This window comes from Arthrobacter sp. Y3224198 (assembly GCF_059090025.1).
Window position 1 is genome coordinate 1 of sequence record NZ_JBNHFG010000018.1, and the last position, 54877, is coordinate 54877.

The 54877-nt window shown below is 66.9% G+C and carries 58 protein-coding genes, 3 tRNA genes and 1 pseudogene (1 of these 62 cut by a window edge); 25 read left to right on the forward strand and 37 right to left on the reverse strand.

Annotated elements, in window-relative coordinates:
* From AC5RUF_RS10975 to AC5RUF_RS10990, 4 genes and pseudogenes are all read right to left on the reverse strand, one after another.
* Positions 1-542: pseudogene (locus tag AC5RUF_RS10975) on the reverse strand (hypothetical protein); the annotation flags it as partial.
* Positions 526-1086 (reverse strand): RNA polymerase sigma factor, encoded by a 561-nt coding sequence (locus AC5RUF_RS10980; protein ID WP_494130578.1) that lies wholly within the window; start codon positions 1084-1086, stop codon positions 526-528. The gene AC5RUF_RS10980 and the pseudogene AC5RUF_RS10975, both read right to left, overlap by 17 nt.
* 194 nt (positions 1087-1280) lie before the next feature.
* Positions 1281-2087: a carbon-nitrogen hydrolase family protein gene (locus AC5RUF_RS10985; protein WP_494130579.1), complete on the reverse strand. Its 807-nt coding sequence runs from the start codon at positions 2085-2087 to the stop codon at positions 1281-1283.
* A gap of 39 nt (positions 2088-2126) precedes the next feature.
* Complete coding sequence (locus tag AC5RUF_RS10990) at positions 2127-3245, reverse strand: NAD(P)-dependent alcohol dehydrogenase (protein ID WP_493997703.1); 1119 nt, start codon at positions 3243-3245, stop codon at positions 2127-2129.
* Positions 3246-3367: 122 nt separating this feature from the next.
* Here AC5RUF_RS10990 and AC5RUF_RS10995 point away from each other — a divergent pair, with 122 nt between their 5' ends.
* Positions 3368-4363, forward strand: a complete 996-nt coding sequence (locus AC5RUF_RS10995) for a DUF2804 domain-containing protein (RefSeq protein WP_494130580.1) — start codon at positions 3368-3370, stop codon at positions 4361-4363.
* A gap of 45 nt (positions 4364-4408) precedes the next feature.
* Here the strand turns inward: AC5RUF_RS10995 and AC5RUF_RS11000 are convergent, their stop codons facing one another.
* Together AC5RUF_RS11000 and AC5RUF_RS11005 are read right to left on the reverse strand one after the other, a co-directional pair.
* Positions 4409-6007 carry a tetratricopeptide repeat protein gene (locus AC5RUF_RS11000; RefSeq protein ID WP_494130581.1) on the reverse strand — a complete coding sequence of 533 codons (1599 nt, stop codon included), beginning with the start codon at positions 6005-6007 and terminating at the stop codon, positions 4409-4411.
* Positions 6004-7353: an ATP-binding protein gene (locus AC5RUF_RS11005; protein ID WP_494130582.1), complete on the reverse strand. Its 1350-nt coding sequence runs from the start codon at positions 7351-7353 to the stop codon at positions 6004-6006. The genes AC5RUF_RS11000 and AC5RUF_RS11005 overlap by 4 nt, the downstream gene beginning before the upstream one ends.
* A gap of 108 nt (positions 7354-7461) precedes the next feature.
* Here AC5RUF_RS11005 and AC5RUF_RS11010 point away from each other — a divergent pair, with 108 nt between their 5' ends.
* Positions 7462-8007, forward strand: a complete 546-nt coding sequence (locus tag AC5RUF_RS11010; RefSeq protein ID WP_494130583.1) for a CueP family metal-binding protein — start codon at positions 7462-7464, stop codon at positions 8005-8007.
* Positions 8008-8075: 68 nt separating this feature from the next.
* On the opposite strand, the gene AC5RUF_RS11015 is transcribed toward AC5RUF_RS11010, so the two are convergent.
* A complete protein-coding gene (locus AC5RUF_RS11015; RefSeq protein WP_146359322.1) occupies positions 8076-9365 on the reverse strand; it encodes an adenylosuccinate synthase in 1290 nt (429 codons plus the stop codon).
* Positions 9366-9583: 218 nt separating this feature from the next.
* Between AC5RUF_RS11015 and AC5RUF_RS11020 the strand changes: the two genes are divergently transcribed.
* The 3 genes from AC5RUF_RS11020 (at position 9584) to AC5RUF_RS11030 (ending at position 11824) form a co-directional block, all read left to right on the forward strand.
* The gene (locus AC5RUF_RS11020) at positions 9584-10192 is read left to right on the forward strand and encodes a hypothetical protein (RefSeq protein ID WP_494130584.1); all 609 of its coding nucleotides are present in this window, start codon (positions 9584-9586) and stop codon (positions 10190-10192) included.
* 402 nt (positions 10193-10594) lie between these two features.
* The gene (locus tag AC5RUF_RS11025) at positions 10595-11065 is read left to right on the forward strand and encodes an excalibur calcium-binding domain-containing protein (protein ID WP_494130585.1); all 471 of its coding nucleotides are present in this window, start codon (positions 10595-10597) and stop codon (positions 11063-11065) included.
* A 57-nt stretch (positions 11066-11122) separates the two neighbouring features.
* On the forward strand, positions 11123-11824 hold the full coding sequence (locus AC5RUF_RS11030) for a class F sortase (protein ID WP_494130586.1): 702 nt from the start codon (positions 11123-11125) through the stop codon (positions 11822-11824).
* A 246-nt stretch (positions 11825-12070) separates the two neighbouring features.
* On the opposite strand, the gene AC5RUF_RS11035 is transcribed toward AC5RUF_RS11030, so the two are convergent.
* Positions 12071-12688 (reverse strand): GyrI-like domain-containing protein, encoded by a 618-nt coding sequence (locus tag AC5RUF_RS11035; RefSeq protein WP_494130587.1) that lies wholly within the window; start codon positions 12686-12688, stop codon positions 12071-12073.
* Positions 12689-12973: 285 nt separating this feature from the next.
* On the opposite strand from AC5RUF_RS11035, the gene AC5RUF_RS11040 reads away from it, so the two are divergent.
* Positions 12974-13498: a CGNR zinc finger domain-containing protein gene (locus tag AC5RUF_RS11040; protein WP_494130588.1), complete on the forward strand. Its 525-nt coding sequence runs from the start codon at positions 12974-12976 to the stop codon at positions 13496-13498.
* 67 nt (positions 13499-13565) lie between these two features.
* Here AC5RUF_RS11040 and AC5RUF_RS11045 read toward each other — a convergent pair whose 3' ends face one another.
* The 3 genes from AC5RUF_RS11045 to AC5RUF_RS11055 all read right to left on the reverse strand — a co-directional run bounded on the left by AC5RUF_RS11045 (position 13566) and on the right by AC5RUF_RS11055 (position 15806).
* Positions 13566-13994, reverse strand: a complete 429-nt coding sequence (locus AC5RUF_RS11045; RefSeq protein WP_494130589.1) for a DUF3151 domain-containing protein — start codon at positions 13992-13994, stop codon at positions 13566-13568.
* On the reverse strand, positions 13994-15013 hold the full coding sequence (gene fbaA / locus AC5RUF_RS11050) for a class II fructose-bisphosphate aldolase (RefSeq protein ID WP_493998763.1): 1020 nt from the start codon (positions 15011-15013) through the stop codon (positions 13994-13996). The genes AC5RUF_RS11045 and fbaA overlap by 1 nt, the downstream gene beginning before the upstream one ends.
* 103 nt (positions 15014-15116) lie before the next feature.
* On the reverse strand, positions 15117-15806 hold the full coding sequence (locus tag AC5RUF_RS11055) for a helix-turn-helix transcriptional regulator (protein ID WP_494130590.1): 690 nt from the start codon (positions 15804-15806) through the stop codon (positions 15117-15119).
* 90 nt (positions 15807-15896) lie between these two features.
* On the opposite strand from AC5RUF_RS11055, the gene AC5RUF_RS11060 reads away from it, so the two are divergent.
* Positions 15897-16625 carry an alpha/beta fold hydrolase gene (locus tag AC5RUF_RS11060; RefSeq protein ID WP_494130591.1) on the forward strand — a complete coding sequence of 243 codons (729 nt, stop codon included), beginning with the start codon at positions 15897-15899 and terminating at the stop codon, positions 16623-16625.
* Positions 16626-16691: 66 nt separating this feature from the next.
* Here AC5RUF_RS11060 and AC5RUF_RS11065 read toward each other — a convergent pair whose 3' ends face one another.
* Positions 16692-17360 carry a TrmH family RNA methyltransferase gene (locus AC5RUF_RS11065; RefSeq protein WP_494130619.1) on the reverse strand — a complete coding sequence of 223 codons (669 nt, stop codon included), beginning with the start codon at positions 17358-17360 and terminating at the stop codon, positions 16692-16694.
* Positions 17361-17506: 146 nt separating this feature from the next.
* On the opposite strand from AC5RUF_RS11065, the gene AC5RUF_RS11070 reads away from it, so the two are divergent.
* Complete coding sequence (locus AC5RUF_RS11070) at positions 17507-18259, forward strand: HAD-IIA family hydrolase (RefSeq protein WP_493997027.1); 753 nt, start codon at positions 17507-17509, stop codon at positions 18257-18259.
* A 6-nt stretch (positions 18260-18265) separates the two neighbouring features.
* On the opposite strand, the gene AC5RUF_RS11075 is transcribed toward AC5RUF_RS11070, so the two are convergent.
* Together AC5RUF_RS11075 and pyrE are read right to left on the reverse strand one after the other, a co-directional pair.
* A complete protein-coding gene (locus AC5RUF_RS11075) occupies positions 18266-19324 on the reverse strand; it encodes an alpha/beta hydrolase (RefSeq protein WP_493997021.1) in 1059 nt (352 codons plus the stop codon).
* Positions 19305-19874 carry an orotate phosphoribosyltransferase gene (gene pyrE / locus AC5RUF_RS11080; RefSeq protein WP_493997022.1) on the reverse strand — a complete coding sequence of 190 codons (570 nt, stop codon included), beginning with the start codon at positions 19872-19874 and terminating at the stop codon, positions 19305-19307. Before pyrE ends, AC5RUF_RS11075 begins: the two co-directional genes overlap by 20 nt.
* A gap of 124 nt (positions 19875-19998) precedes the next feature.
* Here pyrE and nadE point away from each other — a divergent pair, with 124 nt between their 5' ends.
* The 3 genes from nadE (at position 19999) to AC5RUF_RS11095 (ending at position 22588) form a co-directional block, all read left to right on the forward strand.
* Positions 19999-20820, forward strand: coding sequence for an NAD(+) synthase (gene nadE, locus AC5RUF_RS11085; protein ID WP_494130592.1), 822 nt, complete (start codon positions 19999-20001; stop codon positions 20818-20820).
* Positions 20821-20927: 107 nt separating this feature from the next.
* On the forward strand, positions 20928-21731 hold the full coding sequence (locus AC5RUF_RS11090; RefSeq protein WP_493997024.1) for an exodeoxyribonuclease III: 804 nt from the start codon (positions 20928-20930) through the stop codon (positions 21729-21731).
* Positions 21732-21733: 2 nt separating this feature from the next.
* Complete coding sequence (locus AC5RUF_RS11095; RefSeq protein WP_493997025.1) at positions 21734-22588, forward strand: DUF8083 family protein; 855 nt, start codon at positions 21734-21736, stop codon at positions 22586-22588.
* Positions 22589-22594: 6 nt separating this feature from the next.
* Here AC5RUF_RS11095 and AC5RUF_RS11100 read toward each other — a convergent pair whose 3' ends face one another.
* From AC5RUF_RS11100 to AC5RUF_RS11135, 8 genes are all read right to left on the reverse strand, one after another.
* Positions 22595-23206 carry a hypothetical protein gene (locus AC5RUF_RS11100; protein ID WP_494130593.1) on the reverse strand — a complete coding sequence of 204 codons (612 nt, stop codon included), beginning with the start codon at positions 23204-23206 and terminating at the stop codon, positions 22595-22597.
* On the reverse strand, positions 23203-23790 hold the full coding sequence (locus AC5RUF_RS11105) for a DUF6286 domain-containing protein (RefSeq protein WP_494130594.1): 588 nt from the start codon (positions 23788-23790) through the stop codon (positions 23203-23205). The genes AC5RUF_RS11100 and AC5RUF_RS11105 overlap by 4 nt, the downstream gene beginning before the upstream one ends.
* On the reverse strand, positions 23787-24176 hold the full coding sequence (locus AC5RUF_RS11110) for a hypothetical protein (RefSeq protein WP_494130595.1): 390 nt from the start codon (positions 24174-24176) through the stop codon (positions 23787-23789). Before AC5RUF_RS11110 ends, AC5RUF_RS11105 begins: the two co-directional genes overlap by 4 nt.
* Positions 24173-24364, reverse strand: coding sequence for a DUF2273 domain-containing protein (locus tag AC5RUF_RS11115; RefSeq protein WP_146359387.1), 192 nt, complete (start codon positions 24362-24364; stop codon positions 24173-24175). The genes AC5RUF_RS11110 and AC5RUF_RS11115 overlap by 4 nt, the downstream gene beginning before the upstream one ends.
* Positions 24365-24453: 89 nt before the next feature.
* Positions 24454-24939 carry an Asp23/Gls24 family envelope stress response protein gene (locus AC5RUF_RS11120; protein WP_494130596.1) on the reverse strand — a complete coding sequence of 162 codons (486 nt, stop codon included), beginning with the start codon at positions 24937-24939 and terminating at the stop codon, positions 24454-24456.
* Positions 24940-25071: 132 nt separating this feature from the next.
* A tRNA-Phe gene (locus AC5RUF_RS11125) sits at positions 25072-25147 on the reverse strand.
* Positions 25148-25203: 56 nt separating this feature from the next.
* Positions 25204-25277 (reverse strand) — tRNA-Asp (locus AC5RUF_RS11130).
* Between the two features lie 59 nt (positions 25278-25336).
* Positions 25337-25409, reverse strand: a tRNA-Glu gene (locus tag AC5RUF_RS11135).
* A gap of 144 nt (positions 25410-25553) precedes the next feature.
* Between AC5RUF_RS11135 and AC5RUF_RS11140 the strand changes: the two genes are divergently transcribed.
* Together AC5RUF_RS11140 and AC5RUF_RS11145 are read left to right on the forward strand one after the other, a co-directional pair.
* On the forward strand, positions 25554-25913 hold the full coding sequence (locus AC5RUF_RS11140) for a metallopeptidase family protein (protein WP_493997329.1): 360 nt from the start codon (positions 25554-25556) through the stop codon (positions 25911-25913).
* Between the two features lie 9 nt (positions 25914-25922).
* Positions 25923-26855 (forward strand): cation diffusion facilitator family transporter, encoded by a 933-nt coding sequence (locus AC5RUF_RS11145; RefSeq protein ID WP_494130597.1) that lies wholly within the window; start codon positions 25923-25925, stop codon positions 26853-26855.
* 10 nt (positions 26856-26865) lie between these two features.
* On the opposite strand, the gene AC5RUF_RS11150 is transcribed toward AC5RUF_RS11145, so the two are convergent.
* Positions 26866-27870 carry a universal stress protein gene (locus tag AC5RUF_RS11150; RefSeq protein ID WP_494130598.1) on the reverse strand — a complete coding sequence of 335 codons (1005 nt, stop codon included), beginning with the start codon at positions 27868-27870 and terminating at the stop codon, positions 26866-26868.
* Positions 27871-28055: 185 nt separating this feature from the next.
* Here AC5RUF_RS11150 and AC5RUF_RS11155 point away from each other — a divergent pair, with 185 nt between their 5' ends.
* Entirely contained in the window at positions 28056-28703 is a 648-nt protein-coding gene (locus AC5RUF_RS11155) for an FAD-binding protein (RefSeq protein WP_494130599.1), read from the forward strand.
* 7 nt (positions 28704-28710) lie between these two features.
* Here AC5RUF_RS11155 and AC5RUF_RS11160 read toward each other — a convergent pair whose 3' ends face one another.
* Positions 28711-29289, reverse strand: a complete 579-nt coding sequence (locus AC5RUF_RS11160) for a copper resistance CopC family protein (RefSeq protein ID WP_494130620.1) — start codon at positions 29287-29289, stop codon at positions 28711-28713.
* A gap of 113 nt (positions 29290-29402) precedes the next feature.
* Between AC5RUF_RS11160 and AC5RUF_RS11165 the strand changes: the two genes are divergently transcribed.
* The gene (locus AC5RUF_RS11165; RefSeq protein WP_494130600.1) at positions 29403-30833 is read left to right on the forward strand and encodes an NCS2 family permease; all 1431 of its coding nucleotides are present in this window, start codon (positions 29403-29405) and stop codon (positions 30831-30833) included.
* On the opposite strand, the gene AC5RUF_RS11170 is transcribed toward AC5RUF_RS11165, so the two are convergent.
* From AC5RUF_RS11170 to AC5RUF_RS11190, 5 genes are read right to left on the reverse strand one after another with little or no spacing between them, the layout of a single operon-like run.
* Positions 30830-31708 carry a spermidine synthase gene (locus tag AC5RUF_RS11170; RefSeq protein WP_494130601.1) on the reverse strand — a complete coding sequence of 293 codons (879 nt, stop codon included), beginning with the start codon at positions 31706-31708 and terminating at the stop codon, positions 30830-30832. The genes AC5RUF_RS11165 and AC5RUF_RS11170 overlap by 4 nt on opposite strands.
* Positions 31708-32220, reverse strand: coding sequence for a GNAT family N-acetyltransferase (locus AC5RUF_RS11175; RefSeq protein WP_494130602.1), 513 nt, complete (start codon positions 32218-32220; stop codon positions 31708-31710). Before AC5RUF_RS11175 ends, AC5RUF_RS11170 begins: the two co-directional genes overlap by 1 nt.
* 29 nt (positions 32221-32249) lie before the next feature.
* Complete coding sequence (locus AC5RUF_RS11180) at positions 32250-32924, reverse strand: O-methyltransferase (protein WP_494130603.1); 675 nt, start codon at positions 32922-32924, stop codon at positions 32250-32252.
* Between the two features lie 43 nt (positions 32925-32967).
* Entirely contained in the window at positions 32968-33303 is a 336-nt protein-coding gene (locus AC5RUF_RS11185; protein WP_493998109.1) for a thiamine-binding protein, read from the reverse strand.
* 55 nt (positions 33304-33358) lie between these two features.
* On the reverse strand, positions 33359-34867 hold the full coding sequence (locus tag AC5RUF_RS11190) for an amino acid permease (protein WP_494130604.1): 1509 nt from the start codon (positions 34865-34867) through the stop codon (positions 33359-33361).
* 229 nt (positions 34868-35096) lie between these two features.
* Between AC5RUF_RS11190 and pta the strand changes: the two genes are divergently transcribed.
* From pta to AC5RUF_RS11215, 5 genes are all read left to right on the forward strand, one after another.
* Positions 35097-37169 carry a phosphate acetyltransferase gene (gene pta / locus AC5RUF_RS11195; protein WP_494130605.1) on the forward strand — a complete coding sequence of 691 codons (2073 nt, stop codon included), beginning with the start codon at positions 35097-35099 and terminating at the stop codon, positions 37167-37169.
* Positions 37170-38312: an acetate/propionate family kinase gene (locus AC5RUF_RS11200; protein ID WP_494130606.1), complete on the forward strand. Its 1143-nt coding sequence runs from the start codon at positions 37170-37172 to the stop codon at positions 38310-38312.
* A gap of 130 nt (positions 38313-38442) precedes the next feature.
* Positions 38443-38841 carry a hypothetical protein gene (locus AC5RUF_RS11205; protein ID WP_493997203.1) on the forward strand — a complete coding sequence of 133 codons (399 nt, stop codon included), beginning with the start codon at positions 38443-38445 and terminating at the stop codon, positions 38839-38841.
* 124 nt (positions 38842-38965) lie between these two features.
* Complete coding sequence (locus tag AC5RUF_RS11210) at positions 38966-40153, forward strand: zinc-dependent alcohol dehydrogenase (protein WP_494130607.1); 1188 nt, start codon at positions 38966-38968, stop codon at positions 40151-40153.
* A 255-nt stretch (positions 40154-40408) separates the two neighbouring features.
* Entirely contained in the window at positions 40409-41746 is a 1338-nt protein-coding gene (locus tag AC5RUF_RS11215) for an MFS transporter (RefSeq protein ID WP_494130608.1), read from the forward strand.
* Here AC5RUF_RS11215 and AC5RUF_RS11220 read toward each other — a convergent pair.
* From AC5RUF_RS11220 to AC5RUF_RS11230, 3 genes are read right to left on the reverse strand one after another with little or no spacing between them, the layout of a single operon-like run.
* The gene (locus AC5RUF_RS11220; protein ID WP_494130609.1) at positions 41743-42276 is read right to left on the reverse strand and encodes a metallophosphoesterase family protein; all 534 of its coding nucleotides are present in this window, start codon (positions 42274-42276) and stop codon (positions 41743-41745) included. The two genes, AC5RUF_RS11215 and AC5RUF_RS11220, sit on opposite strands and share 4 nt — an antisense overlap.
* Complete coding sequence (locus tag AC5RUF_RS11225) at positions 42277-42672, reverse strand: DoxX family protein (RefSeq protein WP_494130610.1); 396 nt, start codon at positions 42670-42672, stop codon at positions 42277-42279. It lies immediately after the preceding gene.
* A complete protein-coding gene (locus AC5RUF_RS11230; RefSeq protein ID WP_493997167.1) occupies positions 42669-44552 on the reverse strand; it encodes a glycoside hydrolase family 15 protein in 1884 nt (627 codons plus the stop codon). The genes AC5RUF_RS11225 and AC5RUF_RS11230 overlap by 4 nt, the downstream gene beginning before the upstream one ends.
* A gap of 225 nt (positions 44553-44777) precedes the next feature.
* Here AC5RUF_RS11230 and AC5RUF_RS11235 point away from each other — a divergent pair, with 225 nt between their 5' ends.
* Positions 44778-45983 (forward strand): DUF445 domain-containing protein, encoded by a 1206-nt coding sequence (locus AC5RUF_RS11235; protein WP_493997169.1) that lies wholly within the window; start codon positions 44778-44780, stop codon positions 45981-45983.
* 5 nt (positions 45984-45988) lie between these two features.
* On the opposite strand, the gene AC5RUF_RS11240 is transcribed toward AC5RUF_RS11235, so the two are convergent.
* From AC5RUF_RS11240 to AC5RUF_RS11250, 3 genes are all read right to left on the reverse strand, one after another.
* On the reverse strand, positions 45989-46747 hold the full coding sequence (locus AC5RUF_RS11240) for a hypothetical protein (protein WP_494130611.1): 759 nt from the start codon (positions 46745-46747) through the stop codon (positions 45989-45991).
* Between the two features lie 168 nt (positions 46748-46915).
* Positions 46916-47191, reverse strand: coding sequence for a GlsB/YeaQ/YmgE family stress response membrane protein (locus AC5RUF_RS11245; RefSeq protein WP_493997165.1), 276 nt, complete (start codon positions 47189-47191; stop codon positions 46916-46918).
* A gap of 130 nt (positions 47192-47321) precedes the next feature.
* Positions 47322-48002: an alpha/beta hydrolase gene (locus tag AC5RUF_RS11250; protein ID WP_493997164.1), complete on the reverse strand. Its 681-nt coding sequence runs from the start codon at positions 48000-48002 to the stop codon at positions 47322-47324.
* A gap of 254 nt (positions 48003-48256) precedes the next feature.
* Here AC5RUF_RS11250 and AC5RUF_RS11255 point away from each other — a divergent pair, with 254 nt between their 5' ends.
* From AC5RUF_RS11255 to AC5RUF_RS11270, 4 genes are read left to right on the forward strand one after another with little or no spacing between them, the layout of a single operon-like run.
* The gene (locus AC5RUF_RS11255) at positions 48257-49291 is read left to right on the forward strand and encodes a 1-phosphofructokinase family hexose kinase (protein ID WP_494130612.1); all 1035 of its coding nucleotides are present in this window, start codon (positions 48257-48259) and stop codon (positions 49289-49291) included.
* Complete coding sequence (locus tag AC5RUF_RS11260; protein WP_494130613.1) at positions 49291-51468, forward strand: PTS fructose transporter subunit IIABC; 2178 nt, start codon at positions 49291-49293, stop codon at positions 51466-51468. Before AC5RUF_RS11255 ends, AC5RUF_RS11260 begins: the two co-directional genes overlap by 1 nt.
* 30 nt (positions 51469-51498) lie before the next feature.
* The gene (gene ptsP / locus AC5RUF_RS11265) at positions 51499-53223 is read left to right on the forward strand and encodes a phosphoenolpyruvate--protein phosphotransferase (RefSeq protein WP_494130621.1); all 1725 of its coding nucleotides are present in this window, start codon (positions 51499-51501) and stop codon (positions 53221-53223) included.
* Between the two features lie 42 nt (positions 53224-53265).
* On the forward strand, positions 53266-53544 hold the full coding sequence (locus AC5RUF_RS11270; protein WP_493998287.1) for an HPr family phosphocarrier protein: 279 nt from the start codon (positions 53266-53268) through the stop codon (positions 53542-53544).
* A gap of 169 nt (positions 53545-53713) precedes the next feature.
* Here AC5RUF_RS11270 and AC5RUF_RS11275 read toward each other — a convergent pair whose 3' ends face one another.
* Both AC5RUF_RS11275 and AC5RUF_RS11280 read right to left on the reverse strand, forming a co-directional pair.
* Positions 53714-54451, reverse strand: coding sequence for a hypothetical protein (locus AC5RUF_RS11275; protein WP_494130614.1), 738 nt, complete (start codon positions 54449-54451; stop codon positions 53714-53716).
* Positions 54448-54877, reverse strand: the 3' portion of a protein-coding gene (locus AC5RUF_RS11280; protein ID WP_494130615.1) for a hypothetical protein. Its footprint extends 311 nt past the window's final position; only the last 430 of its 741 coding nucleotides appear in the window; its start codon lies off the right edge, out of view — the gene reads right to left on this strand; the stop codon is at positions 54448-54450. The genes AC5RUF_RS11275 and AC5RUF_RS11280 overlap by 4 nt, the downstream gene beginning before the upstream one ends.

Below are 54877 nucleotides of genomic sequence, written 5' to 3' on the forward strand. Positions count from 1 at the left end.
TGGGCCGGCGCGGGAGGCACGACGGTCTCCGGTGCCACTGCGGCAGGTGCGGGCGCGGCGGGTGCAGGAACCGGAGGATCCGGCTCGGCGGCAGGCTCGGCTGCCTCCACGGCTGACTCCACGGGTGCATCCGCTGTGCCGGCTGCTGCCTCCGGTACCGCCGGTTCCGGCGTCGGTTCCGGTTCCGGCGTCACGCGTTCAGGCGTGGGGGCGTCCTCGGGGGTAAAGCTGATGGCCGGAGCCGGATCCGCCCGGACCAGGAAGTCCGGGTTGGCAGCCACGCCGGTGGCGCCGGCGGCCATGGCACCCAGCAGGGCGGCGCTGAGGATGATGCCCCGTCCCCGCTTGGATTTGGACGCAAGGGGCACGGGCGTCCCGTCCAGCAGGGCAGCCAGTTTTCCGGAGGGCTCCGGCGCCTCGGCGTGGGCCTGCCCGCGCAGGGCGAGGAGCGCCTCCATCAGTTCGGGGGATTCCTCCACACCGGTTTCCGCCAGGAGGCCGCGGACGTGGAGCTTGTCCTGCGCGTCAGGATGCTCGTTCATTGTCCGGTGCCTCCTTCCGTTCCAGTTGGCTTTTCAGTATGCCCAGTGCGCGCCGTTGGAGCTGCTTCACCGCTCCGGGAGTGCGTCCCATGATTTTGGCCGATTCATCAATGGACAGATCCGCCACCACTCGCAGCAGCAGCACTTCCTGCTGCTGAGCGGTCAGTCCCTCCAGCAGGGCCGAGACGCCGGCACCGGCACCCAGTGCGCTGTCCTCAGCGGATTCCATGGCACGGCTGTCGAATTCCGGCTCAAACACCGCGGTGACCGGCTCGCGTTCCCGCCGCCGTACGTCGTCCACCATGCGGGAGTGTGCAACGGAGAAAGCGAAGGTGCGGGCTCCGCGGAGTCCTCCGGAAAGCGTGTCGAGCTTGTCGAACAGCGTCAGGAACACTTCCTGGGTCAGTGCCTCGGGATCCTCGCAGCCCTTGGACCGGAGGTAACCAAGGATGCCGGGCGCGAAGTCGTCGTAGATTTCCCGCAGTGCTGCCGGTTTCCGGGCGCGCGCATCACGGAGCGTCTGCTCAGTAAGCGCTGCGGCCACGACGGATCACTTTCCTTGGAAGCGGGGTGGTCCAAATGCTACCTTGCCCGCAACCGCAGACGCATGTGCAACGGCCGCACCGATGCTCGTTGGGGGGATAAGCCTCGGCGCGGCCGTTACAAACAGGTAATCGACGGCGGGTACGAAAAAGTTACGCGACTTGGAAAAGTTTTTTCCGCGGCCGTCACCGGGACCTATCCGGCGTCGATAATCCGCGTATTTCCGGCGAACCGGCGGTTCTTCAGTACCGGCAGGAACTCGCGGACCTCGTCGATGCGCCGGCGGGTCACCTCCGCAGTCACCACGGCTTCACTCTCCTCTTCCAGCGAGGCCTGCGGCACGCCCATGGGATCCAGGATGGCGGAGTGTCCCACGGTGTGCCGGCTGGAGGTGCCGGCCGCCGCCACCCAGAGGGTGTTCTCGATGGCCCGGGCCTTCAGCAGCGTCTCCCAATGGTCAATCTTGTGCTCACCCTTGAACCACGCCGCCGGGACCGCCAGCAGATCCGCATCCTGGTCGGCGAGCGCCCGCGCCAGTTCCGGGAAACGCAGGTCATAACAGGTCATGACCCCCACCCGCAGGCCCCCGACCTGCATGACCTTCACGCCGCCGTCGCCGGGCTTGATCCGTTCGGATTCGGCGTAGCTGAAGGCGTCGTACAGGTGCAGCTTCCGGTAGGTGTCCGCGATCCGGCCGGTTCCGTCAATCAGCACCAGGGTGTTGTACGGCCGGTCCTCGCCGCTGGATTCGTACCCTCCGGCCACGACGGCGATCCCCAGTTCGGCGGCCAGCAGGGACAACTGCTGCACAAACGTGGTCCAGGAAGCGTCCACGGCGGCACCCAGCGGGCCCTCGACCTTCCCGATGCTGAACATGGATTCCTCGGGGAAAATGATCAGTTCCGATCCTTCGGCCCTGGCCTTGCCGGCCAGGGCCCGCATGGTTTCCAGGTTCTCCCGGACCTCGCCGGAAGGGCTGAACTGACCAACGCTGACTTTCACTGCGGACCACCTTCGCTTCGGGCTGAACTGTTCCCCAGCCTAGACCAGGTCCTCGAAGTGCAGCACGGGCTTCAGGACACTGCCGCTCTTAGCCGCAGCCGCGGCCTCATTGATGTCCTTGAAGGAATACCGGGTGATCATCTTTTCCAGCGGGAACCGGCCCTGCTGCACCAGGTCCACCAGTGCGGGCAGGAACAGCTGCGGATTGGAGTCGCCCTCGGTGATCCCGAGGACCTGGCGGCCGTTGAGCATAAAGTTCACGTCCAGGCTCATGGTGCTGCCCGCCGCGGGGGCGCCGATCAGGCCCAGTTTGCCCAGCGGGGCCAGTGCGGCGGCAGCGGTCTCCGCGACCTTGGTGTTGCCGGTGGTTTCCAAGGCGTGGGTCACACCGAAACCGCCGGTAAGTTCCATCAGGGCTTCAACGGCGTTGGTGCTCCCGGAGTTCACGATGTCGGTGGCACCCAGTTCCTTTGCCAGCTCCAGACGGGAATCCACCAGGTCCATCACGACAATCCGGGTGGCAGGTGAGAGCGCGGCAGCCATGACGGCGGCCAGGCCCACGGGTCCGGCGCCGAAGACAGCCAGGACGGAGCCGGGTTCGGGCTTCAGGACGTTCAGGACGGCTCCGGCGCCGGTCTGGATGCCGCAGCCCAGCGGGGCCAGCAGCGACAGGTCTGCCGCCGGGTCCACCTTGGTGACACCGCGCTCGTCGGCCAGGACCAGGTTGGCGAAGGATGACTGGGCGAAGAAGTGCCCGTGCAGTTCCGTTCCGTTTTCACTGAGTGTGGCGGTGCCGTCCGCGCGTTCGCCGCCGAGCAGGTTCCGCGGCAGGAACTCGACGCAGTAGGCGGGGTGGCCGCCGCGGCAGTTGCGGCAGACACCGCAGCTGGTAAAGGTCAGCAGCACGTGGTCGCCCGGCTGCACGGAGGTGACGGAGCTGCCGACCGCTTCAACAATGCCGGCTCCTTCATGGCCCAGCACGCCCGGGAGCGGGAACGGAATGTGGCCGGCCTGCACACCCAGGTCGGTGCCGCAGACACCGCTGGCGACCACGCGGACCAGAACCTCGTCCGGCCGCGGATCATCCAGGGTCACCTCGGTGAGTTCGAAGGGCTGGTTGGTGCCGCGCAGGACGGCGGCTGTGGCGGTGCTGGTCATGGTGTATCCCTTTCCCGGCCGGAACGGGACGCCCACGGTGGTACCCGGGGACTGTGGGGGGCTCCGGCACGTCTGACCAGCCTACGCTTCCCGGGTTGAACCCTCCCCTAGACTTGGGCGGCATGGATGAAATCACCTCCCCCGTTGACCTGGGTTCTCCTGCCGGCGTGCTGAACCCGGCGGCTGTGGGCTTTTCCCGCCGCCCGATGCACCGTCCGGTGGTCCCCGCCGGCATCCGGGGCGGTTGGCGGACCAAGCGCTGGGAATACTGGGGCATCCTCACCCCTGAACTCGCCGTCGGCCTGACCATCGCCCATCTGGACTACGCCGCGACGCTGCAGCTTTATGTTTTTGAGCGCAGCACCGGCAAGGAGATCATCGCGGAGCCGCTCAAGCTCGTGCCCTCGTACGCGGACGTCTCACTCCCGGACGCACTGCCGCCGCTGACCGCGTTCGGTTCCTTCGGTGGATCCTCGCTGCGCTTCCACGACGCCGACGGCGGCACCCGGCTGCAGGCCTCCTCGCCCCGGGTCACCGTGGACGTGTTCGCCGAAGCGGGCGGCGATGTGCTGGGCGTGGTGGTGCCGTGGTCAGCCCGGCGCTACCAGTACACGCTGAAGGACGTGGCCCGCAGCGTCACCGGCAGCATTAGCGTGGACGGCCGGGAATATCCCGTGGGTGGGCCGGAGTCCTTCGCCGTGTTGGACCGCGGGCGCGGTCGCTGGCCGTACTCACGCCGGTGGAACTGGGGCGTGGGGGCCGGGACCGTGGACGGAACCCGCCTCGGGCTGCAGTTCGGCGGCAAGTGGACCGCAGGCACACCGGCCACGGAGAACGCCCTGATCGTGGACGGGCACCTGCATCATTACGACGGCGAACTGGAGTTTGACTACGATCTGGCGGACGCGGCGTCGGCCTGGCGGGTGCACGGACCGTGGATCGACGCCGAGCTCAAACCCTTCCACCGGCGCGTCGCGGCCACCAACGCCGTGGTGATCAAGGCACAGACCTGGCAGGCCTTCGGGACCTGGACCGGAACGGCCCGTACTCCGGACGGCACCGAGTATTCGTTGGACGGGCTCGGAGGCTGGATTGAGGAGGCCCGCAACCGCTGGTAACTCCGCCGGTGTGTGCCCGGGCCCGCTTCAGTTGCCGGGCCGGGTTCAGTTGCCGGGCACCGGGGGAAGGGTGATCTGCGGCAGCGGTATCGGGGTGAGCGTGAAATCGGGCTGCGGGACAGGGCTGAAAGTGAAATCCGGCTGCGGGACCGGTACCCCTGCATCCCGCTCCGGCGCGTCCGGCGACGGCGGCAGCGGTTCGGGAGTGCCACCGCGAACGAGCAGGAGGCTGCCGCCCAGGGCGAGAGCTGCCACTATGGCCACCACGGCACAGACATACTTGGGCGAGGAACGGCCAGCCCGGCCGACGAGGGCTGCCAGCAGGGCGGCCCTGCCTCGCCAGGTCGAGGGCACGGCCGCACCCGGCAAAACCGCGCTTCGAATGAGCCCGCCTAACAGGATCGCGCCGGCCATCAGCGCCAAAGCCACCAGTGACGCCCCGGCGTAGGCGAGGCGGTCCAGGTGGACCAGCGCCAGGAGGGACACCAGGCAGCCCAGCAGCACCAGGCCCGTACTGCTTTTCCGGCTGGCCGGACGTTCATATCGGATCCCCGCCGGTTGGCCGTCCCATCCTTCGGCTGTGAGCAGCAGCTGGTAGCCGATCACGGCGGGCACGGTTGCGGCGGCCGTGGTGGCAAGGGCCCACCGCAACGGATCCCCGGTGCCGGCGATCGCTGCGAGCAGCGTTCCGGCAGTAACGGCCAGCATCCCCGCAACGACAAGCCGCAGGCCGGTTCCGGCCAGCCTGCTTTGCTGCACCAGCTCCTGAAGGTAGCCCTCGGGGAGTTCGTCCCGGAGCGTCCGGTAGTACCGGCGGGACCGCCAGGCAAACAGGAAGGCGAGGACCACGGCCACGGGGACCGTCCCGCCGTCGGCCGCTGCCGGCACAAAGGCGGCCGCAAAGCAGAAGGTGACCACCTGCAGCCACGGCCGCAGCGCCAACCGGCGCAGGCGCGCGAAGGCCTGTCCCCGCAGCTGCCACTGCAACCGGTGGTCCATCGGATCCCTTGAGAGCAGCGAGCGCAGTACTTCCATCTCATTACCCACAACTGCTTCTCCGCGGGACATGCTTGTGCCCAGCACCAGGAGCTTGCGGTTGTCCGGATCAACGGCGAGCCCCTGGGCCAGGTAGCGGGCCGCGTCCTCGCGCTTGCGCAGGGCTTCGCTTGCCTGGGCCGCGAGCCAGTGGAAATCCCCCACTTCGGCATCAAGGCTCAGTGCCGTTGCAGCAGCATCCAGCGCCTTGCTCCACGCGACGTCGCCCGCACCGGCTTGGAAGGCATAGATATACCCCAGCCAGTAGTGGTTCTGCGCCTCCTCGGGGTGCAGTTCCACGGCACGCGCTGCCGCGTCCACCGCCTCCACCTGTTTCCCCTGGTAAAACAAGGTCACACCCAGGTTCACCCAGCTGGCGTCGTTTTCCGGTTCCAGGGCCACTGCACGCCGGGCCGCGTCCTCTGCATCTGGCCATTTCTGTGCGGTCAGGCAGGCCCGGCAGAGCAAAAACCAGATCCATGCGCTGTCCGGATGGTGCGGCAACTGCGTCCTGACCAGTTCCAGGGCATCGTCCACCCGGTTGGCTGCCAGCAGCGCTTCAAACCGCAGTTCAACGAGTGCCGGCGCCAGTACACCGTCCCCGCTCACAGCATGTTGCGCGAGCGCAGGTATTCAGCCAGGTCGTTGTACCGGCCGTGTTCGTTGCTGAATTTCACCACGTTCCGTGAGGACTCCAGCCAGGGCAGAACCGACGGGCCGATTTCCCCCAACGCCTTCTCCATGTGCTCCATGGTGATGGGACAGATCCGGTTGGCGGAGATGGATTCCATCATGGCCTTTTCCGCCGCCGTCACGCACAAGTGCTCAAGGTCGGCGCCGGAGAACATCTCGGTTGCGGTTGCCAGCTGCTCGAGGTTGATTCCAGCCAGGGGGCGGTCCCTGAGGTGGTATTCCAGGATGGTCGTCCGCGCCTGGAAGTCCGGCGGCGTGACCAGCAGGGTGCGGTCCAGGCGGCCCGGACGCATAAGGGCCTCGTCCAGGTCCCAGGGGTGGTTCGTTGCCGCCAGGAGGTACAAACCGTCATTGTTGCCAGCCATTGAGTCCATTTCGATCAGCAGCTGGTTCACCATCTGCCGGATTATCGCGTTCCGTCCGCCCAGGCTGCTGCGCTTCATCCCGATGGCATCCACTTCGTCCAGGAACAGGACCGTGGGTGAGTGTGCCCTGGCCGAGTCGAAGATGGCTTTCAGGTTGCGTTCGGTAATGCCCAGATAGGGGTCCAGGATGTCCGTCATGGTGGCGGACATAAACACGGCACCGAGCTCACCGGCCACGGCCCGCGCCAGGAAGGTCTTTCCGCATCCGGGCGGCCCGTACAGGAGCAGACCGCCGCGCAGGGACTTTCCAAAGGCCTTGGCCAGCTCGGCGTTTTTCATCGGCTGGAGGAAGGATTCATCCAGGCGCTTCTTCACCGGTTCCAGCCCGCCAACGTCCTTCAGCGTGATGGGAGAAACCTCCGGCTCCAGAGCGGCACTGCCGCCGCCGTCCTCCCCGATCAGCTGCGGTTCCTTCACAAACGGCGGCGGAACATCCGAGTCGATTTCACGTTCCGCCCGCGTCCAGTCAAAGGCGGCCGATCCGGGCTGGGTCTCCGCATCGGGCTGCTCGGTGCCAGGCTGCACGGCTGCAGGGTCTCCGGATTCGTTTGAATCGTTTGAATCGACGATGCCGGGCAGGGCGGGCTCTCCGGGGGCCTGTCCGGCGGGGCGACCGGGCCCGCCGGCAACTGCGGTCATGGCCGCCACGGTACGGTTCAGCAGGGCGAGGGCGGCCGGATCGGTCGGATCCTGGCGCAGGATCGTATTCGCTTCCCCAATGGCCTCGGAGTAGCGGCCGGCGTCGAGCAGCATTCCGGCGACGTGCAGCCGGAGCGCGGTATCGTCCGGACTGGCTTCAACCGCCCGCTTCAGGCTGGACAGCAGATCCTCGTTCATAAATTCCTCCCCCATGCACGCGGCACCGTGCCAGCTACATCCTGCCACGCGGCCACCGCAGGCAGGAGGATTTACGTGCGTCCCGGCGCCCGCGGCTAGGCTGGCCGGATGAAGTTTTCTCGTCTGCTCCTGCCCGCCTCGGTCCTGCTTCTGGTCACCGGCTGTGCCGCAAGCAGCGGCTCCGGCTCCGCGCTTCAGGAGTTCGGCCTGCAGGATGCGGACTCCCGGCACGTGATCGAGCGGCTGGACAAAACCAACGAGGACCGGGGCACGCAGCTGAACGCTTCCGTCACCTATGACGCCGTGGTGCTGCAGGAAGACGGCAAGGAGTCCATCCTTCCGATGCCCGAGGACGAGTTTTACCTTTCGGTGGCGCCTTGGAAGGGCACCACCCACGAGTGCTTCAACCACAACCTCGTCGGCTGCCAGGGTGAACTGTCGAACGTCCCCATGGATGTGCGGATCACCGATGCTGCCGGCGAGGTGCTGGTCGAGGACGCCGTGCGGACCTATGACAACGGCTTTGTGGGGTTCTGGCTTCCCAAGGACATCACGGGGACGCTGGAAATCACCGCCCCGCAAGGCAGCGTGGCGGCCGGCTTCAGCACCTATGCGGACAGCCCCACCTGCATCACTACGCTGCAGCTGGGGTAGCAACGCTTAAACGACGCCGGGGACGATGCGCGCGTGCGCATCGTCCCCGGATCGGTTTGTGCCGGGACCTATTCGTTGATCAGGTCCCGCACCACAATGGTCTGGTCCCGGTCCGGGCCCACGCCGATGGCGGAGAACCGGGTGCCGGACATCTTTTCCAGCGCCAGCACGTAGTTGCGGGCGTTTTCGGGCAGGTCCTCCAGGGTCTTGGCCCCGGTGATGTCTTCGGTCCAGCCGTCGAAGTACTCAAAGATCGGCTTCGCGTGGTGGAAATCGGTCTGCGTCATCGGCATCTCGTCAAAGCGCACGCCGTCGACGTCGTAGGCCACGCAGACCGGGATCTTCTCGATGCCGGTGAGCACGTCCAGCTTCGTCACGAAGTAGTCCGTGAAGCCGTTGACGCGGGATGCGTGGCGGGCCAGGACGGCGTCGTACCAGCCGCAGCGGCGCGGACGGCCGGTGTTCACACCGAACTCGCCGCCGGTCTTCTGCAGGTACAGGCCCATGTCATCGAAAAGCTCGGTGGGGAAGGGGCCGGCACCGACGCGGGTGGTGTACGCCTTGATGATGCCCACGGCCCGGTTGATCCGGGTGGGGCCGATGCCCGAACCGACGGATGCGCCGCCCGCGGTGGGGTTCGAGGAGGTGACAAACGGGTAGGTGCCGTGGTCAACGTCCAGGAACGTGGCCTGGCCGCCTTCCATCAGGATGACCTTGCCCTCGTCCAGGGCCGTGTTCAGCTCGTAGGTGGAGTCGATGACCATGGGGCGCAGCCGGTCCGCGTAGGAGAGGAAGTACTGGACCATCTCTTCGGCGTCCACGTCGCGGCGGTTGTAGACCTTCAGCAGCAGCTGGTTTTTCTGCTTCAGGGATCCTTCCACCTTCTGGCGCAGGATGGATTCGTCGAAGATATCCTGGACGCGGATGCCCAGCCGGGCCACCTTGTCCATGTAGGCCGGGCCGATGCCGCGGCCGGTGGTGCCGATGGCACGCTTGCCCAGGAACCGTTCGGTGACCTTGTCCATGACCTGGTGGAACGGAGCGACCAGGTGTGCGTTGGCGGATATGCGCAGCTTGGATGTGTCGGCGCCGCGGGACTCGAGCCCGTCAATCTCGGCGAAGAGCGCCTCGAGGTTCACCACGCAGCCGTTGCCGATCACGGGAATGGCGTTGGGGCTGAGGATGCCTGCAGGCAGCAGCTTGAGTTCGTATTTTTCACCGCCGACGACGACGGTGTGGCCGGCATTGTTTCCGCCGTTGGGCTTGACGACGTAGTCAACGCGCCCGCCGAGCAGATCGGTGGCCTTACCTTTACCTTCGTCGCCCCACTGGGCGCCGACGATGACAATTGCTGGCATGGGATCCTCCCCCATTAGTTACGGCCGGGAGCTGCGTGGTGCAGATCCGCTACCGTGCATGAGAACGCCCCTGGACCTGCCGGTCAATCCGTAACGGCAAACCTTTGTGCAGGTTGCGGGGCTCTTACCTGCCAAGTTTAGCCGATCACGCTTTACCTTCCCCGGGATACGACATGGAAGGGAGTATTCCGGGCACTGGCGCGGGTACGGTGGGCGCTATGGACCGATTCCGCGGGTACATAGCCGGACTGGGCACCGCCTCCGGCACGCGGCTGGTAGTGGGGCATTGGACGGACTCCCCGCTGGGTGCCTTCACCGATGTGATGGCGGAGGACGACGCCGGCGTGCGGACCCTGCTGGCGCCCTCCGAGGCGGTGGCGGAGTATGTGGGCAGCACCTACCGGTTTGACCGGACGGTGGTGGCGCCGGTGGACACGCAGCTGGATGCCGCTGACCCCGCGGCGGGCGTGCTTCGCGTGGCGGCCGGGCCGCTGCGCCTGGACATGGCCCTGGGCCCGGTGACGTTCCTCGGGCGGCTGCTGGAACACGTACCAGGACCGCTGGCGGTGTCCCCCAGGTGGCTGCGGATGATCAACCCGGTGGCCGGGCTGCTGGTGCCGGGAGTGCAGACGGCGGGGTCTGCGGGCGGCGGACGGAGGGAGTTCTACGGGGCTCGCTCCATCCGGTCCCTGACCGGCATTACGGCAGCCTGGGACGGTACGGATCTGGGTCCGCTGCACCGGATCGAGCCGCCGGTGAAATTTGGCTTCAGCTCCGTTCCGGCCACCCCGCAGATTGTCGCGGTAACCACCACCATCCTGCCCTGAGGTGCGCGTCGCCTTCATAGTGCAGTTGATGCTGTCTGGCCACACTCCGGGCAGCATCTACTGCACTATGAACACCCTGGCGGGCCGGCGCAGGCAGGATTCCCCACAGTTTGGGAAATCCCCTACGGTTTGGGTATTTCCTGCCACTGCGCAGCGCAGGGATTTCCCAAACCGGTCGATTTTTCCCGGAACGGAGCTTTTAACCTGCCTGACGGCTCTCAACAACCCCATGCCCCCGTCCAGAGCTGTTGCCCGAGGACAACTTTTGCCCACACGAACTAATTGGCGGTTCGACGGACCAAAATCCCCCTATGGGGAAGCGCCCCGGCTGTGCGGGTACCTAGGCTTTCAGCGTCATCCAACTCCTGGATGCCCTCCTTTACTCAGAAAGCAGGGAATCAGATGAAAAAGACGACAGCAGGCCTCACTTTCGCGGCCCTTACCGGGTTCGGACTCCTTTCGGCAGGACCGGCGATGGCCGCCGGCCCCGGAGGTGGCGGCGGTAACGACGGCGGGGGCGGCCACCCAAAGCCGCCCTACGTCAACTGCGACGAAGCAGCCGCGGAAAACGTGTACAACATCCCTTCCACCCACCCGCGCTACGGTGCCCATCTGGACAACGACATGGATGGCATCGGCTGCGAAGATTCGACCAAGCCGATGGCTGCGGTGTCCGCACCTCAGGGCCACATGGATGCCAACGGCACCTGGGTTGTCCCGCAGGTGGATAAGATGCCCGCCGGCGGGGCCAACACCGGCATCACCCAGGCACCCGAGGAATCCAACGCCGGAATCCTCGCACTGAGCGGCGGCCTGGTGCTGGCGGCCGCAGCGGGCGGAACCTACGTGGTGCGCCGGCGCCGGACCGCCTGAGCGAACCGGAAAAGGGCACCCCATGGCAGGAATACCCGGCAACCGGAACGTACCGGCATGACCGGCCTGACCAGCACCCGCAGGGTCGGCCGCCGCAGCAGCCTTCGGGCCGCTGCGGCGGCTGCCGTCCTGCTGCCCGCACTGCTGGCCACCGGCTGCAGTGCAAACGGTCCGGACGCCGGGAATCCCGGGCCGTTGACCGCCCCCTCCGGCACGACCCGCCCGCAGGTCTCTTCACTGCCGGCCACCCCGGCACCGCCGTCCGCACCGGCAGCCCCGGCGGTGTCGCTGCCCGAGTCCGCGCCGGCGTCGTTGGCCATCCCGGCCATCGGAGCGGAGTCCAAGGTCATCCGCCTGGGTCTGGATGACCAGGGTGCCCTGGAGGTGCCTCCCGGAGCACCGGGATCGCCCGCCGGTTGGTACGAGCACTCCCCCACCCCGGGGGAGACGGGACCGGCGGTGTTCCTCGGCCACGTCAATGCCGAGGGCGGCGGACCGGGAATCTTCGCGGACCTGCGCCGCCTCGCACCCGGGGACCGGATCAATATCCTCCGGGAAGACGGCAGCACGGCCGTGTTCGCAGTGCAGGCAGCCGAGCAGTACGCCAAGGATTCATTTCCCACGCAGAAGGTCTACGGCAACACCGCAGGTCCGGAGTTACGCCTGATCACCTGCGACGGTTATGACCCCAAGACCGGCCGCTTCGATGACAACTACGTGGTCTATGCAGCCCTGGCCCCGGCCGCCAGCCCTGAATGAGACCCGGCCCGTGCACTAGTGTTTATTCTCCGTAGGGGCGGCACGGCGCCGTCGAAATGGGGGGCAGCACAGTGACATCGGCGGAGACCCGCGGCAACATCGCGGGAAAACCGAAAAGTGGCGGGCCCGGTACGGACGCGGACCGGTTGTAGTTCCCCTTCTGCTCGTGGCCATGGGGATGTTCGAAACGCTTTTCACGGCAGCCTCCGTGCCGGTGCACTATCTCTTCGCAGAGAAGGGCCTGAGTCAGGCCGGCCGCACCGGCTGGCGCAGCACCGTGCGCAGCTTCTGAGGGGCCGTACGGCGGGGGTCGTTGAGGTAGACCTCGTGGTGGTCGCCGTTGAACGTCAGCTCGTGCTCAGGCATCCAGATGTGGTGCAGCCGCGCGAGCACCGGCGCCTCGTCGTCGTACGGGCCGGTGAACAGGATCTGCGCCGACAGCCCTTCCTCCAACGGGAGGAGCCGGACCCGGTCCAGCCCCGGCGGGTCCTTCTTTGCGGCCACGGATTCCACCGCTTCCTCCACCATGACGGCCGTGATCCACTCCGGCTGCGCCAGCAGCATGGTCCAGTCCCACGAGTCCTTGTCGCCCCGGACAAAGACCTCCGGGTCGGCCGCCCGCCACAGGCCCTCCAGCGGAGCCACGGTGAAATCCTGCTCCAGCTCGCTCCTGGACCGGAACTTCAGTGTGTAGGCCACCGGATACAGGCATTCCAGCGCCTGCACGTAGTCCTCGGAAGTGTTTGGGTTGCCATGTCCGTCCACGGCCAGGTACTGGAGAGGCGGCACCTGCACGAGCGTGAAGTCCCGGCGCCCCGGCGAGTAGAGCTCGGGGTAGGACTTCCGGAAATCGAACTTATCCATGCCCGCACCGGCCTTTCGCGTCGGGTCCAGCCTAGGCGCCTTCCCCGGCGGTGCACTACACCCCTACTACCCGGCTGATACCCGCAGGAACAAGCTGTGCCTGGGCCTGCAGATCCACCCGCCTTACCCGGCACTACGTACACCGGACATAGAGAAGGACGCCGGCGGATACCCGGTGGCGGGATTCCGTCATCCAGGAATGTTCGTGGCTGACGTCAGCTACTTGGAGATCGTGGTTCGAGACCGGGCTGATATGCATGGACCCAACAATGCTGTAATGGCCTTATGCATCTCAACCCTTACGGAGAATACGCCGTACTGCTGGCCGCGTCGCTGGCAAACGACTGGCCGGGCAGCCGGGAGGCGCTGGTGGAGCGGACCCTGGAGGCCGGCATGACCATGACCTTCCCTGCCCGCCCGGACGATCTTCCGCGCACCCGCACCCTCATCAACGAGTGGCTGGCAGTGGTGGATACATCTGATCCGGAGGAGCGGGCGGCGCTGCTGAACGCGCAAATGGCCGACGCCGCAGCCTATCCCCGGCTCACGAACCACGACGGCGAAGGCTGGCACCTGCACTACCGCGACAATGACGAATCGCTGCCGTCGGTGCTGCGGGCCATCATCAGCGTAGGCACCTCCCTGCATCTGGTGACCCGGGGCATGCACCGGCTCGCACGGTGCGCCGCGGAACCGTGCCGCAAGGTGGTCGCTGACGTCACCCGTAACGGCAGGCAGCGGTACTGCTCGGTGCGCTGTGCCAACCGTGCGGCCGTGCGTCGGCACCGTTCCCGCACCGCAGCCGGATAACGGCCGGCAGAGGGCAGCAAAAAGCCGGCGGCCCCCGCAGCAGGGACCGCCGGCTTTCACCGGATGCCTAGACCGTCTGGCCTTCGATGGCTGCCTTGGCCTTCGGGTCGGAGTCGTCGAGGAATTTGCGGATCCGGTCCACTTCCTCGGTTTCGCCGATGGCTGCGGCTGCGCGGCCCAGCGCGTACAGCGAGCGCAGGAAGCCACGGTTGGGGACGTGCGACCACGGGATGGGCCCGACGCCGCGCCAGCCGGCACGGCGCAGGGCGTCCAGCCCGCGGTGGTAACCGACCCGGGCGTACGCGTAGGACTCCACGTTCTGGCCCTCTTCGAACGCCTCATCGGCCAACGCGGCCCAAACCTGCGATGAAGTGGGGAACCGAGCCGCGAGGTCCACCGGTTCGTCTCCGGCCTCGAGGCGGGCGACGACGTCGCTCTCCTCCGGCAGGTAGGTGGCGTCGGGGCCGAGCAGGTTCTTGCGGAATTCGTCTGACATTAGAGCGCCTTGCCTGCCGATCCGAGGTTCTGTGCTGCTTCGACCACGCGCGCGGCCATGCCCTTTTCGGCGGAGGCACCCCAAACGCGCGGATCGTACTGCTTCTTGTTGCCCACTTCGCCGTCTACCTTCAGCACGCCGTCGTAGTTGCGCAGCATGTGGTCCGCCACCGGGCGGGTGTAGGCGTACTGGGTATCGGTGTCGATGTTCATCTTGATGACGCCGTAGGAGACAGCGTCGGCGATCTCCTGGGCGGAGGATCCCGAACCGCCGTGGAAGACCAGGTCGAACGGGCGGTCCTTGCCGATGGAAGCGCCGACCTCGTCCTGGATATCCTTGAGGATTTCCGGGCGCAGCTTCACGCCGCCGGGCTTGTACACGCCGTGCACGTTGCCGAAGGTCAGCGCGGTGATGTAGCGGCCCTTGCTGCCGTCGCCGAGGGCTTCGATGGTGGCCATGCCGTCCTTGACGGTGGTGTAGAGCTTTTCGTTGATGGCGTTCTCCACGCCGTCCTCTTCACCGCCCACGGTGCCGATTTCCACCTCAAGGATCATCTTGGCCGCTGAGGTGCGGGCCAGCAGTTCCTGGGCAATGCGGAGGTTGTCCTCCAGGGTTTCGGCGGAGCCGTCCCACATGTGCGAGTTGAAGATGGGGTCCTCACCGCGCTTCACGGCGGCTTCGGAGGCGGCCAGCAGCGGCAGGACAAAATCTTCGAGCTTGTCCTTGGGGCAGTGGTCGGTGTGCAGGGCAATGTTCACGTTGTAGCTCTTCGCTACTTCCTTCGCATACGCGGCAAAGGCGAGGGAGCCGGTGACCATGTTCTTCACGGAGGCTCCGGACCAGTAGGCCGCGCCGCCGGTGGATACCTGCACGATGCCGTCCGAACCTGCCTCGGCGAAACCGGCGAGCGCAGCGTTGAGGGTCTGCGAGGAGGTGACGTTCACGGCCGGATACGCAAAGCCTCCCGCCTTCGCTCGGTCGATCATCTCGGCATAAATCTCCGGGGTTGCAATAGGCATGCTCACTCCAAGGTCGATTGCGGCAGGGCCGGGCCCTCATTGGCTTCCTACATCCTAGTCACAAGTACCCTTGCGGCATCAGGTGGCGCTGCAGGTTAAGGGCCTACGTGTCCACCGGCCTGGCGTTCGCCGGGGGTTCCCCCACCTCTTCGACGGTGTGGCCGCTGCAGGCGGTCCGGGTGACGCTGGCCCGCTCGATGCGCGGTACGGCAAACCATCGCATTGCGTTGCGCAGCCGGCACCACCCAACGAGGTACCACTTGCCGTTGGTGGAGGCGAACAGCACTGGCTCGACGTCGCGGGTGGTGGTGCTGCCGCCCGCCGACGTGTAGCGGATGCGGACCACCCGCTGCTCCGCCATCGCCTCCTCCAGGGCCGACCGGACCGTCCGCGGCGAGGAGGGTGCCGTGTTGATCCAGACCCGCCCGGCCAGCTCGGCAGCCCGTGCCCGGGTTCCGGGGTCGAGGACATCCATGACCTTCCGCGCTCCGGCTGCGGCCAGGTCGGCGTACGGGGCGTCGGAGGCAGCGGTAACCGCTGCCATGAGTGCCACGGCCTGCGCCGGGGACAGGCTGACGGGCGGCAAGGACGCACCGGTGGCCAGCCCGTAGCCTCCGCCCGGTCCCGGCCGGGACCACAACGGTGCCCCGCTCCGCTCCAGCGCATCGAGGTCTCTCTTGATGGTCCGCACGGACACGCCGAACTCATTCGCCAGGCGCTCCGCGGAACAGCCCCGCGTACCGTTCCGGCGCAGCATCTCGGACACAGCGTGGAGCCGCTCAGTCCGCTTCATGCCCGCCTGCGCAAATTCCTGCTCGGGAATGCAGATTCATGCCATAAATAGTGACATACACCTGTCTGCCGGGGATGCGAGAGTCGTCCCATGACTACTACTGCAAGCCGCCCCGCCATCCTCCTGATCTCCGGCCACTGGCTCGGCGCCTGGGCCTGGGATGAAGTCCGGGACCACCTGGCCACCGACAGTTCCCCTGTGACCGCCCTGACGCTGCCGGGCCTCCACGGCGACGACCCCGGGCGCGCGGAACGGACGCTGAACGATCAAGCCGAGGCTATCGGAGACGCCGCCGGCCGCCACGGTCAGCCCGTGGTGATCGTTGCCCACAGCGGGGCAAATTTCCCGGTCAGCCTCGTCCTCGACCGGCACCCTGAGCTGGTCCGACGGGTGGTGTGGGTGGACTCCGGTCCCGTGGCGACCGGCAGTGTTTTTGCCCCCGGCCTTCCCGAAGACCTGGCGGAGCTGCCGCTGCCCCCGTTCGACGCCCTTGGTGCCCAGGCCAGCCTCGAAGGCCTTAGCCCGGAGGTGCTCGAACGGTTCCGGGCGCGGGCGGTTCCGGAGCCGGGGCCCGTGCTTCGCCAGCCCGTTGAACTCACGAACGATGCCCGCCGTTCGGTCCCGACTACCCTGGTGTGCTGCTCTATCCCGAGCGAACAGGTGCTGGAGCTGGCCCGGGGCGGAAATCCCATGTTTGCCGAAACGGCACACCTGGAAAACGTCGACACCGTCGACCTCCCCACCGGGCACTGGCCGATGTGGAGCCGTCCCCGCGACCTGGCCGGGGTTATCGACGCGGCGGCCTCGCGAGCTGGCTGAATAAAACCGCAGGAAGGGGCCTGGGCGCACTCGGCCGGCCCCTTCCTTCGATGACGGGATGGCCCGTTAGCCGACTTTCTGGCCGAACACATGCCGGCGGATCCAGCCGTGCATGGCGATGGCGGCGGCCGACCCGGCGTTGATGGACCGGGTAGAGCCAAACTGGGCGATGGACAGGGTGGCGTCGGCGGCCGCATGGACCTCCGGGCTCAGGCCGGGGCCTTCCTGTCCGAACACCAGCACGCAGTTTTCCGGCAGCTCATAGGTTTCCAGCGGCACGGAATCGGGGAAGTTGTCGATCCCGATGATGCGCAGGCCCTCGCCGTGCGCCCAGGCAACGAAGTCCTCCACCGTCGGGTGGTTGCGGATGTGCTGGTAGCGGTCGGTCACCATGGCGCCGCGGCGGTTCCACCGGCGTCGTCCGATGATGTGCACTTCCCGAGCCATGAACGCATTGGCCGTGCGCACCACCGTGCCGATGTTGAAGTCGTGCTGCCAGTTCTCGATGGCGACGTGGAAGGGATGCCGCTTGGTGTCCAGGTCCGCGACAATCGCCTCGTGTTTCCAGTAGCGGTATTCGTCGACGACGTTGCGGGCGTCCCCGTTCGCGAGCAGTTCCGGATCCCAGTGGTCACCTTCCGGAAGCGGGCCTTCCCACGGGCCGACACCGATCTGGTGCGTGGGTGCGGTTTCTTCTGCGGCGTCATCAAGGGGTTCGCGGGGGCTGCTGTCTATCACCCTTCCAGCCTAAGGTGAAAGACTGGCTGTGCCCGCCGCGGCGCCGGCTGGAACGCCAAGCTGTGTGCGGGGACACCAGGCAATGCTGTGAGAAATGGGAGACCGTGGGCGAAAACGAGAACATTGAGTGCTGGCTGACGGACATGGACGGGGTCCTGGTCCACGAAAACCATCCGATTCCGGGTGCTGCGGAGCTGATTGACCGCTGGGTGGCAACCTCCAAGCGGTTCCTTGTCCTCACCAACAATTCCATCTACACGCCGCGGGACCTTGCGGCACGGCTGCGGGCCTCCGGCCTGGAGGTGCCTGAGGAGAACCTGTGGACCTCCGCCCTGGCAACGGCTGAGTTCCTTAAGGACCAGGTGAAGAATTCGGGTGCTCCCGGCCGTTGCTTCGTGGTGGGCGAGGCGGGTCTGACGACGGCGCTGCACGAGGCGGGCATGATCCTCACGGACACCAACCCGGACTATGTGGTGCTGGGCGAAACCCGTACCTATTCCTTCGGCACCATCACCAAGGCCATCCGGCTGATCCTGGGCGGCGCCCGCTTCATCGCCACCAACCCGGACGTTACGGGTCCCTCGCAGGAGGGCGTGCTGCCGGCCACCGGCGCCATTGCCGCCCTGATTACCGCAGCCACCAAGATGGAGCCGTACATTGTGGGCAAACCCAACCCCATGATGTTCCGCTCCGCCATGCGGAAGATCGATGCCCATTCGGAAACCACGGCCATGATCGGTGACCGGATGGACACCGACATTGTGGCCGGCATCGAGGCGGGCCTGCACACCGTGCTGGTGCTCAGCGGCATCACCCAGCGCGAGGACATCAACCGGTACCCGTTCCGCCCCACCCAGATCATGAATTCGGTGTCGGACCTGATCAACACCATCTAAGGCCGGCTACTCCTCGGCCTCTACACCACCTGCGGGGGCCGGGTCGTAGAGCCGGAGCACGTGCCGGACAACATCCACATAGATGTCCGGGTTCCACTGCGGGCTGGCGTGGGCGGGACGGGCGTTGCCGGTGACCAGCGAGTTGGTCAGCATGTTCTGGCCGAACGCCGCCGCCCACGCCTCCCGCGCCGCCGCGTAGTTCACGGTGGTGTCTGCCGGATTGCCGATGAAGGCGGCTTTGGTGCCGCCCAGGGCAGCCGTGAAGCGCTTAGCCGAGAAGTGGTAGATATACGACGCCTCGGACTGGATCAGGGTACTGGAAGGCGCCAGCGGGGACAGCTGGGCCAGTGTCTGCTCGCCGATGGTCCGCCAGGAGCGTTCGTCCTTGTGCATCACGCGCTCGCCCAGTTCGTAGCCGCCGCGCAGCCCCAGCGGCACCCGGTAGCCGGCGTCGTAAAGGAACACCGCACCGCGGAACATGGCCCGGTCCAGCACGTCGTTCCGTCCGGACGGACTGGAATCCAGGATGATCAGTTCCACGCTGACGCCGCGCTCGCGCAGGCCGGCCGCCACCTGCACGGCAACCATCCCGCCGAAGCTGTGGCCGTAGAAATAGATCCGTTCCAGCCGGCGCTCGAGGATATACCCGTGCACCGCATCCAGGATGTCGCCCACGTCCAGGCCCAGGTTGGAGTAGCCCACCGCCGCCAGCTGTCCCTTGGCAGACAGAGCCGGGCGCAGCGAGCCGAGAATCCACCGGGTTTCCTCCCAGCTGGTTTTGTACCCCGGGAAGAGGAACCACATGGCGCGGGGGAAACGCCGTTCGGCGTCTGCGTCCGGCACCCGGAGGATTTCAAGTTCCTCCCGGTAGCGCTGGATCCGCGACGTGATGCCCAGATCGGCAGCGAGCAGCAGGCCGCCCAGGGATCCGGCCAGGAACCGGCGCCGGGATACGCGGTGGAGGTCCGCCGCCGCCCGGAGGAATTCCCCGGGGTCCTTGCTGTTCTCCGGCTCCTGCGGGCCGGTGCCGGGCCGGTTGCCGCGGCTATTCGAGGCCGAGTTCATCCTTGCCGAACGCAAACAGGTAGGGCACTCCGGCCTCGGCTTCGATCCGCTCCTTCGCGCCGGTGTCGCGGTCCACGATCACGGCCACGGCCACTACGTTGCCGCCGGCCTTCCGGACGCCTTCGACGGCGGTCAGGGCGGAGCCGCCCGTGGTGGACGTGTCTTCCAGGACCACCACGTTCCGGCCGGAGACATCCGGGCCCTCCACCTGGCGGCCCATGCCGTAGGACTTCTGCGCCTTGCGCACCACAAACGCGTCCACTGCCCGGCCGGAGCGGGAGGCCGCGGCCATCAGCGCGGTGGCGACGGGGTCGGCGCCCATGGTCAGGCCGCCTGCGTTGGTGAACTCGATGCCGGCGCCGTCCAGCAGGTCCAGCATCACCTCACCCACCAGGGCGGACGCTTCGTGCTGCAGCGTCACGCGGCGCAGGTCAATGTAATAGTCCGCTTCGGCGCCGGAGGACAGCACCACCTTGCCGCGGACCACCGCCAGCTCCATGATCAGGTCCAACAGGCGGGCACGGGCGGGAGCAATCGCGGGCGATGTCATGGCTTAATCCTAGCCAGTTACCCGCTCCGGAGCGGTTTTACGCATCTTTGCGACGCCGCTGCCGCGAACTCCGCGCGCCGCTGGCGCGGGCACGGGCTCCGGCTGCGGATATAGGCTGTGGTCCATGCGTGAACTACAAGAGGAAATCATTGCCGAATTGGGAGTTCAGCCCACTATTGATGCGGCCGCGGAAATCCGCCGCCGGGTGGACTTCCTCAAAAACTACCTGCACGCCTCGCACACCAAGGGTTTTGTGCTGGGCATCAGCGGAGGTGTGGACTCCACCCTCGCGGGCAAGCTGGCCCAGATGGCGGCGGACGAGCTGACGGCCGAAGGGACCGAAGCCACGTTCATCGCCCTGCGCCTGCCCTACAAAGTCCAGCATGACGAAGAGGACGCCCAGGCCGCCCTTGAATTCATTGCCCCGTCACAGTCCCTGGTCTATAACGTGGGCGCGGCCGTGGACGGCTTCGAAGACGAGTACGTCAAGATGACCGGCGAGAAGATCACGGACTTCAACAAGGGCAACATCAAGGCCCGGGTACGCATGACCGCGCAGTACGCAGTGGCCGGGCAGCACAACCTGCTGGTGATCGGCACCGACCACGGCGCCGAATCCGTCACCGGATTCTTCACCAAGTTCGGCGACGGCGGCGCGGACATCCTGCCCCTTTCCGGCCTGGACAAGCGCCAGAACCGGGCACTGCTCGCAGAGCTCGGTGCCCCGGAGAAGCTCATTGCCAAGGCACCCACCGCCGATCTGCTCGATGACAAGCCCGGTCAGACCGACGAGACCGAGCTGGGCCTGACCTACGACACGATTGACGGCTACCTGGAGGGTGAGGACATCCCCGCCGACCAGGCGGAGAAGATCGAGGCACGCTTCCTGATGACCCGGCACAAGCGGACCGTGCCCGTCACGGTGGCCGATACCTGGTGGAAGTAGCCCGTCCGCACTGATCCGCTTCGCAAACGGCGCCGCGGCGCACGGTCCCGGAACGGACCGGTCCGCGGCGCCGTGTGGGAGCGGTCGGGATTGGGTAACGTAGCAGTGTGAAGATTGCTACCTGGAACGTAAACTCCATCCGCGCCCGAGCCGACCGCATCGAGGCCTGGCTGCAGCGCTCCGACGTCGATGTCCTGGCCATCCAGGAAACCAAGGCGAAGGACGAGAATTTCCCCTGGGAACTGTTCGAAAAGAACGGCTACGAGGTGGCGCACTTCGGGCTGAGCCAGTGGAACGGCGTGGCCATCGCCTCCCGTGTTGGCCTCGACGACGTCGAGCGCACCTTCCCGGACCAGCCGCACTTCGGCAAGACGGCAGACACCACTGTGGCGGAAGCCCGGGCCATCGGCGCCACCTGCGGCGGCGTGCGGGTATGGAGCCTGTACGTGCCCAACGGCCGTGCAGTGGATGATCCGCACATGCCCTACAAACTTCAGTGGCTGAAGACCCTCAAGGACCACGCCGCAGAGTGGATCACCGCCGACCCCTCACTGAACCTGGCGCTCATGGGTGACTGGAACATTGCCCCGCAGGATGACGATGTGTGGGACATCGACTGGTTCCGCGCACAGAACGCCACCCACATCACCGAACCCGAGCGGCAGGCCTTCAAGGACTTCCTCGACGCCGGCTTCACCGACGTGGTCCGCCCGTTCAACCCCGGCCCGGGTGTCTACACCTACTGGGACTACACGCAGCTGCGCTTCCCCAAGCGCCAGGGCATGCGCATCGACTTTGTCCTGGGCTCCCCCGCGCTGGCCAAGCGCGTGACCGGCGCGGTGATCGACCGGGAAGAGCGCAAGGGCAAGGGCGCCTCCGACCACGCTCCCGTGATTGTGGAACTGGACTAGCCGTGGCGCGGCATCCGCAGCAGTCGCTGTACCGGACCTTCCCGTTCGTGTCCTACCTGCGGGTCTACGAACCGCTGGATGCGTTCGATGACACCCAGCAGCTGGCCATCATGGAACAGCGTGCCCGCGGACGCCACGAAACCGAGGTCCTGGAACGCACCGACGCCGTCCGCCGGCTGGTGCGGGTGGTCTCAGACCCGTTTCCGCACAACGCCACGGACCTGGTGCGGGTGCTGCACTATCCCGCCCAGGAGGGGGTGACCAACCGCCTGTACTGCCCCAACCAGCTGGCCGTGCGGACCTCCCTGGCGGCTGAGTCCCTCGGCGAGTCCATCCGCGGGCCGCTGGTGGACGTGCTGGTGCCCGAAGTGGCCCGCGAGGCGCATGCGGCCCGTCTGGACCCCGATTCCTTCGCCGATTCACTGGCCAAGCTGCACACCCGCTCGGCCACCTGGGGCGTGCCCTTCGGCTGGTTTGTGCTCCTGCACGAGGAAGACCACACCGAAGTGGTGGAAGACGAAGGCCATGTGCAGACCGTGCGGCTCTCGGCCCCGGTGCTGCAATGCATCGAACGGGCCCGCGCCGCCTCGGCGTCGCTGGCCCTGGCCGCACCGGAGCTGGACCTGCTGGACGAACTCGCCGAGCTCACCGCCTGGCTGGAGGTCTTTGACCCCGATGCCGTGCTGGAACTGGACTACGGACCGGTGGCGGACCTGGTGTTCCCCGACGACTCGCCCTCGGATGTCCGGCTGGGGATCGAATCCCTGGCCGACGGCGACATGACCGGCGCCGCGGCTGCCTACCGGCGCCTGGCCTCCCGCTGGATTCCCATCCGGCAGCTGGCCCGGGCGTCCTAGCCGGTCCTACCGGACCCGGTCTTCCCGGCTGAAGCGCAGCCGCCGGCCAGCTTCGAGGCTGAGCAGCACCGGGGCCTGATGACCGAGGGCCAGGTCCAGGGATTCCACCAGGGCAGTGGCATCGGCGGCAATCAGGTGCGGGGCAGCGCCCTGGCGCGGGGTGATCCGCACCCGCAGTGCACTGCTTCCCTTCACCCGATAGGTACTGACGGCGGCGCCGGCCACGTCCGGATCCTGTTGCAGGGCGGTGCGCAGGGCCTGCTCGGCCACGCCGCCGCTGATGGCCACCCGGCCCGCGGCGCCGTCGTCGTCGTATTCCGAGACCAACGTGTCCGTGCGCCCGCCGCCCTGACCGGCCATCCACAGGACCATCAGCACTACGCCGACGAAGGACAGCAGCGCAACGGCCACCCAGATCCAGCTCGACCCGCTGCCGGGCATACCCGTGGCGGCGAAGGCAGAGGCAAGGCTTTCACCGGCCCGGGCGGCAAAACGGTGCCAGGCGGAGGCCGCATCCGGCCAGGCGGAAATCAGGGCGAGCCCGCCGCCGATGCCCATCAGCAGCAGGCCCAGCAGGGCCAGCAGGACGCGGTTCAGGGTCCTCGGAGTCGCATTCACTGTCCAATCACCCCCGTCTGGGCAATCTGCACACGGACCGCCGGCTGCGGGTCCAGCTTGGTCAGCTGCAGTTCCTCTTCCACCGCGGTCCGGACCGCTTCGGGGTCCACCGGTGTGCCGGATGTCGGCCGGATCTGCACATCAACGGCGGTCCGCCCCACGGTCACCAGCACCTGCTGCGGCGTGACGCCGGCCCGGGCACGTGCACAACGGGCCAGGGACGCGGCAAGGACTTCAGCGTCCACCACGACGGCGGCACGCGGGTTGGGCAGGGCATAGCGGGCACGCCGTCCCGGCAGCACGCCCTGAAAGAAGAACACCAGCCCGGCCAGGAAGGTCAACCCGCCGGACAAGCCGAGGATCAACGGATCCGCTTTGGCCGGAAGCCCTGCCAGCCACCGCCCGAACGTGGGCGGATCAATCAGCCAGGCCTCCTGCCCCAGCGCCTGGAGCACCGATTCCAGCAGGACATAGAGGAAAAAGAGCAGGCCCGGGACGGCAGCAGTCACGGCCGCCGGGGTACGGGCCGAGTGTGTTTCCCGCGTGAGGATCCGGCTGGTCAGTTCAATGTCGGAACGCTTCACCGTACCCGCCTGCCTTCCACCGCGAGGGCGCCGGTGATGCGGATATCCACGCGGGACAGCCGGGACCCGGTGAGCTCGGAGACCCGCTGCAGCAGGACGGGCTTGGCCGCACGGGCACGTTCCAGCACGGTTCCGCCGGCATGCTCCAGCATGGCCGGAGTCAGCGCAGCAAGCGGCGGCAGCGGGATGGGGAGGGAAAGGGCAAGGGACAGCAGCCCGCGGTCATCCCGCCAGGTGACCCGTACCTGCTGCGGCGGCACCCCGAAGCACTCGGACGCGGCGGCCTTGGCGGTGCTGGTCAGCGCCTGGGTGCTGATCCGGTTGTGCCCGGCAAGTCCCGCTCCGGTGGCCAGGGCCGGCGGCGCAGTCATAACGGTGCTGCTCACGAAGAGGAGCGGCGGCCGGTCAGGGCGTCGGAAACACTGCGGAAGTCGATCTTGCCTTCGGCAGCGCGGCCTAGCAGGGCGCCGACCGCAATAAACAGGGCGGTCAGCAGAAAGCCCCAAAAATCGAATATCAGTGCCGCGAACGCCAGTACGGCGCCCGTTGCCATTCCCACCACGGTTGGTTTCATTTCCCCTGCCTCATACCCTGTGCTTCTGGCCGGCATGCTTCTGACCGGCCGGCTGGTCCGGTGCGTCCTGCAAGGAACGTCTTTTGACCCTATACCGCTTTGGCGCCGGTCACCGGCTTGGCAGCCTGATCCGCGGTATCGGTGGGCAGTTGCACGTCGGTGATGTCCACGTTGACTTCGACCACCCGCAGCCCCACCAGCTGTTCCACGGCACCGTAGACAGCCGCGCGCACGTTATTGGCCACGGTGGTCAGGGCATTGCCATAGACGGCTATCAGGCTGATATCCACGGCCACTTCGCGCTCCCCCACTTCCACGTGCACCCCCTGGGTGGCGCTGGAACCGCCGACGGCGTCGCGTACCGCCCCCAGCGCCCGCCCCGCGGGGTTGCCGAGGGCGAAAACACCGGGAACGGCGCGGGCAGCAATGGCAGCCACCTTGGCCACGGCCTGCTCGCCGATGGCGGTGCGCCCGCCCACTGCAGTGCTACCCGCTTCTGCCTGCGGCGCTGCCGGTGCGGCGGAGGCCGGGGCGACGGGGGTGTTTGCCGTTGATGTGTTGCGCAGCTCATCCATGGGTTCAGCGTATCCCGGGGGCCGGGCCTTGTGCAGGCCGCACCCGGACCGCCTGTGGACGCGGGCGGAAGGCGGTCCCGGGGCAAAAGAAAAACCCCGTCCTGACCCTTGCGGGCAGTACGGGGTTTTAGCTGGTGGCTCCGACCGGCGTCGATCCGGTGACCTTTCGATTTTCAGTCGAACGCTCTACCAACTGAGCTACAGAGCCTGGCATCATCAACCGATGATCACCGTGATCTTCCAAATCGCTTCAGAAAATCTGAGCGACCCTGACGGGACTTGAACCCGCGACCTCCGCCGTGACAGGGCGGCGCGCTAACCAACTGCGCTACAGGGCCTTGCTTTTCACGAGTGTCAACTCTACCAGATGATTTCCGGTTCATTTACCACTCCTGAGTACCCCCAACGGGATTCGAACCCGTGCCGCCGCCGTGAAAGGGCGGTGTCCTAGGCCGCTAGACGATGGGGGCCAACAGAACACACAGGGCTCGAAGCGGCTGTGTTCCAGTCGTTTCGCGCCCTTGTGGACTCTAAAACTATAGGGCTATTTTCCGGAATATCCAAAACGGCTCCGGTGAGGCCTGCGCCACTACAGTGGAGGGGTGCCCATCGAGATGAATCCGGACGAGTTCGAAGCCTGCGTGGAAGCCGCACTGGACTCCATTCCGGCGGACCTTGCCCGCGCCATGAACAACGTGGCGGTCTTCATCGAGGACGAATATGAGCCGGCCCCGCACGAGGATCCGGATACGGAACTGCTGGGCGTCTACGAGGGCACCCCGCTCACGGAACGGGACTCCTGGTGGGATGCCGGTTCCCTGCCTGACCGGATTGTGGTGTTCCGCGGCCCGCTGCTGCGGATGTGTTCCAGCCGGGAGGAAGTGGTGGACGAAGTCCGCATCACGGTGATCCATGAGGTGGCCCACCACTTCGGCATCGACGATGAACGGCTGCACGAACTTGGTTGGGGCTAGCCTTTAAGCATGAGTGACCACTCCGGCCACACCCACGGCCTAGGCTCCGGCACCGCCACCGGAAAACACCGCCGCCGCCTGCTCACCGTTTTCGTCATCACCATGTCCGTGGTGCTGATCCAGGTGGCCGGCGCACTGCTCTCCGGCTCGCTTGCCCTGCTGGCCGATGCCGGGCACATGCTTTCCGACGCCGCCGGCGTGTCCATAGCCCTGCTGGCAGCCTGGATCGCCGCCCGGCCGCCGACCGCCCGGCGCACCTACGGCTACCAGCGGGCGGAGGTGCTTGCCGCGCTTGCCAATGCCGTGCTGCTGATTGTCATTGCCGCGGTGATCTTCGTGGAAGCGCTGCGCCGGCTGGGCAGCGAGGCCGCAGATGTCCACACCGGGCTGATGCTGGGTGCGGCGGTAGTGGGCGGTGCGGCAAACCTTGCCTCACTGCTGGTGCTGCATTCGGGACGGAAGGAGTCCCTGAACGTGCGGGGCGCCTACCTCGAGGTGCTCGGTGACCTCCTCGGCTCGGCCGCGGTGGTGGTCTCCGCCGTCGTGATCATGGTGACCGGCTACCAGCACGCCGATGCCTGGGCCTCCATCCTGATTGCCCTGATGATCCTGCCCCGGGCCTGGTCACTGCTGCGGGAAGTAATTGACGTGCTGCTGGAAGCCACCCCCGTGGGGGTGGACGTGGCGCAGATCCGGGAGCACATTGTCTCCGTGGACGGGGTGGCGGACGCGCACGACATCCACATCTGGACCCTCACCTCGGGGGTGCCGGTGTTCTCCGCCCACGTTGTGGTGGAGGAAGAGCACCTGACACCGGACGGCATGGACCAGGTGCTGGACCGGCTCACCCGCTGCCTGAGCAGCCACTTCGACACCGAGCACTGCACCTTCCAGCTGGAGCCGGCCAGCCATGCCGTCCACGAGGGGCAGCAGCACGCCTAGCTTACGGCCGCTACTCCATCACCATGGGGCCGAAGTCCGGGCGGTCCAGCAGCCGCGGATCATCGTGGTCCGGCACCACCATCACCGGGCCCTTGGCATGGTGCAGCACGCTCTGGCTGGTGGAACCGAGCAGCATGCCCGCAAATCCGCCCCGGCCGCGGGTGCCCAGCACCAGCAGCTCCACATTGGCGGTGCGCTCCATCAGGATCTCCGGCGGGGCGCCGTCCACCAGTTCGACACTCATCTCCAGGTCCGGGAAGTGGCTTTGCAGCCAGTTGCGCCCGGCGTCGAGCTGTTCGCGCAGCTCCGCGTGCAGGGCCTCAATGTCCAGCGGTGCCGGCACCCATGCCAGGGAGCCGCTGAACGGGGGCAGCGCGCACAGGATGCGCAGCGGCAGGCCCATGCCCTGCGCCTGCTCGGCGGCTACCAGCGACGCAGCGCGGCCCTGTTCGGATCCGTCCACGCCCACCACCACAACCTGGTGCACCGCGGCCGGGTCCGGTGAATTGGCCGGCGGACGCACGCCTGAGTCGGGCAGCCGTCCGGCGGTGCGCAGCGGAACCACTACCGTGGGGCACTTGGCATGCGCGGGCAGGGCACTGGACACGGATCCGAGCAGGCGTCCCACAAACCCGCCGCGCCCGCGCGAGCCCAGCACCATCAGGTCGGCGTCTTCGGAAAGTTCCAGCAGGACGGCGGCGGCGTCTCCGGTTTCCACCCGCGGGACCACTTCCACGCCGTAATGGCTGATGCGTTCCACCGCTTCATCGAGAACCTGTTTGGCGCCGTCGCGGATCATCTCGTCATCCACCGTGGTGTAGCCGGCGTCCATCGAGGAGGCCGCGAAGATGGGCACGGTGTACGCCGTCACCACATGCAGCGGGCACTGCCGCCGCCGGGCTTCGCGGGCCGCCCAAAACAGGGCGCAGATGCTCTGGTCCGATCCGTCAACGCCCACCACAATGCCTGCGGGCCCTTCCGCACCACTCCCGGTTCCCCAGGTCGAATCAGTCACGTGCTGCTCCTTCCGGTCCCCAACCGGCAATCACCTTCCGGCTGTCGTTAGCATCAGCGTACCGCGCCCGAACTGTGACCTACGCTACCGTTGCGGCTTCCGCGGCGATATGGTTCGGCGCCAGGACGAAGGAGCCTGGGGAGGCCCCACACCGCTGGAAGGAACATCCACGTGAAGAGCTTTCCATGACCGCCCGGCGCCACGGCAGTGACGGCACTGGCAGCGACACTGACCGTGACGCGGATGCCCCCGCGGAGCCGGAAGTGACGGAACTGACCGGTGCCGTGGTGATCGGCTGCGGCCTGAGCGGGCTGGCAGTGGCCCGGGAGCTAAGCCGGCAGGGAGTGGATTCCATCGTCATTCATGGGCCGGTGCAGGATGCCGATTCCATCCGGGAGGCCTCGGGCGAACCGGGCGTGTTCACCGGACGGGTGGAACTGGTACGCCTGCTCCAGGCCTATGCCGCCAGCCACCACTTGGACGTCCGCGAAAACTCCGAAGCCCGGGAAATCACCCCGGCCGCCCCGGGCGGGCTTTTGCCGGCCGCAGTGCCCGGCAACGGAAAATGGGCGGTCCGGACCGGCCGGGAACTGCTGCTGGCCGACTACGTGGTCCTGACCAGCTGCTCGCGTGCCGACCTGCGGAAACTCGCGCGGGCCATGGGTGCCGGCTCCGCCCCCATGGCCGCGGCAGCACTGCGGGAGATCGGGATGTATCTGGTGGGCGTGGGCCTGCTGCCGACCCTCGGCAGCCTGATCCGGCAGGCCCGGGCGGCGGGGGCGGCCATTGCGGACGCCGCACCCCCGGCTGGCTCCTGCCCGTCCGGCGGGTGACGCCGCTTCAGTCCTCGCGCAGGCGGCGGCGCACAATCAGGGCAATGAGTACGGCAACGGCCAACAGCACGACGGCGGCCGGAACAATGACCAGCCAGGGCGATCCGGCGTCGTCGGACTGGTTAAGTACCGGGGTCTGCGCGGCGGTGGGCTCCCCTGGGGACGCGCTGGCGGACGGGGCCGCCTGCCCGTTACCGGCCACCGAGAATCCGAAGGTTCCCTCAATGGGGTGGGCGTCGGAGGAAACCACCCGCCACTGCACGGTGTAACTGCCCGCCGGAGCACCGGACCGGAGCTTCTGCATGGCAATGTTGTCCAGGATCCGCACGTCGCCTTCGGCCCAGTCGGTACCTTCCACGTCGAGCACCCGCACTTCCGAGCCGATGGCAGCCGGGACATTGGAGAAGGTCAGCTCCACGGCACCGGGAGCAACCTGGAGTACCTCGCCGTCGGCGGGCGTGGAACCGGTGAGCTCATCATGGGCGGCAGCGTACGAAGCGGTCGCCAGCAACGCGGCACACAGCGCCAGCGCGGCGACGGCGGCAGCGAGGCCGGACCTGAGGGAGAAACTGCGCGCAAAGTTCATCACTCTTTCAGCCTAACCGTCCATGGTCCAAGGGACGGCCACGTGCCCGCGATAAGATCGAAGAGCAGGATTTCCCTCACCATCCCACCATTTGTTCAGTCAGAGGACGCGTCATGCTCAAACAAGGTTCAAAGCTGGACCGCTACTTCGAAATCACCAAACGTGGTTCATCCGTTTCCACCGAAGTGCGCGGCGGCCTGGCCACCTTCTTCGCGATGAGTTACATCGTGGTCCTGAACCCGCTGATCCTCGGTGGCGAGGATTCCATGGGGAACACGCTTCCCGGTCCGGCAGTTGCCGCCGGCACCGCCCTTGTTGCCGGCGTGCTGACGCTGATCATGGGCATCTGGGCCAAGCACCCGTTTGCCATTGCCACCGGTTTGGGCGTGAACGCCTTCGTGGCCGTTACGGTTGCCACCAATGAGGGGCTGACCTGGCCGGACGTCATGGGCCTGGTGGTCATTGCCGGTCTGGCGATGGTGATCCTGGTGCTCACCGGATTCCGGACCGCCGTGTTCCGGGCCGTTCCGGCCAGCCTGAAAACCGCGATTGTGGTAGGCATCGGCCTCTTTGTCGCCCTCGTTGGCCTGGTAAATGCAGGGTTCGTGCGGCGCAATCCGGATGAGTCCGGCACCACGGTTCCGCTGGGACTGGGCAACGGCGGCGAACTGCTGGGCTGGCCCACCCTGGTCTTCGTGTTCGGCCTGCTGCTCACCATTGTGCTGATGGCCCGCAAGGTCCGCGGCGCCATCCTGATCGGCATCGTCGCCTCCACCGTCTTCGCCGTGCTCGTCGAATGGCTGGCGAGTCCCGGCAGCCAGGGCGCCGGAGTTGCCACGGGCTGGTCGCTGGTTACCCCCAGCACGCCGGAGTGGGGCGCTCCGGACCTGTCCCTGATCGGCGATGTCAGCCTGGTCGGATCCTTCCAGACACTGGGCGGCATTGCCGCCTCGCTGCTGGTGTTCGTGATCCTGCTCAGCATTTTCTTTGACGCCATGGGCACCATGGTGGGACTTGCCAGCGGGGCCGGATCCATGGACAAGGACGGCAACATCCCCAATGTGGAGCGTGTGCTCCTGGTCGACGCCGCAGGCGCGGTGGCGGGCGGTGCGGCCGGTGTGTCCTCCAACCAGATCTTCGTTGAATCCGGCGCAGGCATCGGCGAAGGTGCGCGGACCGGGCTGGCCTCGGTGGTCACCGGCCTGCTCTTTATTGCGGCCATGTTCCTGACCCCGCTGATCTACTTGGTTCCGTTCGAGGCGGTAGCCCCCGCCCTGGTCGTTGTTGGCTACCTGATGGTTTCGCAGGTGGGCAAGATCGACTGGACCGACATCGGCCTGGCGCTGCCCTCCTTCCTCACGTTCGCGCTGATGCCGTTCACCTACTCGATCGCCAACGGCCTGGGTGCCGGGTTCATCTCCTTCACGGTGATCCGCCTGTTCCAGGGCCGCGGCCGCGAGGTGCATCCCCTGATGTACGTGGTGGCCGCTGCTTTCACCCTGTACTTCGGCGTAGGCCCGATCACGGAACTGCTCGGCGTCTAGGCCGGCTTTCCGGCCGGTTGCCCGTCCCCCGGATCATGCAGGGGGCGGGCGCCGGCAGCGAAACTGCGCAGCTTCGCGTCATCCCACAAATGCGCCGGAACTCCCCCGCCCAGCAGGGTGCGCGGCAGCGACGGATCCCCGGCAAAGGGTGCGTCGCTGCCCGCGAGGATGATGTTCCCGTAGCGCCGCCCCTTGAGCATGGCCGGGTCTGCGATGGCGGCCGTGTACTCGAAGGCAGCGCAGATGGTGGCGGCTTCCGCGCGCGCCCCGCGCAGGTCCGGCGTGTCACCGCAGTTGACCACGTACACCCCGCCCGGAGCCAGTACCCGGCGGACGTGGGCGGTGAATTCCGCCGTCGTCAGCTGCACCGGGGTCTTGGCGCCGGCAAACACGTCCCGGATGACCAGGTCGCGACTGTCCTCGTGCAGCGTCTCGGTGACGGCACGCGCCTCCCCCACCCGCAGCCGCAGCAGCGGCGCGCGTGGCAGGTCGAACCAGCCCCGGACCAGTTCCGCCAGCTTCCCGTCCAGTTCCACCGCAACCTGCCGGGCGCCCGGATACACCGCGGCAAAGTATCGCGCGAGCGAGCACGCGGCACCACCCAGGTGCAGGGCGCGCAGGGATTCCTCCGGCCGCCAGCGGGCCTCGACCAGGGCCGCAATCCAGCGCATGTATTCAAAGTCCAGGTGGCGCGGATCGGCGAGGTCAATGTGCGAGCTGTGCACGCCGTTGACCATCAGGATCCAGCCGTCCGGGTTAAAGGAATCCGGGACGAGTTCGCAGGTTCCCGTGTCTATTGGATAGCTGCCGGCCACGGGGCCGGTACCGGTTCCGGCGGTCTCCACCGGGTCCTTGCCGGGACGCTTGCGCCCCATCAGTTCCTAACCATCCGGATTTCCACCATGCCGGTTCCCGCCCAGGCCTGCGGCAGGTCCTTGGACGTCCCGTCCTCGGTGAATCCGTTGCGCCGGTAAAAGGCCTGCGCCCGCGGATTGTCCTCCAGCACCCACACATACGCCGGGGCGTCGCCGACGGCGTGTTCCAGCAGTGCCTGTCCCACGCCGCTTCCGTAGGCTTCCGCGAGGATGTAGATGGACCACAGTTCCAGCGGAATATCGATGTCCGAGTCACGGGACGGGCCGGCGGAGGCAAAACCGAGAAGCCGGCCGTCGCCGGCACGCGCCACCCAGTTGCCGATCGCCGGGTCCTGCCCCTGGTCGGCCAGGGCGGCACGCCGGTGCGCGACGGCGGCGGTGCGGTCGGTCTCCCGGCGCCGGAACACGTCCTCGCCGAGCACATGGGAGTAGCTCTCCCGCCAGGACTGCAGGTGGACCGTCACGAAATCCTCGGCGTCGTCGGGCACGGCGCGCCGGATACTAAAGCTCATACCTTCAGCATAGGTCGGTACCGGCGAGGTCACAGGACCACCGCCAGGGCGAACCCGTCCCACCCCTTGGCCCCCACGGTCTGCAATGCCGTGGCATCCAGCCGCGGATGCGAGCCAAGGATGTCCAGTGCCGCACGGGTCCCCTGCACAGCGTCGTCGCCGCCGGGATCCAGGACGCTGCCTCCCCGCACCACGTTGTCCACCACAACCACGCTCCCGGGCCGGGCGAGCTTTACCGCCCATTCCAGGTAGGCAGGGTTGTTGACCTTGTCCGCATCGAGGAAGAACAGGTCAAAGGGGCCGGCCAGCGCCGGCAGGGTATCCAGGGCCGCCCCCACCCGCACAGTGACCCGGTCCGCGAGCCCTGCGGCGGCCAGATTGGCGTGGGCAACTTCGGCATGGCCGGGCTCATATTCACAGCTGATCAGCTCGCCGCCGGGAGGCAGCGCCCGTGCCAGCCAGGCAGCACTGAAACCGCCCAGGGTGCCGATCTCCAGGATCCGGCGGGCACCGGCAATGCGGGCCAGGAGCATCAGGAACTTTCCCTGCGCCGCGGAGACCTCGATGGGCGGCAGTCCGGCGGCAGCGGTGGCGAACACAATGGCGTCCATCCGGTCCTCCGGCTGCACCACCTGGCGGGCCAGATACTCCTCGACCTGTGCCCAGTGCTGCTGATGCCGCTGTTCCTGTTGCCGCTGCTCCATTGCAGACTCCGTTCCTCCCGCGCGTCGGCCCGCCGGGACCGTGCTAGCCGCCCTGTTCGGTGAGTGCCTTCTCCAGCCGTTCCACCTTGCCGGTCAGCTCGCCGGTGTGCCCGGGCCGGATGTCGGCCTTGAGCACCAGGGAGACCCGGCTGCCGTAGCGGCCCACCGCTTCGGTGGCCCGCCGAACCACGTCCATGACCTCGTCCCACTCACCCTCGAGGGTGGTGAACATGGCGTCAGTGGAGTTCGGCAGACCGGATTCCCGGACAATCTTCACGGCGGCGGCAACGGCATCGTGCACCGAGGCGTCCGCGCCGGTGCCGGCAGGGAGGCTTTCCGGGCCGGTTCCGGACGGGGCAACTGAAAAGGCTACAAGCATCTGCCCAGTGTGCCACCCCGGCCGGAGCCGCGCACGCGAAATGCAGGCGTTCTCCCTAGGCCGCGTCTCCGGCGGCGGCGGGGGCGACGTTGGCGAACTTCTCATTCAGCCGCGAGTGGCGCTGGCCGTAGGCGAAGTAGAGCAGGAAGCCGATCAGCAGCCAGCCTGCGAAGTAGATCCAGGTTTCCACGGCAAGGTTGGTCATGAGGTACAGGCACAGGACCGCCGAGAGGACCGGAATCACGGGACCGAACGGCACCCGGAACGCCGGGCGGAGGTCGGGCCGCTTCTTCCGCAGGACCAGGATGCCCAGGCTGACCACCACAAAGGCGGACAGGGTGCCGATGTTGATCATTTCCTCCAGCACGTCCACCTGGGTGAAACCGGCGACAATGGCCACCAGCGTGCCGCACAGGATCTGCAGCCGGGCAGGGGTGGAGTGCTTGTCGCTGGTGCGGGACAGGCTCCGCGGCAGCAGTCCGTCACGGCTCATGGCCAGCACCACGCGGGCCAGGCCCATCAGCAGGACCATAATCACGGTGGTCAGGCCGATCAGGGAGCCGACGGCGATAACGGACGCGGCGCCTTCGTTGCCGACCAGGGCAAAGGCCGTGGCGAGGTTTGGGTCTTCCGCCTCGGCGAGGGCCGTATAGGGCACCATGCCGGTCAGGGCGAGGGAAACTCCGATGTACAGCAGGGTGACGACGGCCAGGCCGGCAAAGATGCCGCGCGGAAGGGTCTTGCCCGGATCCTTCACCTCTTCGGCGGAGGTGGCCACCACATCGAAGCCGATGAATGCGAAGAACACGATGGCCGCGCCGGCGAAGACGCCGAACAGTCCGTACTGCGCCGGAGCCGCGCCGGTGAGGAAGGAGAACAGGGACTGCTGGAGCACGCCGGAGCTTGCATCGGTGGCGGTGGAGACCGGGTCCGGGATGAACGGCGTGTAGTTCTCGGCCTTGACGTAGAAGAACCCGGCAACGATGACGAACAGCACCACGCCCACCTTGATGATGGTGAAGACATTGCCTACCCGGGCGGAAAGCTTGGTGCCCATGACCAGCAGGAACGTGAAGACGGCAACGATGAAGAACGGCCCCCAGGTGAGCGTCAGCGGACCCAGGCCCAGCGTGGCCGGCACGTCCAGGCCGACCAGCCCGAACACTTCACTGAGGTAGATGCCCCAGTACTTGGCGATCACGGCCGCGGCGGTGAACAGTTCCAGGATGAGGTTCCAGCCGATGATCCAGGCCACGAGTTCGCCCATGGTGGCGTAGGTGAACACGTAGGCGGAACCGGCGACCGGGATGGCCGTGGCGAATTCGGCGTAACACATGATGGCGAGGGCGCAGGTGACCGCGGCCAGCACGAAGGACAGGGTCACGGCCGGCCCGGAGAACTGTCCCGCGGCCCTGGCACCGACCGAGAAGATGCCGGCACCGACGGCTACGGCGACACCCATGATCATCAGGTCCCATGTGGTCAGTGACCGTTTCAACCTGCGGCCCGGTTCGTCCGCGTCCGCAATGGAGGATTCGATGGGTTTGGTACGGAAGAGACTCACGTGGGTCCTGGCCTTGTCTTGAGGAAATCTGACCGGTCAATCGTAGGCTTGGCGCTGCACGGCCTTTATTTTAGTCTCACATCCTGAGACGGAAGAGTCCACGAAACCCCGGACGGCGGGCCGGGGAGGGAGGGCTTGCTGGCAACTGCCGCGTCCGTTTGCGACCATGGATGTGACTTAAGCAACAGCCCTGCATGGGCTGGGCTCCCCGCAACGAACGGATCAAGCTATGGCCCGCGGAATCTATGTAAGCGCCATGACGCCCGGATCCGGCAAGTCCCTGATCAGCCTGGGCCTCGCGGACATGCTGGGACGCCATGCGGACAGGGTGGGGTTCTTCCGCCCGATCGTAGAAGGCGACGACCCGGCGCTGGATCCCATGGTGCAGCTGATGCAGCGCCGCTTCGACCTGGGCCCGGCCACCTGCCGCGGCGGCCTGACCCGGGCACAGCTGCGCGCCCTGCTGGTTGCCGGGGAGCGCGGCGAGGTGGATGCCCGCTGCCTGGCCGTCTACAGCGAGATTGCAGCGAACTGCGACGTAGTGATCGTAGAGGGCACGGACCTGTCCGGGCACGACGTCGCACTGGAGTTCGACCTCAACGCGCGTCTGGCCAATGACCTGGGCACCATGGTGCTCGCCGTCGTGAACGCACAGGAAATGAGTGCCGCGGAAACGGCGGACGCGGTGGATGTTTCCCGCCGCCAGCTCGCGGAGGCAAAGTGCGACCTGCTGGCAATGATGGTGAACCGTGCGGCCCCGTCCGAGCTGGACGAGATCAGCGCCGCCATGCGCCCGGGCAACAGCGGACGGCCGGTCTACGTGCTTCCGGAGCAGATCGAGATCTCCCAGCCGACCGTAGCCGAGGTACAGGAAGCACTGCAGGCCCGCCAGGTGGCCGGCAGCTCCACCCTGGAGCGGGACGTGTCATCGGTGAAGGTAGCTGCCATGACGGTCAGCAACTTCATCCCGCAGCTCAGCGACGGCACGCTGGTGATTGTGCCGGCCGACCGCGCCGACGTGATGGTGGCAACCCTGGCCTCGTCCTTCTCCGCCGACTTCCCCGTCGCCAGCGGCATGATCCTCACCGGCGGCATCGAGGTGGAACCGGCCATCCTCCAACTGCTCGCCTCGGCCCCGTTCCCCGTGTTCGACGTCGGCACGGACACCTACACAACGGCCCGCCGCGTAAGCCGGGTCCGCGGCGAGATCTCCAGCGGCAGCCGGCGGAAGGTGGCTGCCGCCCTGGGTACCTGGTCCCGGCACGTGGACGAGGCCGAACTGCTGGAACGGCTGGCCCTCCCGCGGCCGGCCACCACCACGCCGCTGCGCTTCCTGAATGAGCTGATCGTGCGTGCCCGTGCCGGCAAGCAGCGGATAGTCCTGCCGGAGGGGCTGGACCTGCGGATTCTGCAGGCAGCCGAAATCCTCAATCGGCGGGATGTCTGCGACCTGACCATCCTGGGTCCGGAGGCGCAGATCCGAGAACTGGCGGCGAGTGAGGGCATCGACCTGTCGAACATCAGCCTCATCAACCCGGCCACCAGTGCGCTGCGGGATGAGTTCGCCCGCGAGTACGCGACCCTGCGCAAGAGCAAAGGGGTCACTTTGGAGGACGCCTCCGAACGCATGCTCCACGGGGCATACTTCGGAACCATGATGGTCCAGCTGGGCCGGGTGGACGGCATGGTTTCCGGCGCGGCCCACACCACGGCCAACACCATCCGCCCGGCACTGGAGTTCATCCGCACCAAGGAGGGCGTCAAGATCGTCTCCTCGGTGTTCCTGATGCTGCTGGCGGACCGCGTACTGGTCTACGGCGACTGCGCGGTAAACACCGAACCCGATGAGGAGCAGCTGGCGGATATCGCCCTGGCTTCCGCCGCCACCGCCGAACAGTTCGGCGTCACCCCGCGGGTGGCCATGCTCTCCTACTCCACCGGCTCCTCAGGGAAGGGCGGTTCCGTGGAGAAGGTCCGCAAGGCCACCGAACTGGTGCGCCGGGCCCGGCCGGACCTGCCGGTGGAAGGGCCCATCCAGTACGACGCCGCGGTGGACGCCTCGGTGGCAGCCTCCAAGGCACCGGGTTCCTCGGTGGCGGGGCAGGCCACCGTGTTCATCTTCCCGGACCTGAATACCGGCAACAACACCTACAAGGCGGTGCAGCAATCCGCCGGGGCCGTGGCGGTGGGACCGATCCTGCAGGGGCTGCGGAAACCGGTGAACGACCTCAGCCGCGGCTGCACCGTTGAGGACATCGTCAACACTGTGGCCATTACCGCCGTCCAGGCGCAGGAGGACTAAATGCTGGTGCTGGTCATCAATTCAGGCTCGTCGTCGCTGAAGTACCAGGTGCGCGACACCGAAACGCAGGAACTCATTGCCAAGGGCATCATCGACCGGATCGGCGACGTGGTCCCGGACCACACCGCGGCACTGGAGGAACTGAGCACCCGCCTGCGCCGTGAACTGGACGGCCGGGAGATCGACGCCGTGGGCCACCGCGTGGTGCACGGCGGCGAGCGCTTCAGCGAGCCCGTGCTGGTCAACAATGAGATTGTCCGGTCCATTGAGCGGCTCAGCCCGCTGGCACCGCTGCACAACCCTGCCAGCGCCATGGGCATCCGGGCGGTGCACGAAAAGTGGCCGCGGATCCCGCAGGTTGCCGTGTTCGATACCGCCTTCCACCGCTCGCTGCCCGAGCAGGCCTGGCGCTATGCCCTGCCCGGCGAGCTGTACCGCCGCCACGGCATCCGCCGCTACGGCTTCCACGGCACCAGCTACGGTTTCGTGGCTCCCGAAGCGGCGCGTTTCCTGGGCATCGACCCCGCCCGCTTCAATGCCGTGATTGCCCACCTCGGCAACGGCGCGTCCGTGGCGGCGATCAAGGACGGGAAGAGTATCGACACCTCCATGGGCTTCACCCCGCTTGAGGGTCTGGTCATGGGTTCCCGCAGCGGCGACGTCGACCCCTCCATCCTGGTGTTCCTGGCCCGGCAGGGTTACGACGCCGATGCCCTGGACACCATGCTCAACCGCGAGTCCGGGCTTAAGGCGCTGGCCGGGGATTCCGACATGCGCACCATCGAGGACGCCGCCGACAACGGCGACGAGCAGGCGCAGCTGGCGTTGCAGATTGCCGCCTACCGGCTGGCCAAGTACATCGGCGGCTACCACGTGGCCGTGGGCGGGGCGCAGGCCGTGGTCTTTACGGCCGGCATCGGCGAGAACGCATGGAAGTTCCGCGAACTGGTGGTGGACCTGCTGGCACCGCTGGGCATCCGGCTGGACGGGGAAGCCAACCTCGTCCGGGGAAAGCAGGCCCGGCGGATCAGCACGGCGGACTCGGCCATTCCGGTCCTGGTGGTACCCACCGACGAAGAGGAAGCCATTGCCGAGGCGACAGCCGCCGTTGTTGCCGGGCACCGGGAGGCGGCCACTTTCTAAGCACGACACCCGGATCCCGGCGCAAGGGTGCCCGAAAACGAAAAAACGGCAGACATTCGGTTGCGTGCGTGGTTACAGTGGCTTACCCGGTTAAGCAGTGGCCGGGACTACCTGTCGCCGTGGAGATGACATGGAAGAGCCGCTGCGTGTTCTGGTCAGCGTTGATACCAAAAAGGCTGCCGCCTCCATCGAGGTGCGGGGGTCGCTCACGGGTTCCAACTGCGGAACCCTGCTGAACATCCTCCGCCACACGGCAACCCTGGGTGCCAACATCCTGATCAATCTCAGCCGCGCCGTGCGCGTGGAGGACGCCGCCTTGGAGGTCCTGCGGGGGGCCGCCCGCGACGTCGAACGCACGGCACCGCCCGAAGACGCGCTGCAGGTGGGCGTCCAACTTCCGCCGGATGATCCGGCACAGCAGAACAGCCCGGCCGGTGGCCATGGCGGCCCGGTGCCCCTGGCCAATGAGGCCGCCGTAGAAATGATTCTGGCCCGGGACCCCCGCGTCCTGCCCCGCCGCCGCTCCTAGCCTCTCTCCGGACCCTGCCGAAGTGCAGGAACTGTACCTGTTTTGTCAGTACGCTTATGAATTGGCACAATGGGTAGCAGTTCTTTCAACGCACTTCAGAATGCAACCAGCAGGAGGATCGCACGTGAAAGCAGTTACTTGGCAGGGAAAAAACTCCGTCAGCGTGGAGCAGGTGCCTGACCCCACCATCCAGGAACCCACCGACGCCATCATCCGGGTCACGTCCACCGCGGTCTGCGGTTCGGACCTCCACCTCTACGGCGTCCTGATGCCGTACATGAAGCCGGGAGACATCCTCGGCCACGAGACCATGGGCATCGTGGAAGAGGTCGGCTCGGCCGTCACCAACCTGAAGAAGGGCGACCGCGTGGTCATTCCCTTCCAGATCGCCTGCGGCGAGTGCTTTATGTGCCGCCAGGGGCTGCAGACCCAGTGCGAGGTCACCCAGGTCCGCGAAAAGGGCTCCGGCGCCGCGCTCTTCGGCTTCTCCGAGCTGTACGGCTCCGTCCCCGGCGGACAGGCCGAATACCTGCGGGTGCCGCTGGCCGACTACAACCCCATCAAGGTTGGCTCCGAGCTTCCGGACCACCGCTACCTCTTCCTCTCCGACATCCTGCCCACCGCCTGGCAGGGTGTGCAGTATGCCAATGTGCCCGACGGCGGCACCCTCGCCGTTTACGGCCTCGGCCCGGTGGGCCAGTTCGCGGCCCGCATCGGCACCCACCTGGGCTACCGCGTCATTGGCGTGGACCCGGTGGAAGAGCGCCGCAAGCTCGCCGGCCAGTACGGGGTCGAGGTACTGGACCTGCATAAGGACATCGCGGACGAACTGCGTGGAATGACCGACGGCCGCGGCCCGGACTCCGTGGTGGATGCCGTCGGCATGGAAGCGCACGGCTCCCCCGCCGGAAAGGCCGCCCAGACCGCGGTTGGCCTGCTCCCGGACAAGCTGGCCCAGAAGGCGATGGAAACTGCAGGCACGGACCGGCTGTCCGCCCTGCACGGCGCCATTGACGCCGTCCGCCGCGGCGGCACCGTCTCCCTTAGCGGTGTGTACGGCGGCACGGCAGACCCCATGAACCTCATGAGCATGTTCGACAAGCAGCTGAACCTGCGCATGGGCCAGTGCAACGTCAAGCGCTGGACGGATGACCTCATGCCGCTGGTCGAAGACCCCGCCGACCCGCTGGGCGTCACCAACCTCGTCACCCACCAGGCGTCCCTGGAGGATGCCCCGGAGCTGTACGAGAAGTTCCAGAAGAAGGAAGACGGCTGCATCAAGGTTGTCTTCCAGCCGGGTGCTGCCGCCTAGCAAACCCTACTGAAAAGCCAGGGCCGCCGCGTGCGGCCCTGGCTTTTTGGCTTTAACCGGCCGCCGCCGTCGAACTCCCCGGCCAATCTGCCGATAGGACCCAACGGCCGGCACCGCCGCAGATGACGGCCCGCCGGATGTAATTAGGAACACACCACCATGTGGCCCTACACTCATCTAGTTCTTTCTAAGAACATCTGTTCACTATGCGTACAGCCGCGGTCTCCGCCGCCGAGCAGGAGTTAGGTAAAGCCCATGGAAATCAAGGAACGCATCGAAGCGGCTCCCATGAAGCGGATGCAGGTCGGCATTGTCGCCATCTGCGTCGCCCTGAACATGATCGACGGTTTTGACGTACTGGTCATGGCTTTCAGCGCCGATTCGATCAGCACCCACTGGAACCTCAGCGGGGCCCGGCTGGGCATGCTGCTTTCCGCCGCCCTGTTCGGCATGGCAGTGGGCTCGATCCTTGTGGCCCAGGCGGCCGATGTGATCGGTCGGCGGAAAACCATCCTGATCTGCGCCCTGGTCATTTCGGCCGGAATGTTCGCCTCCGCGTTCGCTCCCACCTACGAAGTGCTCTTCGTGCTGCGCTTCATTACCGGCCTGGCCATCGGAACCATGCAGGCGAGCCTGAATGTCTTTGTCTCCGAATACTCCTCCGCCAAGCACCGGTCCACGTCCATCAGCCTGTACAGCGCCGGCCAGCCCATCGGCGGCATGCTCGGCGGCATTATTGCCGGCATCCTGATTGCCGCCTACAGCTGGCACGCCGCCTTCCTGTTCGGCGGCGCGATCACCCTGGTGATGGTTCCGTTTATCCTCAAGTTCCTGCCCGAGTCCCTCGACTACCTCATGACCCGCCGGCCCGCCGGTGCACTGGAGAAGACCAACCGGATCCTGGCCCGGCTGGACCAGCCCGCCATTGCGGAGCTCCCCGTCATTCCCGCCGGCACGGCCCTGACCCTGGCCTCCCGCTGGAAGGCCCTGTTCTCCGCCCGGTACGGGTCCGTCACCGTGTTCCTGTCCATTGCCTTCCTCATGCTGATGGCCAGCTTCTACTTCGCCAACTCGTGGACCCCGAAGCTGGTTGCGTCCAGCGGTTTCTCGGCACAGGACGGCATCAACGCGGGCGTCCTGTTCAGCCTGGGCGCCATCTGCGGCTCCATCGTCTTCGGACTGATCGCGGCCCGCTTTGCCCTGAAACGGGTGCTGGTGACGTTCTTCGTGCTCGCCGCTGCGGGCTTCGCCGTCTACGCACTCTCCACCGGAACCCTGCCGACGGCCCTGGCCGCAGCGGCGCTGCTGGGCTTCCTGGTCAACGCGGGCATCGCCGGAATGTTCTCCATCGGTCCGGTCTACTATTCCTCCGATGTCCGCGCCACAGCCGTTGGCTTTATCACCGGCATGGGCCGGGTGGGCGCGATCATTTCACCGATCGTTGCCGGCGCACTGATCGACGACGGCTGGAAGCCCGGCAACCTCTACTTCCTGTTCATCATTCCGATGCTGGTGGGCGGGGCAGCGGTCGCCTGCGTGCGCGCCCGGAAGACAGCCGCGGCTCCGCAGCCCGGGGCGCCTGTCCCCGCCTAGGCGGACGGACGCGCACGGCGCCCGGTCTCCCGCGGCGGAAGCCGCCGGAGATCGGGTCTCACGGCTTTTCCGTCGATTTCCACCCACAAATAGGTACAGAACGGCTGGCGTCGGCGGTCCGTGGGCGAGCCCGGGTTCAGCAGCCGCATCCCGGACGGCGCCAGCGAGTCCCAAGGGATGTGGCTGTGCCCGAAGATCAGCAGGTCGGTGTCCGGAAACTGCAGGTCCATTCGCTCCCCGCGCTTGGCGGCGGGGCCGGTTTCATGCACGACGGCGAGCCGGACCTCCTCAACCACGGCCGTCGCCACCAGCGGCAGCCGGGAGCGCAGCCCGGCGCCGTCGTTGTTCCCGTAGCAGGCCAGCAGCCTGCGGGAACGCGCCTGAAGCTCATCCAGCAGTTCCTCATTGACCCAGTCCCCGGCGTGGACCACCACATCCGCCGTGTCGATCCCGGACCAAAGCTCATCGGGAAGCGCTTTGGCGCGGGTGGGCAGATGGGTGTCGGACAGGACCAGCAGCGAGGTGGACATTTACTTCCGCAGGTTCCAGGCCCAGAGAATCAGGGGCACCTGCAGGGGCAGCCGAAGGCTGTGGATCAACTTCTCCCGGTCCCCGCCGCGCGGCCCGAATGCGCGTTGCAGGGCACTGACGTGTCCGGCAATAAAGGCCACATACATGGCCGCAGTGCCCGTGGCGGCCACCCGCCGCGTGGCCGGCAGCAGCAGGCCGGCGGCCGCGGCGAACTCCAGCACGCCGCTGGCATGGGTCCACTGCCGGCGCGTCATCACACCGTATTTCCCCTCCGTGTCGGTACTGATGCTGCGCGGCACCACTGCGTTGTAGAAGCGCGGGTTCCGGAAGTGGTTGACGGCACTGGTGGCCAGCAGGGCTGCCATAGCCGCGGCCGAGAGTGTCTTGCGGTTCATTGGATTCCTTCGGTTGAAGTTGCTGCCGGCTGCTGGGCGTGCCGCGGCGGCACCGATTCGGCACCCGCCAGGGCATCCGCGGCCCGGACCAGCGCCAGATGCGAAAACGCCTGTGGAAAGTTTCCGGCCATGTGTCCGGTCACTGGATCATATTCTTCGCTGAGCAGTCCCAGCTCATTGGAGTACCCCACCAGCTGGTCCATCAGACGGCGTGCCTCCGGCAGGCGCCCGGTGCAGGCGTACTGCTCCACCAGCCAAAAGCTGCAGGCCAGGAAGGGGTTTTCTCCTGCGGGCAGGCCGTCGGCACCGCTCTCGGTGGCATAGCGCAGCAACAGTCCGGAGGGGTCTAAGAGCTCTTTCTCCAGCCGGGCCACGGTCCCCAGCATCCGTTCGTCGTCGTACCCGATAAACCCCACCTGCGGCAGCTGCAGCAGGGCGGCGTCCACGGTCCTGCTGCCGTAGTACTGGGTGAACGAGTTCAGGTTGGGGTCGAAGCCGCGTTCCATGATTTCCCGGCGCAGGCCGTCGCGCAGCGCCTCCCAGATCTCCACCGGACCCTCGAGGCCGTATTTCCGGGCCGCCGTGGCCGCGCGGTCGAAGGCGGCCCACATCATCACCCGGGAATGGGTGAAGTGCTGCGGTTCGCCGCGCATTTCCCAGATCCCGTGGTCCGGCTCCTCCAGGTGCTTTTCCAGGAAGCTCAGCAGTGCACGCTGCAGCGGCCAGGAGAAGTGGTCCTCGGGCACGCCCCGGTCCCGCAGCCGGGCCAGGGCCACCATCACGTGTCCCACAACGTCCGCCTGGTACTGGCCCACCGCGCCGTTGCCGAGCCGCACCGGGGCGGCACCCCCGTAGCCGGGGAACTGGGACAGGATCTGTTCGGGCAGTTCGCGCCCGCCGTCTACGGCGTAGAGGATCTGCAGGTCCTCGGGGTCGCCGGCCACGGCGCGCAACAGCCAGCTGCGCCAGCTCAGGGCTTCATCCTCATAGCCGTGGGTCATCATCGCCACAAGGGTCAGGGCGGCGTCCCGCAGCCAGCAGAACCGGTAGTCCCAGTTCCGTTCACCGCCCGCAACTTCGGGCAGGGAAGTGGTGGGTGCTGCCACAATCCCGCCGGTGTCCTCATGCGTCAGTGCCCGCAGCACCAGCAGCGAGCGCCGCACGGCGTGCTCATAGCCGCTGGATTCCAGGCAGCGGTTGCCCCAACGCTGCCAATATGCCGTGGTGCGGGCCAGTGCCGCATCCAGGTCCTGCGACGGCGGCACGGGACGGTGCGAGGGATACCAGGTGAGCTCCAGGTCCACGCGTTCACCGGTGGCCACGGTGAACCGGCCGATGTGGCTGTGGTCGCTGGCCACCGGCAGGTTACCGCCACGCAGCACCAGGGCGCCGGGGCCGGCGATGGCGGACAGGTGCTCCCCGTCCGCATCCCTGCCGCGGAACATCCACGGAAGCACCAGGCCGTAGCCGAACCGGATTTTCAGTTCCTGCTGCATGGGCACGTTTCCGCTGATGCCCTCGATCCGCCGCACCAGGGACGCGCGGCGGTCACCGGTAGGCATGTAGTCGGTAATCCGCACCGTGCCCGTAGGCGTCTGCCAGTGCGTTTGGAGCACAAAGGTGGATTCCACATATCCGCGGTGGGTGACGGTGGCTGCGGGATCCTCCGGGGCCAGCAGCCAGCGGCCGTGCTCGCTGTTCCCCAGCAGCGCACCGAAGACCGACGGCGAGTCGAACCGGGGCAGGCACAGCCAGTCCATGCTCCCGGTCCGGGAAATCAGGGCCCCGGTGTGCAGATCCGAGACCAACGCATAGTCCTCTATGGGACAGGGAAGCTGGGGCGGCGCAAGGGCCGGTTCCCATTCCGCCGGGGATGCCATGGCACTACTCAACCACACCCGGGTTCGTAGCGCGGGTGCCTCAATCACTGATTAGATGGACGGAGGTGGTCCCCACGGGAAGTTACCGGCTGCGGGACCCGCACTGGAAGATGAGGGAGCGGTATTGAGACACGCGTCAACCATGACCATGCCGGCAGGGGAGGTGCACGCGTGAGTACCCAAGCGGTCCCCACCGATGAAGAACGCGCGTATGCCCTGCGGCGGATGAAGATGATCGCCACCGGCCTGCTGATTCTGCTTGCGGTGATTTTCCTGTTTTCGTTCGCATTGCAGGACCGCTACCCCTGGCTCGAATACGTCCGCGCCGCCGCCGAGGGCGGCATGGTGGGAGCCTTGGCTGACTGGTTTGCCGTCACCGCCCTGTTCAAGCATCCAATGGGCGTCAAGATCCCCCACACGGCCATCATCCCGGAGAAAAAGGACCAGATTGGCGCCTCGCTGGGGCAGTTCGTGGAGCAGAACTTCCTGTCCGAGGAAATCATCCGGACCAAGCTCGATTCCATGCAGGTGGCACAAAAGGCGGGAACATGGCTGTCCCGGCCCGAAGGCGCCGAACGCGTGGCCACCGAGGGCGCGGCCGCAATCCGCGGCGCCCTGCGCGTACTGGACGACGACGCCGTCCGCGACGTCCTGGAATCCATGTTCCGCAGGCATGTGGTGGACCCGCAGTGGGGCCCGCCGGCCGGACGGATGGCCCAGCGCATCTTCGAAGAGGGCCACCACCACCAGCTGGTGAACCTGATTGTGGACAGCCTGGCCGACTGGGTGCTGGCCAACCCCGAGGTGATCGGCCGGCTCGTGGCCGAACGGTCGCCGTCGTGGGTTCCGGCCTTCGTGGATGACCTGGTGGGCGAGCGCGTGCAGATCCAAGCCGAGCGGTTCCTCCTGGACGTGCAGGAAAACCCCAACCACCAGCTGAGGGTGGCACTGGACAACTACCTCACCGGAGTGGCCCGGGACCTGCAGGAAGATCCCAAGACCATGGCCAAGGCGGACGCGGTGAAGGAGCAGGTGCTCGACGACCCGCGGGTGCGCGAGCTCATGACGCAAACGTGGACCACCATCAAGAACGCGCTGATGACCGCCGCCGAGGACCCGGACAGCGAGCTGACGCGCAACTTCAAGTCCGCCCTGCAGGACTTCGGCACGCGGCTGGTGAACGAACCGGAACTTGCCGCCAAGATCAACGGCTATGTGGCCGACGCCGCCGGCTATCTGGTCCGCACCTACCGCAGCGACATTGCCGGTGTCATCACCGAGACGGTGGAGCGCTGGGACGCGCAGGAGACCTCGGAAAAGATTGAACTGCAGGTCGGCAAGGACCTGCAGTTCATCCGGATCAACGGCACCGTGGTGGGTTCACTCGCCGGGCTGGCGATCTTCACCGTGGCCTCGGCAGTGTTCGGGTAGCCCGGCTAGGCGGATTTTTCTCCGGGCAGCTTGTCCAGTTCACCCGCGAGCTGGCCGGGAATGGTGGCCGGCGGTTCGCCGAAGGCCGCCCGGGTGGCCTTGATGACTCCCTTGCCCATGGCTCGGTTGCCCACACCGCCGACGACGGCGCCCACGCCCAGCGGGAGGGCGCGGCCCAGCAGCGCAGTTCCCTGGCGGGCCATGACCCGCTTCAGGAATTGGCGGCGGATCCGGGAGCCCACCGAGCCCATCATGCCCGAGGGCATGGCGCCGATGGTGCTGCCCCACGAGGAGGCGCTGCCGCGGCCGGCCAGGGACTGCATCATGGAGGTGCCTTCCTCCCCCAGCATGATGGCCATGACCATGGTGCGGGACTTTTCCGGATCGGCCAGCCGCACACCGTGGAGTTCCGCCACGGACTGGGCATACAGGGCGGTGGCTTCCAGGAAGCCCACCGTGGCAGCGGCCGAGAGCCCCAGAGCTGCCGCCGTTCCGACGGCGGGGACCACCGCCGTCGCGCCTACCGCTGCTCCGCCGCCCATCACGGTGTTGAGGTAGTGCCGGTCCAGGATGGAAATGAGCTCGGCAGCATTCGCAGATGGGTGTTTGCGCTGCAGCCGGCGAATATTGGCCAGCACGAGCGGCCGCTGGACTTCCACTGCCCGTTCAATGGCCCGGACCACATGCGGCTTCGGCTGTCCGTCCGGTCCGAAGGTGGCACGGCCGGCCAGCTTGGCCGCGGGGTTGAACTTACGTCGCTTCACAAGAACTCTCCTTGGGGAAATCCGGTGCTGGATCCAACTCTACGGGTGGCACCGGGGGACGGGGCCACCCGCACTCGGTTAACGCGAAAGGCGGGGTCCGGCGGAATAATTCCGCGCGGACCCCGCCCTCCAAATCAACACGCCGCGCTAGCGGCGCTCACGCACCACTTAGGCGCGGCTGCCGCTCTTGCGGGTAACGAAGCCGTAGATCAGCAGAACGATGATCGAACCGACGATGGCCAGGACCCAGGTCCACAGGGACGTCAGGCTGAAGATATCTCCGCCGTCGTTTGTGATCAGGCTGCCGAGCCAGCTGCCCAGAAGAGCGCCGATAACACCCAGGATCAGGGTGGCGATCCAGCCGCCGCCCTGACGACCCGGAAGGATCAGCTTTGCAATTGCACCTGCGATGAGACCCAGAATAAGGAACGCAATGATACCCATTTGATTCTCCTTGCTGTGTGAGTGACAGTGATTTCCAGCGCAGCCTTGTGGGCAACGCTTTCCTCCAGCCTACTTGATAAGCATGCTTAGGCACAGTTTTGTCCGAATTTTCCCTCTTGCCGGGAGTGTGTTAGTTACCGCGGGCGTGTGGATCGGGCCCAGCCTGCGTTGCGTCGGATTTCAGGTACCGGCGAAGAAAAACGGAAACGTCCGCAATTTCCGCACTGGAGATGGAATGCCCCATTCCGTTGTACGTGCGGGCAGTGAGGAAGGTGTTCTCCTCGAGCCACTGCCGGCTGTATTCCACTGCGTCTGCGTTGATGACCCAGTCCTGCCGGTCCCGGCCCCAAAAGTAGGGAACGCGCTGCGGCAGCGGCTCGGAGACGGCCAAAAGCTCATTGTGCGCAATAAAGCCCGACAGCCCCACCACAGCCAGGAAGTCACGGGGACGCAGCCGCAGCAGGGTGGTTGCCATGGCCATGCCCTGCGAAAAACCGACCAGGGCCACCCCGGTGAAACCATGCTCGAGCCGCACCCGGTCAATCCACGACAACACCGCCAGCCCGGCTTCCAGGACCTCCGATGTGTCCGAATTCAGCAGCGGATCCAGCAGGAACCATCCGCTGCCTTCACCCACGGCCAGCGGACCACGGACGGCGGCCCCCACGGCGGTGTCCGGCAAGGCGGCAAACAGCCGTTCCATCGCCTGCTCGCCGGAGCCGTATCCGTGCATCAGGACCACCAGGGTCCGGCCCTGGCGCTGGTCGGCCGGCAGCGACCAGGCCACGTTTTCCATTGACACGTTTTTCATCGGCCCAGCCTAGACCGGCCTGCCGTTTCCGGGCAGCCGGTGCCGGGCCGTCCTGCGGCCATTGCCACGGGTAGTGCCGCAAAAGTAAAGTCGCATCAGCGAACAAGCAGCGGCAGTTGCCATGGATCGCGGGTGCCAGGTATCCGTGAGGTATCCGTGCGAGGTATCCGCGCAGCGGCCGCCCGCAGGACTGGAAACACCTGCATTTCCGCCCGACACCGGCCTGTGGAACCAGGGCCTGGATGGAACCCTTTATGATCGTCACCCTTACCGCCAACCCCAGCTTGGACCGCACTGTTGAGCTCCCGGGAACGTTGCTGCGGGGCGCGGTCCAACGTGCCGCAGCCGTTGCCGAAGAGTCGGGCGGGAAGGGAGTGAATGTCTGCCGGGCCCTCACGGCCTCCGGCGTGGCGTCCATGGCCGTCCTTCCCGGTGCCGACGCGGATCCGGTGATGGCTGGCCTTCAGCACGCCGGTGTCCCCTATCTGAACCTGCCTATCCAGGCACCGCTGCGCAGCAACATCACCCTGACCGAGCCGGACGGCACCACCACCAAGATCAACGCTCCGGGACCGGTGTTGAGCCCGGTGGAGCAGGAAGCCCTGATCGCCTTGGCGGTGGGGGCCTGCACCCCGAAGGAGGGCAGCGGACCTGTCTCCTGGCTGGTGCTGGCCGGGTCCCTTCCCCCGGACGTACCGGCGGATTTTTACGCCCTGGTGGCCAACGCCGTGCGTGGACGGCTGGGCGCGGATGCCCCGCGCATCGCGATTGATTCCTCGGGCCCCCCACTGACGGGCGCATTGCTGCACGGTGCCGCCCCGGACCTCCTAAAGCCCAATGCCGAGGAATTGGCAGAAGCTACCGGCTTCTCCACGGAAGCGGCCCTCGAAGCGGACCCGCTGCTCGCGGTCCGTGCGGCCGGCATGCTGCGCGAGCGCGGCGTCGGCGCCGCCCTGGTCACCCTCGGTGCCAAGGGCGCGCTGCTGGTCACTGCGGAGGGAAGCTGGCTCGCCACCCGGCCTCCGGTCCAGGCCCGGTCCACGGTGGGCGCAGGCGATTCCGCACTGGCCGGCTACCTGCTGGCGGAAGTGGCCGGTGTCCCGCCGGCGGACTGCCTGCGCCAGGCAGTGGCGCACGGGGCGGCTGCAGCGTCCCTGCCGGGAACAACTCTTCCGGCCCTGGCGGAAACAGACCCCGCTGCCGTGACCGTGACCGCCCTCAGTGCCGCTCGGGACGGTTCCGCAAGTGCGGGCGTCGCCGCAGAGCCCATGTCGAAGGAGGAAAGCTGATGTCGGACCTCATCACCCCGGAGCTGGTCACGTTGGACCAGGATCTGGGTTCGGACAAAAGTGCAGTGATCGCACACCTGGCCAGGGCTGTTGTCTCGGCCGGACGGGCAACCAGCTACGAGGACCTCTATGCCGATGCCATGGCACGGGAAGGCAAAACGGCCACCGGCGTTCCCGGCGGCATCGCCATTCCACATTGCCGGTCCGCGGCCGTTACCCGCCCGTCCCTGGCCATGGCCCGCATCCAGCCCCCGGTCGAATGGGGCGCCAAGGACGGTCCGGCGGACATTGTGTTTTTTATTGCCGCTCCCGAAGGCGCGGACCAGGAGCACCTCCAGTTGCTCGCCAAGCTCGCCCGTTCCCTGATCCGCAAGGACTTTACGGCCTCCCTGCGTTCTGCGGGTTCGCCGGAACAGGTAGTGGAACTGGTGGACGGCGCACTGGGACTCGGGCCGGCTCCCGCTGCCTCGGGATCGGCAGCAGGGGTGGGCGGGGCCGCTGCGGCCGGTGCCGCCACCGGCGCGACGGCGGCAGGAACCGCAGGGCCCTCCGGGACGGCGGCAGGAACCGACGCCGGCACTCAGCCTGGCGGAAATGGCGGCGGTGCCCACGGAGCCGACGCGCCGGCATCCGAAGGCGGTACCGGCGCAACCACAACGGACACCTCCAAGTCACCCCATCTGGTGGCCGTGACTGCGTGCCCCACCGGCATTGCCCACACCTACATGGCAGCCGATTCGCTGGCCGCAGCCGCGGCCGAACGCGGCATTGACCTCCAGGTGGAGACCCAGGGGTCGGCCAAGTCCACCCCGCTGGATCCCACCGTTATCCGCAACGCCGACGCGGTGATCTTCGCGACCGACGTCGACGTCCGTGACAAGGGCCGCTTTGCCGGGAAACCGGTGATCAGTGGTCCCGTCAAGCGGGGCATCGACGAGCCGGGCGTGATGATCGACGAAGCCCTGGAGTCGATCAACAACCCCAACGCGCGGCGCGTTTCCGGCGGCGGAGGGGGCGGGGAGGAGCGTGAAGGTGCCGGGTCCGGCGGCGAAAGCTTCGGCGGCCAGCTCAAACGCGCCCTGTTGACGGGCGTCAGTTACATGATTCCGTTTGTCGCCGGCGGCGGCCTGCTGATTGCCCTGGGCTTCCTGCTGGGCACGTACGAACTCTCCCTGCAGGTGGACGACGTGGCCAACGGCGACCGGATGCTGGACGGCACCTCCATCCTGAACCCGCCACCCGAAGGCTTGATCCCCTACCTGGGCGCGGTGTTCTGGAAGATCGGCAACCTGTCCCTGGCGTTCCTGGTGCCCGCGTTGGCCGGCTACATTGCCTATGCCCTGGCGGACCGGCCGGGCATTGCTCCCGGATTCACCGCCGGATCCGTGGCCCTGTTCATGGATGCCGGGTTTATCGGCGGCATTGTGGGCGGCCTGCTGGCAGGTTATGCGGCCCGGTGGATCGGAAACTGGAACGTGCCTTCGTGGCTGCGGGGGTTGATGCCCGTGGTCATCATCCCCCTCCTGGCCTCATTGATAGCCTCCGGACTGCTGATCCTGGTCCTGGGCGGACCCATAGCCGCCCTCACCCTGGGACTGAACAACTGGCTGACCGGCCTGACCGGCGTGGCAGCCATCGGGCTGGGCATCATCCTGGGCCTGATGATGGGTTCGGATCTGGGTGGACCGATCAACAAGGTGGCCTATGCGTTCGCCGTGGCCGGCCTGGGTGAGGGCAGCTTCGAGAACCAGGTGCCCTGGGAAATCATGGCCGCCGTCATGGCCGCCGGCATGGTGCCCCCGCTGGGCATGGCCTTTGCCTCCACGGTGCTGGCCAAGAACCAGTTCAGCATGGCGCTGCGGGAGAACGGCAAGGCCGCCTGGCTGCTGGGCGCAGCGTTCATCTCCGAGGGCGCCATTCCGTTTGCGGCGTCCGACTTCTTCCGGGTTATTCCCTCGACCATGCTCGGCGGGGCCGTGGCCGGTGCCATCTGCATGGCAACCGGGGTAACCTCACAGGCACCACACGGCGGGATTTTCGTCTTCTTCGCCATCGGCAACATCCTGATGTTCGTCGTGGCGATCCTGGCCGGGACAGCCGTTACGGGCTTCGTGTACGTGGCCCTGAAACGGTTCGTCAGGTCCCGGAGCAAGGCCGAGGAACCCGCCATTGCGTAAGGCACCGGATCAAACAGGAAGGCACCAATGATGCGGACCATTAAGGGAATCGGAGTCAGCGCCGGACGGGTCCTGGCGCCGTCCCGCAGGATGCCGCCTCCGGTGCCCGAGCCCGACGCCGGGGCGAAGTTCGGGCCGCAGAGCACGGTGGACGGCGAAAAGGCCAGGCTGAAGGACGCAGCCGAAACCGTGCGCGAGGATCTGAAGCACCGCGCCGAAACGGCTTCCGGGGATGCCAAGGCCGTCCTGGACGCCACGGCCATGATGGCCACGGACCCCATGCTGCTGAAGGCGGCCGGCAAGCACATCAACGCCGGGATGGCCCCGGACCGGGCCATCTGGGAAGCAGGCATGGAGGTGGCCGCCATGCTGCAGAGCCTGGGCGGCTACATGGCCGAACGGACGCAGGACGTGCTGGATGTGCGCGCCCGGATCGTGGCGGAGCTGAACGGGCTGCCGGCGCCGGGCATTCCCGGCTCGGACGTACCGTTCATCCTCACCGCAGTGGAACTCGCCCCGGCGGACACCGCCACGCTGGATCCGTCCAAGGTGGTGGGACTGGTGACCAGCGAGGGCGGACCGCAGTCGCACACGGCCATCCTTGCCCGCTCCCTGGGACTGCCCGCCGTCGTCGGCGCGCCCGGGGCCAATGAGGTGGCCGACGGAGCCGAGGTCTATCTGGACGGCGCTTCGGGAACCGTGGTGGTGGAGCCGGGCGTGGCAGAGCGGGAAGCGGCGCAGAAGTATGCCTCCCGGTCGGCGCTGCCAACGTTCAACGGCACCGGGTCCACGTCCGACGGCCACCGGGTGCCGTTGCTGGCCAACGTGGGTTCCGGCAAGGACGCCCGCGCCGCGGCGGAGGCCGGAGCGGAGGGCATCGGCCTGCTCCGCACCGAGTTCTGCTTCCTGGGGCGGGACTCCGAGCCGAGCATGGAGGAACAGGTAGCGGCCTACGGTGCCGTTTTCGAGGCCTTCCCCGGACGGAAAGTGGTCATCCGGACCCTCGACGCCGGAGCGGACAAGCCGCTGCCCTTCCTGACAGACGCATCCGAACCCAATCCCGCCCTGGGCGTCCGTGGTTTCCGCACGGACCGGACCTCCCCCGGTGTCCTGGCCCGGCAGCTGGAGGCGATTGCCGTAGCCTCCGGAGCACACGAGGCCGACGTGTGGGTGATGGCACCCATGATCTCCACCGCCGAGGAAGCGGCGGACTTCGCGGTGCTCTGTACCGCCGCCGGACTGGGCATGCCCGGCGTGATGGTGGAAGTGCCGGCAGCGGCCGTAATGGCCGAAGCCATCCTGTCCCGGGTCCGGTTCGCATCCCTTGGCACCAACGACCTGACGCAGTACACCATGGCCGCGGATCGGCAGCTGGGTTCCCTGGCCACCTTGAACGACCCCTGGCAGCCGGCGGTGCTGCAGCTGATTTCCGCCACGGTGGCGGGCGCTGCCCGCGCGACGGCCGCACTGCCGGCCGAGCCCGGGACCGCAACGGCTGCTGCCGGGGCCAAAACCGTGGGGGTGTGCGGCGAGGCGGCCGCTGACCCTGCCCTCGCCGTCGTCCTCACCGGCATGGGCGTGAACACGCTGTCCATGACGCCCCGCGCGCTCTCCAGCGTGGGTGCCGTCCTGGGCTCGGTCACGCTGGACGAGGCACGCGAGCTTTCCGCACGTGCCCTCGCGGCGCATTCCGCGGCCGAGGCGCGCACCATTGTGCGCAGCCGGCTGCCCATCCTTGAACAGCTCGGCCTGTAACGGGCTGGATCTCCCCGCAGCAACCACGGAAGGAACAGCAAAATGGCAGAACGGAAAGCCACAGTGGCCAGCAGGGTGGGGCTGCATGCCCGGCCCGCCTCGATTTTCGCCGAAGCGGCAGCGGCACAGCCGGTGGAGGTCACCATCGCCATGGATGGGGCGCCCGCCGACGAGGCAATGGACGCCTCGAGCATGCTCTCGCTGATGAGCCTGGGGGCCTCGCACGGCGATGTGGTTGTCCTGCGGTCCGACGATGCCGGGGCGGAAAGCGCACTGGACGAGCTGGTCCGGATCCTGGAAACGGACCTGGACGCGCAATAGCGGACTAATCCCTTCGCGGACCGCACAATGATCACAAAAAATGACGAAGCCAGCGGCAAGAGCCGCTGGCTTCGTTGCAACCTCACGCTGACCCCCCACAGGCAGCGGATGTTACATATTCATTATTCTGGCACACTTGCATGAAATCGTGAACAAGTTTATCTAATTGTCACCTTGTGTAGCCCGGCGTAAGCAGGCTTTGCTTTTCACGCAGTTTCGAGACGACCCCGTAAAGGCCGACAAAACCCAGTCCCGCCGCCAGCAAAATAACCGAAGAATGGGGCAGGACATAGTCCCATACCCCCGTCTGCTGGCCGGTTACCCACAGCAAGGACCAGACCAGGTTCTCCAGCAGGGCAAAACCGATCACGGCGGAACCGATCCGCAGCACGGCAGGCCGTTGCGCCGCTGCTGCCGCCCGAAGCGACGGGATAATGAGGCAGGCGGCGACATAGGCGGGATACAGCCGGCCAGTCACGGAATAGGCCCAGACCCTGCGATCCGCCATGTAGGCATTGAGTCCGGGAGACGAAACCGGCAGGTCGCACATGGCGAACAGCACTGTGGTCGTGGCAACGGTCAATGCGAGGACGCCCAGTCCGAAACGGCCGGCAATGAGGCGGTGGGCCCAGGGCGAACGGAAACCCGCCGCGGCACTTCCGCCAATCAGGAGCACAACGGCATAGGTGGCATAACGGAGAATCAGGTTGGCCAGGTTTGAACCGCCCAGCAACGCGTCCACGGGGAAGTAAATTGCCGGCATGCTGAGGGCCACTCCGACGGTGATCGCAACCAGGGCCCAGAAAAGTGCGGGATTTCGCCCCTTGATGGCCAGGGGAAGCCGGGCTGCGGCAAAAGCCGCAGCGACCACCAATGCACCCAATTGAAAAGCGGTGGCAATGGTCATCCGAGGTTCTCCAAAAGCGTTAGATCAGTCTGTACGTCGTGTTCAAGTTTCCGCATTTGCTTTCCCATCCCGTCCAGCCGGTCCCGGCCGAGGAAAAGCAGTTCGGAATCGGTAAGGGCGGCCAGAGCTTCCTCTTGGCCGTTCCGGGGCCAGCCCGCCTCCGCGGGCGTGATCAGGCCGGTAGCCACCAGACCCCCGGGCAGAGATGCGCCGGCAAGCCTGGCTGCCTCCACTGCCAGTTCCGGGGCGAGCCGGCCGGCCGAAAGCTGCGCCGAGATATTCTGGGGCGCTACCCCCGATGTGGCGCTGAGCCGCTGGCGCAGGTCACCCGGGTCCACCGCTTCAAACCAGGAGCGGATTCCGTTGCGGTGCGGATACCGGGTCAGGTCAGGGAAAACCGGGGAACCGCTCTGGGTGGCCCTGGCC

Coding starts and splice junctions, on each gene's coding strand:
- AC5RUF_RS10990 (WP_493997703.1), bottom strand. CDS start 3,245: ATGACCAGCACCGCCACAGCCGCCGTCCTGCGCGGCACCAACCAGCCC.
- AC5RUF_RS10995 (WP_494130580.1), top strand. CDS start 3,368: ATGGATGAAATCACCTCCCCCGTTGACCTGGGTTCTCCTGCCGGCGTG.
- AC5RUF_RS11005 (WP_494130582.1), bottom strand. CDS start 7,353: ATGAACGAGGATCTGCTGTCCAGCCTGAAGCGGGCGGTTGAAGCCAGT.
- AC5RUF_RS11010 (WP_494130583.1), top strand. CDS start 7,462: ATGAAGTTTTCTCGTCTGCTCCTGCCCGCCTCGGTCCTGCTTCTGGTC.
- AC5RUF_RS11015 (WP_146359322.1), bottom strand. CDS start 9,365: ATGCCAGCAATTGTCATCGTCGGCGCCCAGTGGGGCGACGAAGGTAAA.
- AC5RUF_RS11020 (WP_494130584.1), top strand. CDS start 9,584: ATGGACCGATTCCGCGGGTACATAGCCGGACTGGGCACCGCCTCCGGC.
- AC5RUF_RS11025 (WP_494130585.1), top strand. CDS start 10,595: ATGAAAAAGACGACAGCAGGCCTCACTTTCGCGGCCCTTACCGGGTTC.
- AC5RUF_RS11030 (WP_494130586.1), top strand. CDS start 11,123: ATGACCGGCCTGACCAGCACCCGCAGGGTCGGCCGCCGCAGCAGCCTT.
- AC5RUF_RS11035 (WP_494130587.1), bottom strand. CDS start 12,688: ATGGATAAGTTCGATTTCCGGAAGTCCTACCCCGAGCTCTACTCGCCG.
- AC5RUF_RS11040 (WP_494130588.1), top strand. CDS start 12,974: ATGCATCTCAACCCTTACGGAGAATACGCCGTACTGCTGGCCGCGTCG.
- AC5RUF_RS11045 (WP_494130589.1), bottom strand. CDS start 13,994: ATGTCAGACGAATTCCGCAAGAACCTGCTCGGCCCCGACGCCACCTAC.
- fbaA (WP_493998763.1), bottom strand. CDS start 15,013: ATGCCTATTGCAACCCCGGAGATTTATGCCGAGATGATCGACCGAGCG.
- AC5RUF_RS11055 (WP_494130590.1), bottom strand. CDS start 15,806: ATGAAGCGGACTGAGCGGCTCCACGCTGTGTCCGAGATGCTGCGCCGG.
- AC5RUF_RS11060 (WP_494130591.1), top strand. CDS start 15,897: ATGACTACTACTGCAAGCCGCCCCGCCATCCTCCTGATCTCCGGCCAC.
- AC5RUF_RS11070 (WP_493997027.1), top strand. CDS start 17,507: ATGGACGGGGTCCTGGTCCACGAAAACCATCCGATTCCGGGTGCTGCG.
- AC5RUF_RS11075 (WP_493997021.1), bottom strand. CDS start 19,324: ATGAACTCGGCCTCGAATAGCCGCGGCAACCGGCCCGGCACCGGCCCG.
- pyrE (WP_493997022.1), bottom strand. CDS start 19,874: ATGACATCGCCCGCGATTGCTCCCGCCCGTGCCCGCCTGTTGGACCTG.
- nadE (WP_494130592.1), top strand. CDS start 19,999: ATGCGTGAACTACAAGAGGAAATCATTGCCGAATTGGGAGTTCAGCCC.
- AC5RUF_RS11115 (WP_146359387.1), bottom strand. CDS start 24,364: ATGAAACCAACCGTGGTGGGAATGGCAACGGGCGCCGTACTGGCGTTC.
- AC5RUF_RS11120 (WP_494130596.1), bottom strand. CDS start 24,939: ATGGATGAGCTGCGCAACACATCAACGGCAAACACCCCCGTCGCCCCG.
- AC5RUF_RS11140 (WP_493997329.1), top strand. CDS start 25,554: ATGAATCCGGACGAGTTCGAAGCCTGCGTGGAAGCCGCACTGGACTCC.
- AC5RUF_RS11145 (WP_494130597.1), top strand. CDS start 25,923: ATGAGTGACCACTCCGGCCACACCCACGGCCTAGGCTCCGGCACCGCC.
- AC5RUF_RS11155 (WP_494130599.1), top strand. CDS start 28,056: ATGACCGCCCGGCGCCACGGCAGTGACGGCACTGGCAGCGACACTGAC.
- AC5RUF_RS11160 (WP_494130620.1), bottom strand. CDS start 29,289: ATGAACTTTGCGCGCAGTTTCTCCCTCAGGTCCGGCCTCGCTGCCGCC.
- AC5RUF_RS11165 (WP_494130600.1), top strand. CDS start 29,403: ATGCTCAAACAAGGTTCAAAGCTGGACCGCTACTTCGAAATCACCAAA.
- AC5RUF_RS11170 (WP_494130601.1), bottom strand. CDS start 31,708: ATGGGGCGCAAGCGTCCCGGCAAGGACCCGGTGGAGACCGCCGGAACC.
- AC5RUF_RS11175 (WP_494130602.1), bottom strand. CDS start 32,220: ATGAGCTTTAGTATCCGGCGCGCCGTGCCCGACGACGCCGAGGATTTC.
- AC5RUF_RS11180 (WP_494130603.1), bottom strand. CDS start 32,924: ATGGAGCAGCGGCAACAGGAACAGCGGCATCAGCAGCACTGGGCACAG.
- AC5RUF_RS11185 (WP_493998109.1), bottom strand. CDS start 33,303: ATGCTTGTAGCCTTTTCAGTTGCCCCGTCCGGAACCGGCCCGGAAAGC.
- pta (WP_494130605.1), top strand. CDS start 35,097: ATGGCCCGCGGAATCTATGTAAGCGCCATGACGCCCGGATCCGGCAAG.
- AC5RUF_RS11200 (WP_494130606.1), top strand. CDS start 37,170: ATGCTGGTGCTGGTCATCAATTCAGGCTCGTCGTCGCTGAAGTACCAG.
- AC5RUF_RS11205 (WP_493997203.1), top strand. CDS start 38,443: ATGGAAGAGCCGCTGCGTGTTCTGGTCAGCGTTGATACCAAAAAGGCT.
- AC5RUF_RS11215 (WP_494130608.1), top strand. CDS start 40,409: ATGGAAATCAAGGAACGCATCGAAGCGGCTCCCATGAAGCGGATGCAG.
- AC5RUF_RS11220 (WP_494130609.1), bottom strand. CDS start 42,276: ATGTCCACCTCGCTGCTGGTCCTGTCCGACACCCATCTGCCCACCCGC.
- AC5RUF_RS11225 (WP_494130610.1), bottom strand. CDS start 42,672: ATGAACCGCAAGACACTCTCGGCCGCGGCTATGGCAGCCCTGCTGGCC.
- AC5RUF_RS11230 (WP_493997167.1), bottom strand. CDS start 44,552: ATGGCATCCCCGGCGGAATGGGAACCGGCCCTTGCGCCGCCCCAGCTT.
- AC5RUF_RS11235 (WP_493997169.1), top strand. CDS start 44,778: ATGAAGATGATCGCCACCGGCCTGCTGATTCTGCTTGCGGTGATTTTC.
- AC5RUF_RS11245 (WP_493997165.1), bottom strand. CDS start 47,191: ATGGGTATCATTGCGTTCCTTATTCTGGGTCTCATCGCAGGTGCAATT.
- AC5RUF_RS11250 (WP_493997164.1), bottom strand. CDS start 48,002: ATGAAAAACGTGTCAATGGAAAACGTGGCCTGGTCGCTGCCGGCCGAC.
- AC5RUF_RS11255 (WP_494130612.1), top strand. CDS start 48,257: ATGATCGTCACCCTTACCGCCAACCCCAGCTTGGACCGCACTGTTGAG.
- AC5RUF_RS11260 (WP_494130613.1), top strand. CDS start 49,291: ATGTCGGACCTCATCACCCCGGAGCTGGTCACGTTGGACCAGGATCTG.
- ptsP (WP_494130621.1), top strand. CDS start 51,499: ATGCGGACCATTAAGGGAATCGGAGTCAGCGCCGGACGGGTCCTGGCG.
- AC5RUF_RS11270 (WP_493998287.1), top strand. CDS start 53,266: ATGGCAGAACGGAAAGCCACAGTGGCCAGCAGGGTGGGGCTGCATGCC.
- AC5RUF_RS11275 (WP_494130614.1), bottom strand. CDS start 54,451: ATGACCATTGCCACCGCTTTTCAATTGGGTGCATTGGTGGTCGCTGCG.